Origin of the sequence: Streptomyces sp. HUAS CB01 (genome assembly GCF_030406905.1) — a bacterium.
GTDB lineage: Bacteria > Actinomycetota > Actinomycetes > Streptomycetales > Streptomycetaceae > Streptomyces > Streptomyces chengbuensis.
Genome location: NZ_CP129137.1, coordinates 4486583 through 4542553 on the forward strand (window position 1 = coordinate 4486583; position 55971 = coordinate 4542553).

General features: G+C 71.0%; 55 protein-coding genes and 1 pseudogene (1 of these 56 running past the window's edge). 32 read left to right on the forward strand and 24 right to left on the reverse strand.

What is annotated here, in order from left to right; all coding sequences use genetic code 11:
- Together QRN89_RS19885 and QRN89_RS19890 are read right to left on the reverse strand one after the other, a co-directional pair.
- On the reverse strand, window positions 1-36 hold the start of the coding sequence (locus QRN89_RS19885) for an ECF subfamily RNA polymerase sigma factor, BldN family (RefSeq protein WP_290350753.1). Its footprint begins 801 nt before the window's first position; only the first 36 of its 837 coding nucleotides appear in the window; it begins with the start codon at window positions 34-36; its stop codon lies beyond the left edge, outside the window.
- A 479-nt stretch (window positions 37-515) separates the two neighbouring features.
- Window positions 516-1463 carry an HAD family hydrolase gene (locus QRN89_RS19890; RefSeq protein WP_290350754.1) on the reverse strand — a complete coding sequence of 316 codons (948 nt, stop codon included), beginning with the start codon at window positions 1461-1463 and terminating at the stop codon, window positions 516-518.
- Between the two features lie 127 nt (window positions 1464-1590).
- Here QRN89_RS19890 and QRN89_RS19895 point away from each other — a divergent pair, with 127 nt between their 5' ends.
- From QRN89_RS19895 to hemB, 6 genes are all read left to right on the forward strand, one after another.
- Window positions 1591-1866 carry a glutaredoxin family protein gene (locus tag QRN89_RS19895; RefSeq protein WP_290350755.1) on the forward strand — a complete coding sequence of 92 codons (276 nt, stop codon included), beginning with the start codon at window positions 1591-1593 and terminating at the stop codon, window positions 1864-1866.
- Between the two features lie 271 nt (window positions 1867-2137).
- Complete coding sequence (locus QRN89_RS19900) at window positions 2138-2911, forward strand: redox-sensing transcriptional repressor Rex (RefSeq protein WP_290350756.1); 774 nt, start codon at window positions 2138-2140, stop codon at window positions 2909-2911.
- Window positions 2908-4263 (forward strand): glutamyl-tRNA reductase, encoded by a 1356-nt coding sequence (locus tag QRN89_RS19905; protein WP_290350757.1) that lies wholly within the window; start codon window positions 2908-2910, stop codon window positions 4261-4263. The genes QRN89_RS19900 and QRN89_RS19905 overlap by 4 nt, the downstream gene beginning before the upstream one ends.
- Window positions 4260-5237: a hydroxymethylbilane synthase gene (hemC, locus tag QRN89_RS19910; RefSeq protein WP_290350758.1), complete on the forward strand. Its 978-nt coding sequence runs from the start codon at window positions 4260-4262 to the stop codon at window positions 5235-5237. The genes QRN89_RS19905 and hemC overlap by 4 nt, the downstream gene beginning before the upstream one ends.
- A complete protein-coding gene (locus QRN89_RS19915; protein ID WP_290350759.1) occupies window positions 5234-6892 on the forward strand; it encodes a bifunctional uroporphyrinogen-III C-methyltransferase/uroporphyrinogen-III synthase in 1659 nt (552 codons plus the stop codon). Before hemC ends, QRN89_RS19915 begins: the two co-directional genes overlap by 4 nt.
- 164 nt (window positions 6893-7056) lie before the next feature.
- Window positions 7057-8055, forward strand: coding sequence for a porphobilinogen synthase (gene hemB / locus QRN89_RS19920; protein WP_290350760.1), 999 nt, complete (start codon window positions 7057-7059; stop codon window positions 8053-8055).
- A gap of 154 nt (window positions 8056-8209) precedes the next feature.
- Here the strand turns inward: hemB and QRN89_RS19925 are convergent, their stop codons facing one another.
- Together QRN89_RS19925 and QRN89_RS19930 are read right to left on the reverse strand one after the other, a co-directional pair.
- The gene (locus QRN89_RS19925; protein ID WP_290350761.1) at window positions 8210-9016 is read right to left on the reverse strand and encodes a DUF4253 domain-containing protein; all 807 of its coding nucleotides are present in this window, start codon (window positions 9014-9016) and stop codon (window positions 8210-8212) included.
- A gap of 93 nt (window positions 9017-9109) precedes the next feature.
- Window positions 9110-10036 (reverse strand): NAD(P)-dependent oxidoreductase, encoded by a 927-nt coding sequence (locus QRN89_RS19930; RefSeq protein WP_290350762.1) that lies wholly within the window; start codon window positions 10034-10036, stop codon window positions 9110-9112.
- A 219-nt stretch (window positions 10037-10255) separates the two neighbouring features.
- Here QRN89_RS19930 and QRN89_RS19935 point away from each other — a divergent pair, with 219 nt between their 5' ends.
- Window positions 10256-10528 (forward strand): DUF1876 domain-containing protein, encoded by a 273-nt coding sequence (locus tag QRN89_RS19935; RefSeq protein ID WP_290350763.1) that lies wholly within the window; start codon window positions 10256-10258, stop codon window positions 10526-10528.
- 116 nt (window positions 10529-10644) lie between these two features.
- Here the strand turns inward: QRN89_RS19935 and argS are convergent, their stop codons facing one another.
- Window positions 10645-12405, reverse strand: a complete 1761-nt coding sequence (gene argS, locus QRN89_RS19940) for an arginine--tRNA ligase (protein ID WP_290350764.1) — start codon at window positions 12403-12405, stop codon at window positions 10645-10647.
- A 276-nt stretch (window positions 12406-12681) separates the two neighbouring features.
- Here argS and lysS point away from each other — a divergent pair, with 276 nt between their 5' ends.
- Window positions 12682-14418 carry a lysine--tRNA ligase gene (gene lysS / locus QRN89_RS19945; RefSeq protein ID WP_290350765.1) on the forward strand — a complete coding sequence of 579 codons (1737 nt, stop codon included), beginning with the start codon at window positions 12682-12684 and terminating at the stop codon, window positions 14416-14418.
- 203 nt (window positions 14419-14621) lie between these two features.
- On the opposite strand, the gene QRN89_RS19950 is transcribed toward lysS, so the two are convergent.
- The 3 genes from QRN89_RS19950 to QRN89_RS19960 all read right to left on the reverse strand — a co-directional run bounded on the left by QRN89_RS19950 (window position 14622) and on the right by QRN89_RS19960 (window position 17854).
- Entirely contained in the window at window positions 14622-15905 is a 1284-nt protein-coding gene (locus QRN89_RS19950; RefSeq protein WP_290350766.1) for a DUF2637 domain-containing protein, read from the reverse strand.
- A gap of 223 nt (window positions 15906-16128) precedes the next feature.
- Window positions 16129-16860: a DUF3558 family protein gene (locus QRN89_RS19955; RefSeq protein WP_290350767.1), complete on the reverse strand. Its 732-nt coding sequence runs from the start codon at window positions 16858-16860 to the stop codon at window positions 16129-16131.
- 181 nt (window positions 16861-17041) lie between these two features.
- Window positions 17042-17854: a DUF3558 domain-containing protein gene (locus QRN89_RS19960; protein ID WP_290350768.1), complete on the reverse strand. Its 813-nt coding sequence runs from the start codon at window positions 17852-17854 to the stop codon at window positions 17042-17044.
- Between the two features lie 228 nt (window positions 17855-18082).
- Here QRN89_RS19960 and QRN89_RS19965 point away from each other — a divergent pair, with 228 nt between their 5' ends.
- The 3 genes and pseudogenes from QRN89_RS19965 to QRN89_RS19975 form a co-directional block, all read left to right on the forward strand.
- Window positions 18083-19276: an RtcB family protein gene (locus QRN89_RS19965; protein WP_290350769.1), complete on the forward strand. Its 1194-nt coding sequence runs from the start codon at window positions 18083-18085 to the stop codon at window positions 19274-19276.
- A 407-nt stretch (window positions 19277-19683) separates the two neighbouring features.
- Window positions 19684-20532: an FG-GAP repeat domain-containing protein gene (locus tag QRN89_RS19970; protein ID WP_290350770.1), complete on the forward strand. Its 849-nt coding sequence runs from the start codon at window positions 19684-19686 to the stop codon at window positions 20530-20532.
- Between the two features lie 136 nt (window positions 20533-20668).
- Window positions 20669-21022: pseudogene (locus QRN89_RS19975) on the forward strand (DUF4240 domain-containing protein); the annotation flags it as partial.
- A gap of 26 nt (window positions 21023-21048) precedes the next feature.
- On the opposite strand, the gene QRN89_RS19980 reads toward QRN89_RS19975, so the two are convergent.
- From QRN89_RS19980 to QRN89_RS19990, 3 genes are read right to left on the reverse strand one after another with little or no spacing between them, the layout of a single operon-like run.
- Entirely contained in the window at window positions 21049-23415 is a 2367-nt protein-coding gene (locus QRN89_RS19980) for an FtsX-like permease family protein (protein WP_290350771.1), read from the reverse strand.
- Window positions 23412-24092: an ABC transporter ATP-binding protein gene (locus tag QRN89_RS19985; RefSeq protein ID WP_290350772.1), complete on the reverse strand. Its 681-nt coding sequence runs from the start codon at window positions 24090-24092 to the stop codon at window positions 23412-23414. The genes QRN89_RS19980 and QRN89_RS19985 overlap by 4 nt, the downstream gene beginning before the upstream one ends.
- The gene (locus QRN89_RS19990) at window positions 24089-24613 is read right to left on the reverse strand and encodes a PadR family transcriptional regulator (protein WP_290350773.1); all 525 of its coding nucleotides are present in this window, start codon (window positions 24611-24613) and stop codon (window positions 24089-24091) included. Before QRN89_RS19990 ends, QRN89_RS19985 begins: the two co-directional genes overlap by 4 nt.
- 385 nt (window positions 24614-24998) lie before the next feature.
- On the opposite strand from QRN89_RS19990, the gene QRN89_RS19995 reads away from it, so the two are divergent.
- Entirely contained in the window at window positions 24999-25862 is an 864-nt protein-coding gene (locus tag QRN89_RS19995; protein WP_390702521.1) for a polysaccharide deacetylase family protein, read from the forward strand.
- 35 nt (window positions 25863-25897) lie between these two features.
- Here the strand turns inward: QRN89_RS19995 and QRN89_RS20000 are convergent, their stop codons facing one another.
- From QRN89_RS20000 to QRN89_RS20015, 4 genes are all read right to left on the reverse strand, one after another.
- Window positions 25898-27526 carry an alpha/beta hydrolase gene (locus QRN89_RS20000; RefSeq protein ID WP_290350774.1) on the reverse strand — a complete coding sequence of 543 codons (1629 nt, stop codon included), beginning with the start codon at window positions 27524-27526 and terminating at the stop codon, window positions 25898-25900.
- 373 nt (window positions 27527-27899) lie between these two features.
- The gene (locus tag QRN89_RS20005) at window positions 27900-28667 is read right to left on the reverse strand and encodes an SDR family NAD(P)-dependent oxidoreductase (protein ID WP_290350775.1); all 768 of its coding nucleotides are present in this window, start codon (window positions 28665-28667) and stop codon (window positions 27900-27902) included.
- 51 nt (window positions 28668-28718) lie between these two features.
- Complete coding sequence (locus QRN89_RS20010; protein ID WP_290350776.1) at window positions 28719-29054, reverse strand: YnfA family protein; 336 nt, start codon at window positions 29052-29054, stop codon at window positions 28719-28721.
- A gap of 105 nt (window positions 29055-29159) precedes the next feature.
- Window positions 29160-30596 carry an FAD-dependent monooxygenase gene (locus QRN89_RS20015; protein ID WP_290350777.1) on the reverse strand — a complete coding sequence of 479 codons (1437 nt, stop codon included), beginning with the start codon at window positions 30594-30596 and terminating at the stop codon, window positions 29160-29162.
- Between the two features lie 194 nt (window positions 30597-30790).
- Between QRN89_RS20015 and QRN89_RS20020 the strand changes: the two genes are divergently transcribed.
- Window positions 30791-31381 carry a TetR/AcrR family transcriptional regulator gene (locus QRN89_RS20020; RefSeq protein WP_290350778.1) on the forward strand — a complete coding sequence of 197 codons (591 nt, stop codon included), beginning with the start codon at window positions 30791-30793 and terminating at the stop codon, window positions 31379-31381.
- Between the two features lie 58 nt (window positions 31382-31439).
- Here the strand turns inward: QRN89_RS20020 and QRN89_RS20025 are convergent, their stop codons facing one another.
- From QRN89_RS20025 to QRN89_RS20035, 3 genes are all read right to left on the reverse strand, one after another.
- A complete protein-coding gene (locus QRN89_RS20025) occupies window positions 31440-32174 on the reverse strand; it encodes a Mut7-C RNAse domain-containing protein (RefSeq protein WP_290350779.1) in 735 nt (244 codons plus the stop codon).
- Window positions 32175-32476: 302 nt separating this feature from the next.
- Entirely contained in the window at window positions 32477-33064 is a 588-nt protein-coding gene (locus QRN89_RS20030) for a GNAT family N-acetyltransferase (RefSeq protein WP_290350780.1), read from the reverse strand.
- 46 nt (window positions 33065-33110) lie between these two features.
- The gene (locus tag QRN89_RS20035; protein WP_290350781.1) at window positions 33111-34094 is read right to left on the reverse strand and encodes a helix-turn-helix domain-containing protein; all 984 of its coding nucleotides are present in this window, start codon (window positions 34092-34094) and stop codon (window positions 33111-33113) included.
- A 61-nt stretch (window positions 34095-34155) separates the two neighbouring features.
- Here QRN89_RS20035 and QRN89_RS20040 point away from each other — a divergent pair, with 61 nt between their 5' ends.
- Window positions 34156-34725, forward strand: a complete 570-nt coding sequence (locus QRN89_RS20040) for a TIGR03086 family metal-binding protein (protein ID WP_290350782.1) — start codon at window positions 34156-34158, stop codon at window positions 34723-34725.
- Here the strand turns inward: QRN89_RS20040 and QRN89_RS20045 are convergent.
- Window positions 34646-35065, reverse strand: a complete 420-nt coding sequence (locus QRN89_RS20045) for a hypothetical protein (protein ID WP_290350783.1) — start codon at window positions 35063-35065, stop codon at window positions 34646-34648. The two genes, QRN89_RS20040 and QRN89_RS20045, sit on opposite strands and share 80 nt — an antisense overlap.
- 465 nt (window positions 35066-35530) lie before the next feature.
- Here QRN89_RS20045 and QRN89_RS20050 point away from each other — a divergent pair, with 465 nt between their 5' ends.
- Window positions 35531-36646 carry a magnesium and cobalt transport protein CorA gene (locus QRN89_RS20050; RefSeq protein ID WP_290350784.1) on the forward strand — a complete coding sequence of 372 codons (1116 nt, stop codon included), beginning with the start codon at window positions 35531-35533 and terminating at the stop codon, window positions 36644-36646.
- 109 nt (window positions 36647-36755) lie between these two features.
- Here the strand turns inward: QRN89_RS20050 and QRN89_RS20055 are convergent, their stop codons facing one another.
- Window positions 36756-37319: a hypothetical protein gene (locus QRN89_RS20055; protein ID WP_290350785.1), complete on the reverse strand. Its 564-nt coding sequence runs from the start codon at window positions 37317-37319 to the stop codon at window positions 36756-36758.
- Between the two features lie 126 nt (window positions 37320-37445).
- Here QRN89_RS20055 and hemL point away from each other — a divergent pair, with 126 nt between their 5' ends.
- The 8 genes from hemL to QRN89_RS20095 all read left to right on the forward strand — a co-directional run bounded on the left by hemL (window position 37446) and on the right by QRN89_RS20095 (window position 45755).
- Window positions 37446-38762 (forward strand): glutamate-1-semialdehyde 2,1-aminomutase, encoded by a 1317-nt coding sequence (hemL, locus tag QRN89_RS20060; protein WP_290350786.1) that lies wholly within the window; start codon window positions 37446-37448, stop codon window positions 38760-38762.
- Window positions 38759-39451 (forward strand): histidine phosphatase family protein, encoded by a 693-nt coding sequence (locus QRN89_RS20065; protein ID WP_290350787.1) that lies wholly within the window; start codon window positions 38759-38761, stop codon window positions 39449-39451. Before hemL ends, QRN89_RS20065 begins: the two co-directional genes overlap by 4 nt.
- Before the next feature lie 115 nt (window positions 39452-39566).
- A complete protein-coding gene (locus tag QRN89_RS20070) occupies window positions 39567-40814 on the forward strand; it encodes a polysaccharide deacetylase family protein (RefSeq protein ID WP_290350788.1) in 1248 nt (415 codons plus the stop codon).
- Window positions 40815-40938: 124 nt separating this feature from the next.
- Entirely contained in the window at window positions 40939-41541 is a 603-nt protein-coding gene (locus QRN89_RS20075) for a TlpA family protein disulfide reductase (RefSeq protein ID WP_290350789.1), read from the forward strand.
- Between the two features lie 2 nt (window positions 41542-41543).
- On the forward strand, window positions 41544-42284 hold the full coding sequence (locus QRN89_RS20080) for a cytochrome c biogenesis CcdA family protein (protein ID WP_290350790.1): 741 nt from the start codon (window positions 41544-41546) through the stop codon (window positions 42282-42284).
- 3 nt (window positions 42285-42287) lie between these two features.
- Window positions 42288-44048 (forward strand): cytochrome c biogenesis protein ResB, encoded by a 1761-nt coding sequence (gene resB, locus QRN89_RS20085; protein ID WP_290350791.1) that lies wholly within the window; start codon window positions 42288-42290, stop codon window positions 44046-44048.
- Window positions 44045-45124: a c-type cytochrome biogenesis protein CcsB gene (gene ccsB / locus QRN89_RS20090; RefSeq protein ID WP_290350792.1), complete on the forward strand. Its 1080-nt coding sequence runs from the start codon at window positions 44045-44047 to the stop codon at window positions 45122-45124. The genes resB and ccsB overlap by 4 nt, the downstream gene beginning before the upstream one ends.
- 100 nt (window positions 45125-45224) lie before the next feature.
- On the forward strand, window positions 45225-45755 hold the full coding sequence (locus tag QRN89_RS20095) for an SRPBCC domain-containing protein (protein WP_290350793.1): 531 nt from the start codon (window positions 45225-45227) through the stop codon (window positions 45753-45755).
- Between the two features lie 19 nt (window positions 45756-45774).
- On the opposite strand, the gene QRN89_RS20100 is transcribed toward QRN89_RS20095, so the two are convergent.
- The gene (locus QRN89_RS20100; RefSeq protein ID WP_290350794.1) at window positions 45775-46230 is read right to left on the reverse strand and encodes a nucleoside deaminase; all 456 of its coding nucleotides are present in this window, start codon (window positions 46228-46230) and stop codon (window positions 45775-45777) included.
- A 21-nt stretch (window positions 46231-46251) separates the two neighbouring features.
- Complete coding sequence (locus tag QRN89_RS20105; protein WP_290350795.1) at window positions 46252-46578, reverse strand: PLD nuclease N-terminal domain-containing protein; 327 nt, start codon at window positions 46576-46578, stop codon at window positions 46252-46254.
- A gap of 86 nt (window positions 46579-46664) precedes the next feature.
- Between QRN89_RS20105 and QRN89_RS20110 the strand changes: the two genes are divergently transcribed.
- On the forward strand, window positions 46665-48116 hold the full coding sequence (locus QRN89_RS20110; RefSeq protein ID WP_290350796.1) for a menaquinone biosynthesis decarboxylase: 1452 nt from the start codon (window positions 46665-46667) through the stop codon (window positions 48114-48116).
- Window positions 48113-49015: a menaquinone biosynthesis prenyltransferase MqnP gene (gene mqnP / locus QRN89_RS20115; RefSeq protein WP_290350797.1), complete on the forward strand. Its 903-nt coding sequence runs from the start codon at window positions 48113-48115 to the stop codon at window positions 49013-49015. Before QRN89_RS20110 ends, mqnP begins: the two co-directional genes overlap by 4 nt.
- A 133-nt stretch (window positions 49016-49148) precedes the next feature.
- Here mqnP and QRN89_RS20120 read toward each other — a convergent pair whose 3' ends face one another.
- Complete coding sequence (locus tag QRN89_RS20120) at window positions 49149-49748, reverse strand: rhomboid family intramembrane serine protease (RefSeq protein WP_290350798.1); 600 nt, start codon at window positions 49746-49748, stop codon at window positions 49149-49151.
- A 92-nt stretch (window positions 49749-49840) separates the two neighbouring features.
- Between QRN89_RS20120 and QRN89_RS20125 the strand changes: the two genes are divergently transcribed.
- The 6 genes from QRN89_RS20125 (at window position 49841) to QRN89_RS20150 (ending at window position 55196) form a co-directional block, all read left to right on the forward strand.
- Window positions 49841-50506, forward strand: a complete 666-nt coding sequence (locus QRN89_RS20125; RefSeq protein WP_290350799.1) for a UbiX family flavin prenyltransferase — start codon at window positions 49841-49843, stop codon at window positions 50504-50506.
- A gap of 176 nt (window positions 50507-50682) precedes the next feature.
- Window positions 50683-51138, forward strand: a complete 456-nt coding sequence (locus QRN89_RS20130; protein ID WP_138053755.1) for an Lrp/AsnC family transcriptional regulator — start codon at window positions 50683-50685, stop codon at window positions 51136-51138.
- Between the two features lie 94 nt (window positions 51139-51232).
- Entirely contained in the window at window positions 51233-52396 is a 1164-nt protein-coding gene (mqnE, locus tag QRN89_RS20135; protein ID WP_290350800.1) for an aminofutalosine synthase MqnE, read from the forward strand.
- Between the two features lie 127 nt (window positions 52397-52523).
- Window positions 52524-53048 carry a GNAT family N-acetyltransferase gene (locus QRN89_RS20140; protein WP_290350801.1) on the forward strand — a complete coding sequence of 175 codons (525 nt, stop codon included), beginning with the start codon at window positions 52524-52526 and terminating at the stop codon, window positions 53046-53048.
- 106 nt (window positions 53049-53154) lie between these two features.
- Window positions 53155-53445, forward strand: coding sequence for a DUF4229 domain-containing protein (locus tag QRN89_RS20145; RefSeq protein WP_290350802.1), 291 nt, complete (start codon window positions 53155-53157; stop codon window positions 53443-53445).
- Between the two features lie 413 nt (window positions 53446-53858).
- On the forward strand, window positions 53859-55196 hold the full coding sequence (locus tag QRN89_RS20150; protein ID WP_290350803.1) for a dicarboxylate/amino acid:cation symporter: 1338 nt from the start codon (window positions 53859-53861) through the stop codon (window positions 55194-55196).
- Window positions 55197-55287: 91 nt separating this feature from the next.
- On the opposite strand, the gene QRN89_RS20155 is transcribed toward QRN89_RS20150, so the two are convergent.
- On the reverse strand, window positions 55288-55653 hold the full coding sequence (locus QRN89_RS20155) for a hypothetical protein (RefSeq protein WP_290350804.1): 366 nt from the start codon (window positions 55651-55653) through the stop codon (window positions 55288-55290).
- Between the two features lie 207 nt (window positions 55654-55860).
- Between QRN89_RS20155 and QRN89_RS35835 the strand changes: the two genes are divergently transcribed.
- Window positions 55861-55935, forward strand: coding sequence for a 50S ribosomal protein bL37 (locus QRN89_RS35835; RefSeq protein ID WP_106430099.1), 75 nt, complete (start codon window positions 55861-55863; stop codon window positions 55933-55935).
- The last annotated feature ends 36 nt before the right edge of the window (window positions 55936-55971 follow it).

The window sequence follows — 55971 nt, forward strand, 5'->3', positions numbered from 1 at the left end:
CAGGCCCGAGGCGTCAACCCCGACGTGTGGGTACACGGGACTCCCAGAGGCAGAGCTTCCATCACGTGCTGTGCGGGACCGTTCACTCGTCGTGGCGACGTGTGGGGGTCCATGTGCGTCTGAGGAGAATAACGCTTCGTACAGGCAGTGCTACACCCAGTTGCTCAAATCATCGAATCCGTCGCTTCTGTTACGGCAAAGCAGCACATTCAGTCGCAGATTGTGATCGCTTGCTGATCGGACTACTTCGCCATCTGCTGGAGGGCGTGATGGGTTGTGTTCGTCTGGGCGCATCACGACTGGCGGGCGGCGTGACGGGGTAAGGGCCTCGGATTGCCGGGTGCCGTCCGTCGCGCGTCGTCGCAGGACAGCGGGTGGCGGGGTGCGGAACCGCTGCGGCGGAGCCGGGGGGCGCGGCCGTCGTGTCCGTGGCGCGGTCCCCGGACACGCAGAGTGGCGGCGCGGATGTACGGAGGCCCGGATGCCGCCGGGCGCGCTCGTCCGGTGGCGAGCGGTCAGCGGCGGCGCCGGTGGAGGGCCACGGCGGCGGCCGTGCCGCCCGCGAGTGCCCCGACTCCCGCGGCGGCCGGGATGCCGACCTTCGCCGCCTTGCGGCCGGTGCGGTAGTCGCGCAGCCGCCAGTCGCGCTCCCGGGCGTGCTTGCGCAGCTTCGTGTCCGGGTTGATCGCGTACGGGTGTCCCACGAGCGAGAGCATGGGGATGTCGTTGTGCGAGTCGCTGTAGGCCGCACAGCGCGACAGGTCGAGGTTCTCGGCGCCCGCGAGGGCCCGCACCGCCTCGGCCTTGGCCGGGCCGTGCAGCGGCTCGCCCACGAGCTTGCCGGTGTAGACGCCGTCGACGGACTCGGCGACCGTGCCGAGCGCGCCGGTCAGCCCGAGCCGGCGGGCGATGATCGTCGCGGTCTCCACCGGTGCGGCGGTGACCAGCCACACCTTCTGGCCCGCGTCGAGATGGGCCTGGGCGAGGGCGCGGGTGCCCGGCCAGATGCGGTCCGCCATGTACTCGTCGTAGATCTCCTCGCCGATCGACATCAGCTCGGAGACGCGGTGGCCCTTGACGATGGACAGCGCCGACTCCCGCACGTCCTGCATGTGCTCGGGATCCTCGACGCCCGCGATCCGGAACCACGTCTGCTGCCAGGCGAACCTCGCCAGCTCCCGGCGCTGGAAGAACTTCCGCTTGTACAGGCCGCGGCCGAAGTGGAAGATCGCGGCGCCCTGCATGACGGTGTTGTCCAGGTCGAAGAACGCGGCGGCGCTGACGTCCCCGACCACGGGGAAGACGGGCTCGGCCGGCGCGGTGTCTGCGTCGGTCCGGGCCCGGGCGTCCGCCTCGAACTGCTGTGACGTCTTGCGTGCTGCCTCGGCTGCGGCCTCGCCGGCGAGGACGCTCCGGGCGGTCGAGGAGCGCCTACGGGGAGTGAGCCATCCCAGTGCGGCCATGTCGTGAGCATAGCCAGTCCGTTCGGCGGTTCCGGACTCGCCGGGATGCGAAGGCGTGAACTCTCCGCGGCCGGATTGTTAAAGGGGGCCATTCGGGCGTGTCGCGCCCGGGCGGAGAATGGAGGGCATGAGTCCTCTGCTGCGGCGTAGCAAGAAGAAGGCCGGTGACCGCGTGGTGACCCTGATCGGAAAGCCCGGATGTCATCTCTGTGACGACGCGCGCTCCGTGATCGAGCAGGTGTGTGCCGAGACGGGCGCGGCCTGGGAGGAGAAGGACATCACCCAGGACGAGGAGCTGAACAGGGCGTACTGGGAGCAGATCCCCGTGGTGCTGGTGGACGGGGAGCAGCACACGTTCTGGCGCGTGGACGCCGGCCGGCTCCGTCGCGAACTGGGGGCCTGACCGCAAAGGCGGCTACCATCATGGGCGTTTTGTTGGGGTCTCGGGGGCGTGGCCGTGAGGAGTGTGTACTGCTTTGCCCCCTTCCGATCTTCAACGCGTGCCGGCCGTTCACGGTTCCGGAATGGCGCGATCGGCTCGCGTGACCCCGGTCACTTTGCACGGACAAAACGGACACCATCTTTGTGCACGCGTTCACAAAGACATAGCCTGCTCTCGACGGGGCGGTCCTGGGACGCATGGCCGCCAGCCTCGCTCATCCCGCAGGAGCACCGTGGCAACTGGCCGAACTCACCGACCGGCGACTCGCAGCCGAGGAATCCCCGAGGCCACCGTCGCCCGGCTTCCGCTGTATCTGCGCGCACTGACCGCACTGTCGGAGCGCTCCGTGCCGACCGTCTCCTCCGAGGAGCTCGCGGCCGCCGCGGGAGTCAATTCCGCGAAGCTGCGCAAGGACTTCTCGTACCTCGGCTCCTACGGGACCCGCGGCGTCGGGTACGACGTGGAGTACCTCGTCTACCAGATCTCCCGCGAGCTCGGCCTGACCCAGGACTGGCCGGTTGTGATCGTCGGTATCGGTAACCTCGGCGCCGCGCTCGCCAACTACGGCGGCTTCGCCTCCCGCGGCTTCCGCGTGGCAGCGCTGATCGACGCGGACCCGGCGATGGCCGGCAAGCCGGTCGCCGGCATCCCCGTCCAGCACACGGACGAGCTGGAGAAGATCATCTCGGACAACGGCGTGTCCATCGGGGTCATCGCGACCCCCGCGGGCGCCGCCCAGCAGGTGTGCGACCGGCTCGTCGCCGCCGGTGTGACGTCCATCCTCAACTTCGCCCCCACCGTGCTCTCGGTGCCGGACGGCGTGGACGTGCGCAAGGTCGACCTCTCGATCGAGCTGCAGATCCTCGCGTTCCACGAGCAGCGCAAGGCCGGCGAGGAGAGCGAGGGCGAGGCCGCCGTGCCGCCGGTCGCCCCGACCGGCACCTCCGCCACGGCCGACGGCCGGAAGGGACCCGACGGGGACGTGCCCGCCGTGATGCCGGCATGAGCCTCCTCGTCGTGGGCCTCAGCCACCGCAGCGCCCCCGTCAGCGTCCTGGAGCGGGCCTCGCTCTCCACGGACACGCAGGGCAAACTGCTGCAGGACGCCCTCGCCGCGGAACCCGCGGCGGAAGCGGCCGTCCTCGCCACCTGCAACCGCATCGAGCTCTACGCCGACGTGGACAAGTTCCACGCGGGTGTCGCCGAGCTGTCGACGCTGCTCTCCCAGCACAGCGGCGTCGGCCTGGAGGAGCTCACCCCCTATCTGTACGTGCACTACGAGGACCGGGCCGTCCACCATCTGTTCTCGGTGGCCTGCGGGCTGGACTCGATGGTCGTCGGCGAGGGGCAGATCCTCGGCCAGATCAAGGACTCGCTCGCGCTCGGCCAGGAGCTGCACAGCGCGGGCCGACTGCTGAACGACCTGTTCCAGCAGTCCCTGCGGGTCGGCAAGCGCGCCCACAGCGAGACCGGGATCGACCGGGCCGGGCAGTCGCTCGTCACCTTCGGGCTGGAGCAACTGGCCGACGGCACGCCGACCGAGGAGTGGGCCGCGGGCAAGAGCGCCCTCGTCATCGGCGCGGGCTCGATGTCCTCGCTCGCCGCCGCCACCCTGGCGCGCGCCGGCGTCGCCGAGGTCGTCGTCGCCAACCGCACCCGTGAGCGCGCCGAACGGCTGGTGCAGATCCTGACCGAGCCCGGCGGGACGGGCGTCCGCGCCCGGGCCGTCGACATGGCCTCCGTCGGCGACGAACTGACACGTGCCGACGTCGTCGTCTCCTGCACGGGCGCGACCGGGCTGGTGCTCAGGGCGGAGGAGGTCGAGGCCGCCATCGCGGGCCGCGAGGGACGGCCGGCGCTGCTCGACCTCGCCATGCCCAGGGACATCGACGCCGCCGTCCACCGGATCGACGGTGTCCGGCTCGTCGACATCGAGTCGCTCGCCGAGGCGTCCGCGGACGCCCCCATGGCAGCCGACGTCGACCGGGTGCGGACCATCGTGGCCGCCGAGGTCGCCGCGTTCGGCGCCGCCCAGCGTGCCGCGCACATCACGCCGACCGTGGTCGCCCTGCGCGCCATGGCCGCCGATGTCGTGGCGGGCGAGATCGCCCGGCTGGAGGGCCGGCTGCCCGATCTCGACGAGCGCCAGCGCTCCGAGGTATCCCAGACGGTCCGCAGGGTCGTCGACAAGCTCCTGCACGCGCCCACCGTGCGGATCAAGCAGCTCGCGGCCGAACCCGGCGGCGCCGGGTACGCGGACGCGCTGCGCACACTCTTCGACCTCGACCCGGAGACGGTCGCCTCCGTCAGCCGGGCCGACGTCACCGACGCCGACATCAAGAACCGAGGGCGAGTATGACCGAGAGGGCATCGGGGACCGAGCGGCCCCTGCGGCTCGGAACCAGGCGCAGCAAGCTCGCCATGGCCCAGTCCGGGCATGTGGCGGAGGCGGTGCGACAGCTGACCGGCCGCTCCGTCGAGCTGGTGGAGATCACCACGTACGGCGACACCTCGCGCGAGCAGCTGGCGCAGATCGGCGGCACCGGTGTGTTCGTCACCGCGCTGCGCGACGCGCTGCTCGCGGGCGAGGTCGACTTCGCGGTGCACTCGCTGAAGGACCTGCCGACCACGCAGCCGGACGACCTCGCCCTGGCCGCGATCCCGCGACGCGAGGACCCGCGTGACGTCCTGGTCGCCCGGGACGGGCTGACGCTCGACCGGCTCCCGCACGGCGCCCGGGTGGGCACCGGCTCGCCGCGCCGGATGGCTCAGCTCAACGCGTACGCCCGCTCGCACGGGCTGCAGATCGAGACCGTGCCGATCCGCGGGAACGTCGACACCCGCATCGGTTTCGTGCGGAACGGGGAACTGGACGCGGTGGTTCTCGCCGCGGCCGGTCTGAACCGCATCGGCCGGATCGACGAGGCGACCGACTTCCTGCCGGTCGACGCGATCCTGCCCGCCCCCGGTCAGGGGGCCCTGGCGGTGGAGTGCCCGGCGGCCGACACCGCCCTCGCCGCCACGCTCGCCGAGCTCGACGACCCGTACACCCGGGCCGCCGTGACCGCCGAGCGGTCCCTGCTCGCCGCACTGGAGGCCGGCTGCAGTGCGCCCGTGGGCGCGCTGGCCGACCTGCCGGCCGACGAACAGGCTGTTCATGAGATGCGCCTGCGGGGCGTCGTCGGTACCACCGACGGTTCCACGCTGGTGCAGCTGTCCATCACCGGTCCCGTGCCCTCTTCGCACGACGAAGCGGTGGCACTCGGGCGCGAACTCGCCTCCGAGATGCTCGCCAAGGGCGCGGCCGGTCTTATGGGGGAGCGAGCACTTTGAGCCCCACCACCTCGAACGTCCCGGCTGGTCCCGTACACGGGCAGGTCACCTTCCTCGGCGCCGGTCCCGGTGATCCGGGCCTGCTGACGCTGCGCGCCGTCGAGGCGCTGGCGGGCGCGGACGTACTGATCGCCGAGCCGGAAGTCCTCGACGTCGTTCGCGGCCACGCGCGCGCCGGAGTGAGCACGCCTGAGCTGACGGTTGTTGACGATGCCTCAACAACCGCCGGTGTCCCGGTGTTGAGGGACGCGGCCAATCTTGTCATGGAGGCCGTGCGGGGCGGCAAGCGGGTGGTCCGTGCCGTGAGCGGGGACCCCGGACTCGACGGCGACGCCGGCGCCGAGATGCTCGCCTGCGCCGCCGAGGGCATCCCCTTCGACGTCGTGCCGGGTGTGGCGACCGCCGTGGGCGTGGCCGCCTACGCGGGTGTGCCCCTGCGGGACGCCCAGGGCACGGACGTGCGGTTCATCGACGCCAGGACGGCGGACGCCCGCTGCTGGACCGAGGTCGGTGCCTCCGACGGCACCGTCGTCGTGTCGACGACGCTGGACGCCGTGGCGTCCGCGGCCGGGGAGCTGGTGACGGCCGGGCGCAAGCCCGACACACCGCTGACGGTGACGGTGGCCGGTACGACGACGCGGCAGCGGACCTGGACGGCGACGCTCGGCACGATCGCCCAGGTCTTCAAGCAGGGCAAGGTGCTGCCGTCGCCCGAGGGCCATCGGCCGGTCATAGCCGTGGTCGGTGAGCGCAGCGCCGCGGCGCAGCGCGACCAGCTCGCCTGGTTCGAGTCCAAGCCGCTGTTCGGCTGGAAGGTGCTCGTGCCGCGCACGAAGGAGCAGGCCGCTTCGCTCTCCGACCAGCTCAGGTCCTACGGCGCCGTGCCGCACGAGGTTCCGACGATCGCCGTCGAGCCGCCTCGTACGCCGCAGCAGATGGAGCGCGCGGTCAAGGGACTGGTGACCGGCCGCTACGAGTGGATCGCCTTCACCTCGGTCAACGCCGTGAAGGCGGTGCGGGAGAAGTTCGAGGAGTACGGGCTGGACGCCCGCGCCTTCGCCGGGATCAAGGTCGCGGCCGTGGGCGAGCAGACGGCGAGGTCGCTGATCGAGTTCGGCGTCAAGCCGGATCTGGTGCCGAGCGGTGAGCAGTCGGCAGCGGGGCTGCTGGAGGACTGGCCGCCGTACGACCCGGTGTTCGACCCGATCGACCGGGTGTTCCTGCCGCGGGCCGACATCGCCACCGAGACCCTGGTGGCGGGACTGATCGAGCTGGGCTGGGAGGTCGACGACGTCACGGCCTACCGGACCGTGCGGGCCTCGCCGCCGCCGGCGGAGACCCGGGAGGCGATCAAGGGCGGCGGTTTCGACGCCGTGCTCTTCACCTCGTCGTCCACCGTGCGGAACCTGGTCGGCATCGCCGGCAAGCCGCACAACGTGACGGTGATCGCCTGTATCGGCCCCGCGACCGCGAAGACGGCGGAGGAGCACGGGCTGCGGGTCGACGTGCTGTCGCCCGAGCCGTCGGTGCACAAGCTGGCCGAGGCGCTCGCCGAGTTCGGGGCGCGGCGCCGGGAGGCCGCGCTGGAGGCCGGCGACCCGGTGACGCGGCCCAGCGAGCGGCGTCCGGGAGCGCGCAGACGCCGCACGACGTGAGGTCGTGGGACGTGATCGGAAAGGGGTCATGGGGTTGTTCCCCGTGGCCCCTTTCCGCTCGTTCCCGTTCGCTCCGGGCCGGACCGCGCCCGGAGCGGTCCGGCTGCTCTCCGGGGACAGCCTGTCGGCAAAAGCGGTCCGCCCACGGGCGTAGCGTGGTGGGCATGACTGTGTACGGATCCTTCCCCGGATCGCGGCCGCGACGGCTGCGGACCACCCCCGCGATGCGGCGCATGGTCGCCGAGACGCGGCTGCACCCCGCCGATCTGATCCTTCCCGCCTTCGTGCGGGAGGGCGTCAGCGAGCCCGTGCCGATCGGGGCGATGCCCGGGGTCGTGCAGCACTCGCTGGACACGCTGCGGAAGGCCGCGGTCGAGGCCCGGGAGGCAGGTGTCTCCGGGATCATGCTCTTCGGCGTGCCGGAGGACGCGAAGAAGGACGCCGCCGGTACCGCGGGCACCGACCCGGACGGGATCCTCCAGGTCGCCGTCCGCGCGGTGAAGGAGGAGGTCGGCGACGACCTCGTCGTCATGTCCGACCTGTGCCTGGACGAGTACACCGACCACGGCCACTGCGGGGTGCTCGACGCGGACGGCCGGGTCGACAACGACGCGACGCTGGAGCGGTACGCCGAGATGGCGCAGGTCCAGGCGGACGCGGGCGTCCACGTCGTCGGCCCGAGCGGGATGATGGACGGCCAGGTCGGGGTGGTCCGGGACGCGCTCGACACCATCGGCAAGGAGGACGTGGCGATCCTCGCGTACACCGCGAAGTACTCGTCGGCCTTCTACGGGCCGTTCCGCGAGGCGGTCGCCTCCTCCCTGAAGGGCGACCGCAAGTCGTACCAGCAGGATCCGGCGAATCTCCGGGAGTCCCTGCGGGAGCTGGCGCTCGACCTCGAGGAGGGCGCGGACATGGTCATGGTCAAGCCGGCGGGTCCCTACCTCGACGTGCTGGCGAAGGTGGCGGAGTCCGTGGACGTGCCCGTCGCCGCGTACCAGATCAGCGGCGAGTACGCGATGATCGAGGCCGCCGCGGAGAAGGGCTGGATCGAGCGCGACAAGGCGATCCTGGAGACCCTCACCGGGATCCGGCGCGCGGGCGCTCGGATGATCCTGACGTACTGGGCGACGGAGGTCGCGCAGAAGCTCGCCCGCGACTAGGTGTATTGATCACGAGCGCCGACAACGTTCGTGATCAATACAACGAGGGCAGCCCGCGGCCGGGTGTCCCCACCCGGCCGCGTTCAGCCGTCCGGGCTCGCTCGACGGCCCGGCCGGGCGCCCTCGCCGGAGGCACGCCGGGTCGGCGGGCCGGTCACACCGAGGGCCGGTCCCAGCAGAAGGTCCAGACCGGGGCTCCCAGGAGCAGTTGGGCGTACGCGCCGAGACGGGGGCGGGGCCCCTGCCGGAGGTTGTCCGGGCAGAAGGCGAAGTGCTCGGCCGCGAGCGCCTCGGCGTCCGCCGTCGTGGTGGGTGGCGCGGCCACGGAGACGACCAGTTGGTCGAAGGAGAGCCCGACGACCCGTATGCCGAAGCGGTCCTCCCACGACCGCAGGACCGAACAGAGGCGGGCCACGTCGTTCTCGTGGTCGAGCGGGCCGGACCAGCCGATGGCCGCCGGTATGTCGGCGCTGCGGCGGGCGCGGACCAGTGCGGGGCGGGCGCCCTTCCACACGTCGCCGTGTTCGCCGGCCGACAGCGCGTCCACGGCCTCGCCGGCGAGCCGGTCGGGATCCTCCGGGAGCGTGCCGCCCGGGGCCGGTCCGGGCCACTCGCCGTCGGTGTCCGGCTCGTCAGCCGCACAGGACTCCCAGAACTCCTCGAGCACCTCTTCGGCGTCGTGGTCCCCCGGGTACGACACCCGCTGCGGCGACAGCTCCCACGCGTGGGGGCCGTCGGCGCCGCCGATCAGCACGGGATGCAGCCCGCCCGCCCTGCGGGCGGGGAGGAGCCGGTCCCAGGTGCCGGGAGCGGCCGGTTCGTCGCCGTACCAGAGCAGGGGCTCGTGCCACGGGCCGTCGGCCGTAGTGTCCACCAGCCGGCCGGGAGGCAGATCGAGGCCCAGGGTCCGGCCGGTGGGGTCGGTGGCCAGGGTCGGCAGGGGGTTGGGAAGCATCGCCATGGTCCGAAGGTAGGCGCCGTCACTGACAACGGAGGCCGCCGTGCGGGAACGGCGGCCTCACGCCCGGGCACGCGCGGTCGGCGGGGTGCGGGCTCAGCTCCTGGAGCCGAGCAGATCCGTGAGACGGGAGAGGCCGTCGGCAGCGTGGCCCTCGTCGATCGCGCGGTCGAGGAGGGCCTGGAACGGCTCGAACAGCTCAGGGCTGACGCCCTGGTCGCGGAACGTCGCCGTGAAGTTGGGGAACGCGGCCTGGTTGACGGCGAGGCTGGAGACATCGGTCCGGTGCCGGCCCGTGTCCACGGCCCGGCCCATCTCCGGGACGCCGGCGAGCATGGCGCCGACCCAGGGGACCAGGAGGTCCGAGAACTCCTCGGCCTGGATGCCCTCCGTGCGGACCAGGGCGAAGGCCTGCAGGACGCCGAGCAGCATTCCGTACATGCCCGTGAGCAGAGCCAGGTCGTACAGGGCCGCCCTGCCCGGGTCGGTGCCCGTCCACCGGGTGCCGCCGAAGGCCGCGAGGGTGGCCCGATGGGTCGCGTACGCCCCCTCGTCGCCGCTGTAGAGGACGTAGGCGTCCGGGCCGGCGATCATCTGCGGGACGGCCATGATGCCGCCGTCGAGGTACCGGGCGCCGCGCCCCGCCGTCACCGCCGAGAGTTCCCTGGCCTGGACCGGGGTGCCGTTGGTCAGATTGACCACGGTCTTCCCCGCGACCGCGTCGCCGAGGCCGTCGAGAACCTCGCGGACGGCGTCGTCGGCCAGCAGGCACACGACGAGGAGAGGGCTTGCCGCGGCCGCGTCGGCGGGGGTGGCGGCCGGGACCGCGCCTCGCGCCACCAGCGGGCCGGCCTTCGCCGGGGAGCGGTTCCAGACGGTGACGTGGTGGCCCGCGCCCAGGAGCGCGGCGGCGAGCGCGGAACCCATCATGCCGAGACCGAGGACGGTCACGGGTGCGGCGACGGGCGAGCCGCCGCTCGCGGTCACGGGTGTTGCTCCGGGCACGGATGCTTCTCCGGGCATGGGTGATCCTCCGGTCAGGGGCTGCTGGGGCTCGCCCCTGATCCTCGCCGGGCCCACAGAGGCGAACAAGTACCGACTTTCTGCTCAGGTACTCACCTTTCGGTGCGTGGGGGCCCGGGCCGCGGCGTGCACGGGGCATGGGGCGGCGTACGGGAGAGGTGGTGATCAGCCTGCGGTCGGCGCACCCTGAGAGGGGTACCGCTGTGGAGGTGATCCGTCATGCAGACTCTCGTCGGCTGGCACGTCGAGATGGAGTTCCTCGAAGAGGGCGACAAGACCAAGGCGGCCGCGATGCTCCGGCTCGCCGACGGCTCGGAAGTGCGCGGCCACGGGCACGCCAGCCGTCATCCGTCCGACCCGGCCCAGCTGCGGGTCGGCGAGGAGATCGCCGGTGCTCGGGCGCTCATGGACATCGCACAAACACTGCTGAAGAAGGCCCACGACGAGATCGAGGAGACCACGGGAAGGCCGGCGCACCCGCTGAACCACTGACCAGGTGACGCGAGGCGAACGCCGGACCGCCCCCGGCGGTTCGATCGCCGGGGGCCGTCCGTGCCGGATGTGCCTGATGGGCCGGGCGCGCAGCGTCCGGGAGCGCCGTGCGTGCGTCAGAGACGCGCGGGGGTGCCGATGCCCAGGAGGGCCATGCCCTCATGGAGCGTGCGGGCGGTCAGGTCGCACAGGAAGAGCCGGTTCTCGACCTGGGCCGGGGTGTCCGCCTTGAGCACCGGGCACTCCGAGTAGAACGTCGTGTACAGCGACGCCAGCTGGTACAGGTACGCGGCCAGCTTGTGCGGCTCGTAGGAGGACGCCGCCTCCTCGACCGTCTCGCCGAACCGGTCGATGTGCAGGCCGAGCGCGCGCTCGGACGGAGCCAGCCCGATCTCCGCGTGGGCCTGCGGCTTCGCGTCCCCGGCCTTGCGCAGGATCGACTGGATACGGGCGTACGCGTACTGGAGGTACACCGACGTGTCGCCGTTCAGGGACACCATCTGGTCGAGGTCGAACTTGTAGTCCCGGGCCGCCGACGTCGAGAGGTCCGCGTACTTCACGGCGCCGATGCCGACCTGGGCGCCCCGCTCGGCGATCTCCTCCTCCGACAGGTCCTGGGCCTTCTCCCGGACGACGGCCGAGGCCCGCTCGATCGCCTCGTCCAGCAGGTCGACCAGCCGCACCGTCTCGCCCTCACGGGTCTTGAACGGCTTGCCGTCCTTGCCGAGGACGGTGCCGAAGGCCAGCTGCACGGCCTTGACCTTGTCGTTCAGCCAGCCGGCCCGGCGGGCGGTCTCGAAGACCATCTTGAAGTGCAGGGACTGGCGGGCGTCCACGACGTAGATCAGGCTGTCCGCGCCGAGGTTCTGCACCCGGTCCCGGATCGCGGAGAGGTCGGTCGCCGCGTAGCCGTAGCCGCCGTTGGACTTCCGCACGATGAGCGGGACGGGGTTGCCGTCCGGGCCCTTCACGTCGTCGAAGAACACGCACAGCGCGCCCTCGGAGCGCACGGCGACACCGGACTCCTCGAGGATGCGGCAGGTCTCGTCGAGCATGTGGTTGTAGCCCGACTCGCCCACGACGTCGGGGTCGCGGATCTCCATGTCGAGCTTCTTGAAGACGGAGTAGAAGTAGATCTTCGACTCGTCGACGAACCTCTGCCAGAGGGCGAGGGTCTCCTCGTCGCCCGACTGCAGGTCCACCACCCGGCGCCGGGCCCGCTCCTTGAATTCCTCGTCGGAGTCGAAGAGGGCACGCGAGGCCTTGTACAGCCGGTTCAGGTTGGACATGGCCTCCTCGCCGGAGACGGCGGCCTCGTCCTTGTGGTCCAGCTCGTGCGGGTGCTCGATCAGGAACTGGATGAGCATGCCGAACTGGGTGCCCCAGTCGCCGATGTGGTGGCGCCGGACCACCTTCTCGCCGGTGAACTCCAGGATCCGCACCATGGCGTCGCCGATGACGGCGGAGCGGAGGTGGCCGACGTGCATCTCCTTGGCGACGTTCGGCTGCGCGTAGTCGATCACCGTCGTGCCGGTGCCGTCGGCGAACGGCACGCCGAGGCGGTCGTCAGCGGCCCGTGCGGCGAGCGTCCCGGTGATCGCCTTGTCGGAGATCGTGATGTTCAGGAAGCCGGGGCCCGAGACCTCGATCTCCCGCAGCACGTCATCGGCCGGGAGGGACTCGACGACCTTGGCGGCGAGCTCACGCGGATTGCCCTTGAGCTTCTTGGCGAGCGCCAGGATGCCGTTGGCCTGGAAGTCGGCCCGGTCGCTGCGTCGCAGCAGCGGATCCGCGGAGCCGGCCTCCGGCAGGGCTGCCGAGAGGGCGTCCGCGAGGCGCTGCTGCACGGTCGAGGCGAGGGAAGGGACCGAGGCCATGAGCTTCCGTTTCCTGTGAGTGGGGCGTCGTGGGTCGTCGGGGAGTGATCAGCGCTGCCAATTCAGTGGTCAAGTCTCCCACGGGGGAGCAACCTGTTTCTCCCACGGGACCCCGGACCTGTGGACAACCGGCGCCTGTGGACAACCGGCGCCTGTGGACGACGGGGGGCGGGACCTCGGGGCGGTCGGCGTGGGCCTGTGGACAACCAACGGGCGCGCTGTTCCGTCTGGGAGAATGGCAGACGCCAGCTTCGACAGACTCAAGCAATCAAGGACGTGCCGATCGTGGCTCAGAGCAGCACCGAGACCGACTGGGTCTCCCGTTTCGCGGACGATGTCATCGCCGAGTCGGAACGGCGTGCGCCCGGGAAACCGGTCGTGGTTGCGTCTGGCCTGTCCCCGTCCGGGCCCATCCACCTGGGCAATCTGCGTGAGGTCATGACCCCCCACCTGGTCGCGGACGAGATCCGCCGCCGGGGCCACGAGGTCCGGCACCTGATCTCCTGGGACGACTACGACCGCTACCGCAAGGTGCCCGCCGGCGTCGAGGGCGTCGACGACACCTGGGCCGAGCACATCGGCAAGCCGCTGACGTCCGTGCCCGCGCCCGCCGGCTCGCCGCACCCGAACTGGGCGGAGCACTTCAAGGCCGCGATGGTCGAATCGCTCGCCGAGCTCGGCGTGGAGTACGACCCGGTCAGCCAGACCGAGCAGTACACCTCGGGTGCCTACCGCGAGCAGATCCTGCACGCCATGAAGAACCGCGCCCGGATCGACGGCATCCTCGACCAGTACCGGACGAAGGCGAAGGTCCAGGCGAAGAAGCAGCAGAAGCCCCTCGACGAGGCCGAGCTGGAGGCCGCCGAGGGCTCCGGCGCCGCCTCGGAGGACGACGGCAGCGGCGGCAAGGCCGGCTACTTCCCGTACAAGCCGTACTGCGGCAACTGCGAGAAGGACCTCACGACCGTCACGGAGTACATCGACGCGACCACGGAGCTGACGTACTCCTGCACGGCGTGCGGCTTCTCGGAGACGGTCCGGCTGAGCGAGTTCAACCGCGGCAAGCTGGTCTGGAAGGTCGACTGGCCGATGCGCTGGGCGTACGAGGGCGTGATCTTCGAGCCCAGCGGTGTCGACCACTCCTCCCCGGGGTCGTCGTTCGTCGTCGGCGGTCAGATCGTCCGCGACGTCTTCGACGGAGTCCAGCCGATCGGCCCGATGTACGCCTTCGTCGGCATCTCGGGCATGGCCAAGATGTCGTCGTCGCGCGGTGGGGTGCCGACGCCGGCGGACGCACTGAAGATCATGGAGGCGCCCCTGCTGCGCTGGCTGTACGCCCGCCGCAAGCCCAACCAGTCGTTCAAGATCGCCTTCGACCAGGAGATCCAGCGGCTCTACGACGAGTGGGACAAGCTGGAGTCCAAGGTCGCCGACGGCAGCGTGCTCCCGGCCGACGCCGCCGCGTACGCCCGCGCCGCCCGCACCGCCGCGGGTGAGCTGCCGCGCACGCCGCGCCCGCTGCCGTACCGCACGCTCGCGTCGGTCGTCGACATCACCGCCGGGCACGACGAGCAGACGCTGCGCATCCTCAGCGAGCTGGACCCGGCGAACCCGCTGTCCTCGCTCGACGAGGCCCGGCCCAGGCTGGACCGCGCGGAGAACTGGATCACGACGCAGGTCCCCGCCGACGCCCGCACGGTCGTGCGTTCCGAGCCGGACGCGGAACTGCTCGGCTCCCTCGACGACGAGGCGCGCGAGTCGCTGCGCCTGCTGCTGGAGGGGCTGGACACCCACTGGTCGCTGGACGGTCTGACGACCCTCGTCTACGGAGTGCCGAAGGTGATGGCGGGCCTGGAGCCGGACGCCAAGCCGACGCCGGAGCTGAAGGTCGCCCAGCGTTCGTTCTTCGCGCTGCTCTACCGGCTCCTCGTGAGCCGCGAGACCGGCCCGCGCCTCCCCACGCTGCTCCTGGCGGTCGGGGCGGACCGGGTGCGCAAGCTGCTGGCGGCCTGACCACCGGGGCCCGAGGGCAGCCGGCGGAAGGACGGAAGAAGGGCTCTCCCTCTCGTGGGAGAGCCCTTCGGCGTCGCCGCGTCGCTGGCCGTCGGGCGACCGCCCGGCCGTGCCGTCGGGCCCGGCGGTTCGCGGTGCCGCCTCGACGTGCCGGTCCAGGCGGGAGCCGGCCCCAGGGACCACCCGGTGGGGACGCCGGCCCCTTACGCGATGTGGTCTTCCAGCAGCTCGTTGTTGAAGCGGGTCGCGAACCGGTCCATGTACTGGTTCACCTCACGCGACTGGAGGCGCAGTCCGTACGCGGCCTCGACGTTCGATGCGAAGGCGCCGGGCGTCGGCATCCCCTCGCCCTCTATCGAGCGCCGGAACACCTGGTACAGGTTCTCGTCCGACGGCAGTGCCTCCTGCACGCCCTCACCCAACGGCCGTATGCCGCCCGCCCCGTTCGGCACCTGGAACTTCGGCTCCGGGTCCCGGGCCGCCGGCGGTTCGGGATCCGTGGCCTGCGGCTGTGCCACCGTCTCGGGCTCCGCCGGGTGCGGCTGCGGCAGCGCCTCGGGCTCCGCCGCGCGCGGCTGCGGCACCGGGACGTGCTGCGGCTGCCCCTCGTACCAGGCCTGGTGGTCCGGCCCGGGGACGTACGTGGGCGGCTCGTAGTCCGGGTCGTAGTCGCCCTGGTACCGCACGTCCTGCGGAGTGGCGAACCACTGGCTCGGCTCGTCTCCGGCGGCCGCCGGCGGCTCCTGCGCCCGGGCGGGCCGGGTGGGTTCCAGCTCAGGTGCCGCGGGCTGCGGCGGCAGCAGCATCGGCTCGATCCCGGCCGCGGCCAGCCCCGCCGGCGCGGTCTCCGCCAGCGGCACTCCGTACTTCGCGAGCCGCAGCGGCATCAGCGCCTCGACCGGGGCCTTGCGGCGCCACGCCCGCCCGAAACGGGCCTGCAGCCGGGCCTGGTAGATCAGCCGGTCCTGCTCCAGCTTGATGACCTGCTCGTAGCTGCGCAGTTCCCACAGCTTCATCCGCCGCCACAGCCGGAACGTGGGCACCGGGGAGAGCAGCCAGCGGGTGAGGCGCACACCCTCCATGTGCTTGTCCGCGGTGATGTCCGCGATCCTGCCCACCGCGTGGCGCGCGGCCTCCACGGACACCACGAACAGGACCGGGATGACGGCGTGCATACCGACGCCGAGCGGGTCCGGCCAGGCGGCCGCGCCGTTGAAGGCGATCGTCGCCGCCGTGAGCAGCCAGGCCGTCTGGCGCAGCAGGGGGAAGGGGATGCGGATCCAGGTCAGCAGGAGGTCGAGGGCGAGCAGCACACAGATGCCCGCGTCGATGCCGATCGGGAAGACCAGGGAGAACTGGCCGAATCCCTTCTTCTCGGCGAGCTCGCGCACGGCGGCGTACGACCCGGCGAAACCGATCGCGGCGATGATCACCGCACCGGCGACCACCACGCCGATGAGTATGCGGTGCGTGCGTGTCAGCTGCATCGCGGCCACCGCGATCCCCTCCCTTTTCTGTTCATGGCGCCCGTGGCGCGGCCCAAGCCTGGCACATGGATACGGAGTCCGGCCCTCCGGGGAGGGCCGGACTCCGGCCGGGTGCCGGGCCGCCGGGGCCGTCCAACAGATCGTGCGGGGTGCGGTCACCGTGCCGTGGTGCGTGAGCACCGCGGCACGGGGCGCGGCAGGAACGCCGGGCCCCGTGCCGGGCCTAGTTGGCCTTGGCGACGGAGGCCGTGGCCTCCTTGGCCGCGGTCACCGCTTCCTTCATCAGCTGCGCCGGGTCCGGGTTCTTGGCGCCCGCGAAGCCCGTACCGTTGTAGCCCAGGGTCACCACGACATTGCCCGTGCGGGCCACGATCGTTGCGTATTTGAAGTCCTCGCCGGACTTGGTGAGGCCGAAGCTGATCGCGGTGGCCTCCTCCCCGACACCCGCCGCGGGTGAGGAGTTGACGCTCTTGGCCTTCTCCGTGGCCCGGACAGCGGCCACTTCCTTCTTGTAGGCGTCCTTGGCACGCTCCTCGCCGCTGCCGAGGCCGGACTCGGACTCGAAGCGCTGGAAAGACACGTCGAGCCAGCGGTAGTTCGAGCCCTTGACGCCCTTGTCCTCCAGACCGTTCCAGGAGCAGCTGCCGCGGGCCCCCGTGTCGTTGGAGGTGCCGGCCGTGCCGGACTTGTTCTTCACCTTCGGCACCAGCTCCTCGACCGTCTTGGAGGTCAGTGCCTTGCAGGGCTGGGGCAGCTTGGCGTACTTCGCCGGCTCCACGGCCGGCTGCGACTGCTCGCCGCCGCCGAGGGCGGAGGCCTCGGACGAGGAGGACGAGCCGCTGTCCGAACCCGAGCCCTTGCTGTCGGAGTCCGACGAGCAGCCGGCGACGACGAGCATGACCGGGACGGCGGCGCAGGCGAGTATGCGGGTGAGTCGCGGAGCTGATCGGTGCATGGTTCCTTCAGTCGGTTGTCGTACGGTCCTCCGGAGAGCCGGACCCGGGGTCCGGGTCCTCCGGGCGGACGGTCCGGTGTTCCCGGGCGGCCACGGTACGCCGACACGGTACGACGCCGGGGTCGTCCGACGGGACCGACCGGCGGAACAGCCGGGTCCCGCCGGCGGCCCGGCGGGCCTGTCAGTCGTTGAACCGCTCCGCCAGCTTCCGGGCCAGTCCCTGGGCCTTTTCCTGCAGTTCCTTGCTGTCCGGGATCTCCGTCACACGGGCGGGCTGCTCGCCGTACTCGACGGTCACGATCACGTTGGATGTGCGGAACACCACGCTCACCGTGCGGTGCTGGGCGGTGGAACCGGCCCGGGCGAGGACGTCGTCGAGGAACGCGGCGTCGCCGAGGCCGTCGAGCACGCGCGGCTCCAGGCCCTCGGGGGCGCCCGGGGAACCGGAGGCGGTTCCACCGGAAGGTGCGGGGGCGCCCGAGGGCGAGCCGGTTCCGGCTGCCGGGGAGCCCGTCACGGGGGCACCGGCGCCGCCCTGGCCGCCTGCGGCGGGCGCCGGGAGCTCGGCGACATCCTGCTTCCGCGTGTACACCTCGAGGGCGCGCTGGTCGTCGCTGACGTCCTGGGCGTAGGACACCACCCGCTCGACGTCCACGCGAAGGTGGTGCGAGGCGTCGGGGGAGTCCGCCTTCCAGCTGCAGCCGACGCGGCGGTCCGTGTCGTACGTGACGGCGGCGGTACCGCGGAAGATCTTCTCCTGCTGCTCCTCGGGCAGCTCGGCCGCGCCGGGGAGCAGGTCCCTGAGCATCGAGCGCTCGACCGCGCCGCAGGGCTCGTAGAGCGTTCGGTACTTTCCGGGCGCGGCGACGGGACCTGCGGTCTCGCCGGCCTTGGCCTCGGTGGCGGTGCCACCGTCGGTGGATCCGCCGGTGCAGCCGGTGACGAGCGCCGCGAGAAGCGTCGCAACGCCGGGTACGTACCCCTTTCGCCGCACGTTCCCAGGCTCCCTTCTCTGCCGTCCTGCGTTTCCGGCCCGGCCCTGTCGCCCGCCGGCTCCGGTCCCGGTCGTGGCCGCTCGCGGCGAAAACGTGTTGCCGCCCGATGCGCGCCGATGGACACAATGTGTATCGCACGCGCAGCTGTGAACGCCGGTTCGATATCCCTTTTCTTGAGCCTGGCGCCGGTTTTGCGTTATCTGGCCTTTGGGGGGAATCGAGAAGGTATGTCGTATGTAGAGGTGGCCGGCGCCAAGGTCCCGATCCGGATGTGGACGGATCCGGCGACGGTCGAGGACGGCGCCATGCAGCAGCTGCGGAACGTCGCGACGCTGCCCTGGATCAAGGGGCTCGCCGTGATGCCGGACGTGCACTACGGCAAGGGCGCGACGGTCGGTTCGGTCATCGCGATGCACGGCGCGGTCTGCCCGGCGGCGGTCGGCGTCGACATCGGCTGCGGGATGTCGGCCGTGAAGACCTCCCTCACCGCGAACGACCTGCCCGGCGATCTCTCCCGGCTCCGGTCCAGGATCGAGCGGGCGATCCCGGTCGGCCGCGGCATGCACGACGACCCGGTGGACCCCGGGCGGGTGTACGGGTTCCCGTCGACGGGCTTCGACGACTTCTGGTCGGGGTTCGACGGCGTCGCCGACCCGGTCAAGTTCCGCCGGGAGCGTGCGGCCAAGCAGATGGGGACGCTCGGATCCGGGAACCACTTCATCGAGTTCTGCCTGGACGAGACCGGTTCGGTCTGGCTGATGCTGCATTCCGGCTCGCGGAACATCGGCAAGGAGCTCGCCGAGTACCACATCGGCGAGGCCCAGAGGCTGCCGCACAACCAGGGACTGGTCGACCGTGATCTCGCGGTGTTCGTCTCGGACACCCCGCAGATGGCGGCCTACCGGAACGACCTGTTCTGGGCGCAGGAGTACGCCAAGTACAACCGCGCGATCATGATGGGGCTGTTCCAGGAGGTCGTCCGCAGGGAGTTCCGGAAGGCGAAGGTGGCCTTCGACCCGGTCATCTCCTGCCACCACAACTACGTGGCGGAGGAGCGGTACGAGGGCATGGACCTGCTGGTCACCCGGAAGGGAGCGATCCGGGCGGCGTCCGGCGACTTCGGGATCATCCCCGGCTCGATGGGCACGGGCTCGTACATCGTGAAGGGCCTCGGGAACGAGAAGTCGTTCAACTCGGCCTCGCACGGCGCCGGCCGCCGGATGAGCCGCAACGCGGCGAAGCGGCGGTTCTCGACCAGGGACCTGGAGGAGCAGACGCGCGGCGTGGAGTGCCGGAAGGACTCGGGGGTCGTGGACGAGATCCCCGGCGCGTACAAGCCGATCGAGAAGGTGATCGACCAGCAGCGGGACCTCGTGGAGGTCGTCGCGAAGCTGAAGCAGGTCATCTGCGTGAAGGGCTGAGCACCAGCGCACCAGTGCATCGACGGGTCCTGGCGGAGGCAGTTCAGGACCCGTCGCTGTGCCGACGGTCACTCTGCGCGCGATTCCCTCGGACAAGGTTGTCCTTCATCTGGGAGCCCTTTCCAGGCTCACGAGCCCGTTGCCTTACCCGCCGGCTGACGCGCACCATCGATGTCCGGCAGCGGCATCGAGGAAACCAGCTTTACCTCGTGCGCAGCGCAGACGGCACGACGTCCCGTCGACCCAGTCCCACCCAATGAAGGTGCCCGGCATCTGTACTCGTCGGGCAGCCGGAGCAGGACTTGGGATGGCCGCCCACTCAGCCAGCGTGGTGGGCTTCCTGAGGCTCCTTGCTCCGGATTTTTCATTTTTGGGAGGAATGGCATGAAGCAAAGGCGGCCGTGATCGTGGGCGCTGCTGTCGTTGTGGCCGCATCACTGCTTGCGGGGTCTGCGTCAGCGGCCACCGCCCCGGGCTGGCGCGACTTCTCCGGACCGGCGGACGGGTACGGCGACCTTGTTGTCATCAACCCCGACAGCAGCGCTTCCTTTTTCTGGGGATCGGGCTCCGGTGGCCTACGCACCCATCCTGTCTACTCGGGTGAAGGAGTCGGATTCAACCACTTCGTACCCTTCAGCGACCTCACCGGGGACGGGTGCAACGATCTCCTCAGCCGCCGGCAGAACGGCGACCTGTACCGGGAGGAGACTCTCTGCTCTCCCGGTATGGGCGGCCAGTTCGAGACGAGCCGGCGCCTGGGCACCGGCTGGAACCAGTTCAACGTCCTGACCTCACCGGGGGACATGACTGGTGACGGCCGCGCCGATCTGGTCGCCCGCCAGGCCGTTACCGGTGACATGTACCTGTATGCGAACGACGGGGCGGGCACCCTCAAGGCGAAGGGCCGCATCGGTACCAACTGGAAGATTTACCGCGCCGTGTTGGGAGCCGGCGACATCAACGGGGACGGCATCGGTGATGTTCTCGCGGTCGACCGGGACAACTCGCTGTGGCGATACGACGGAACAGCCGCCGGAACGCTCAAGCCTCGCGCACTGGTGTTCAGCAACCAATGGGCCACCGGCCGCAACGCGTTCGTGGGCGTTGGCGACATTACCGGAGACGCACAACCTGATCTGATTTCCCGGAACGCGCAGGGGCAGTTGTTGCGCAATACCGGGACAGGCACCGGCACGTTCCGCTCCACCGTCAAGATCGCCACCGCTGGCTGGGACCGCTTCAAAGGACTCTTCTGACCAAAGTCCGTCGTGCGGGGCAACGACATCGGGTACCTGCTGCCTCAGGGCGAGGTCCTGCACTACGGGCCTGCCAACACGTGAGTCCTGGCCGGGCGCGGGTGATCGTCGGAGCCTGGTGCCAGCATGGCGCGCCATGGACGTGGAGGAGTTCTGGAGCCTCATCGGGTCGGCGCGTAGGGACGACCGGCCGTTCGCCGAGGCGTTGACGGAACGGCCGGCAGCGACGTCGGCGGAGCAGATCCTGGCGTTTCAGGAGCGGTTCGATGCCCTTGACGGCGCTGTGTGCCGACGCTGGGACGTCTGGGCAGCGGCGTACCTCCCAGGCAGTGGATGCTCCGATGACGGCTTCATGGACTTCCGCGCCGGGCTGATCGCACTCGGTCGTGCTTGGTACGAGAGGGCGATCAGCTCGACGGGCAGTCTCGCCGACCACCCGGACGTGAGGGCCGGCGTGGGGAAGTACGGCCAGGGCGTGACTGAGGAAGCGGAAAAGTGCGCACGGCGTGCGGGTTCTCACTCCGTGCGTAGTCCGTCCGGGCGGGTCATGCGCCACAGCGGCGGCAGGCTGAGGAGCGTTACCAGCAGGATGAGGCCGGCGCCGACTCCGATGATGGGCAGGAACGCCCACCAGTCGGTGACCTGTTTGTCGACCATGTTCAGCAGTGTGAGGCCGAGGCCGATGCCCGTGGTGACCGCCAGGGCGAGTCCCATCACGACGGGGATGGCCGTCTGCCAAAGGACGGACCAGCTCAGGGTGGTGCGCCGGGTGCCGAAGGCGACGAGGACCGACAGCAGCTGTTTGCGTTCTCGCAGTTGTTGCAGGGTGGAGACGAGCATGGATGCGGCGACCACCAGCATCGTCACGGCGGCACCGACGAATACCCCGGTGAGGACGCTTGAGTACCGACTGTCCCGTTCGAAGTTCTGCATTGTCTGGACATCGGTGACGGGGTCGATGGCGGCTGCGGTGTTGCGGGCGTACTCGGCCGCGTCCGGGACCTTCGGGTCGAGCCTGATCATCGCCGTGGTCGTGGCATCGTGCAGTTTCGACACGTCGATGGCGGACGGCGTGGCCAGGATGCCGTCGAGGGGCAGCCGCCCCATCGGGTGGCTTCGGGTCTGCGCGGTCCTGGCCGAGGCGGGGATGCGCCACAGTTCAGGTTCGGCCTTCTTCACCGTTCCGCTCGGCGTGCTCTCCTGCAGGCTGAGGTCGACCTGAGCGCCGGGCTGCGCCGGATCCTCGTCCTTCGGCCGCAGCTTGCCGTTCTTGGTGGCGATGAAGACGTCGCCGTCCTTGCAGGAGGGCAGCTTCGCCAGCTCCCGCAGCGACGGACAGTCGCCCACGGTGAGCCCGGTGACGGGGACCCAGCGCTCGCCGGACCGCTGCGGGCCGGGTCGTTCGGCGTAGGTCTCGATGATGCCGATCACACCGGAGACGCCCTTGGTCGCCGAGTACTTCTCGATGATCTCGCGGCCCGAGGTGGCGTCCGCGCCGGGTGCGGACGTGAACAGCTGGGCGCGGGCGGTGTCCATGCCGGTCGGCTTCATGAAGTCGCTCTGCATGGAGGCGACAAGCATCTGCAGGGCGATGCCGCCGGCTGCGGCGACCATGATGCCGGTCACGGCGCGGGCCGCAGTGCCGCTGCTCAGCTGGAGCCGACGCACGGCCAGTTGCCAGGAGACCGGGCCGCCGTGCAGCCGGCCGACCACGGCTTCCACCAGCCACGGCAGCAGGGCGGTGATTCCGATCAGCACCAGCAGCGCGCCGCCGGAGATCTGGTAGGTGGCGATGTCGGTGTCGTCGTTCATGCCGACCTGGCCCGCCTGGGGCAGCAGCAGGGCGAGTCCCGCGACCGGCAGCAGCACGCGCCACCAGAGCCGGCGCCGCCGTGGCGCCGTGTTCCGTACGACGCCGAGCGGCTCGATCGCCACACCGCGCAGGGTGAACAGGGTGACCGCGATCGCGCAGACCGGTACGGAGACGATGATCAGCGCCGTCAGCGCCGGGTTCGGCGCGACGTCGGAGGGGAAGGCGTTGATGTCCCAGATCGTCACCGAGCCGAGGAACTGCCGTACCAGCATGAAGGTGCCGGCGCCCGCGGCCAGTCCGAAGAGCGCCTCGCAGAAGGACTCACCGGCCGCGATCCGCCGTGTCATCGCCCGGTCTGAGCCGACCAGACGCAGCGCGGCCAGCCGTCGGTCGCGCTGCTCGCTGCCGAAGCGCGCGGCGGTGGCGATGAACACGGCCACCGGCAGGAGCAGGACCACACACGCCATCACGACGATGAGGAGAAGCCCCGCGTCCATCGGGACACGGCTGTCGGAGCCCCCATCGAAGCGGTCGGAACGCTCGACGGCAGAGGCTTTGAGCGTGTTGCTGCCCGCGTAGTAGAAGAGTTCGCCGGGGCCGACCAGACCCTGGTCCCCGATGGTGGCGGTGATCCGGTACGGCAGGCGGTCCTTCAGCAACGCCCCTTCGGGGGAGACGAGGAGATCCGCGAGTGCCGGGGAGACGGCCATCTCGCCGGGCCCCGGCAACTTCGTCAGCCCGGGTGGTGCGGGGGCGCGCCCGCCGTCGGGACGGACCACCATGCCCTTGACCGTGTCCCCGCGGTAGAGAGTGCTGGTCTCCGCGTAGAGGAAGGAGCGCTCGGAGGGCTTCACCTCCGGATGAACGACCGGGAAGGCGGTACGGCCCGCCACGCGGTCGTCGCGGCTGTCCAGCAGGTGGGGCACCGAGGCAGCGGCCAGCAGCAGGCAGACGCCCAGGCCGACGCCGATGGCGGTGAGGCTCGTGCGGGTCCAGCCGCGGCGGCCGCCGGTGACGGCGAAGCGGGCGCCCAGGGCGAGGTCACGGACCCAGGTACGGACTCGGCTCACACCACACCTGCTACGTCGCGCACCTTGCCGTCGCGGACGACTATCTCGCGGTCGGAGTACGCCGCGACCCGGGCTTCGTGGGTCACCAGGACGACCGCGGCACCGGTGTCCCTGGCGGCGCCCGTGAGCAGTTGCATCACGCGCTCGCCGTTGAGCGAGTCCAGAGCGCCGGTCGGCTCGTCGGCGAAGAGCACCCGCGGGCCGGTGACGAGGGAGCGGGCGACGGCGACGCGCTGGCCCTGGCCGCCGGAGACCTCGCCGGGACGCTTGTGCCCAACCTCGGCGACCTCCAGACGCTCCATCCACTCCAGAGCCAGACGCTCGGCTTCCTTGCGCTTGACGCCGTTCAGTCGCAGGGGCAGAGCGACGTTCTCGAGGCAGGTCAGCTCCGGTACGAGCTGGCCGAACTGGAAGACGAAGCCGAAGTCGCCGCGGCGCAGGGCGCTGCGTTCCGCGTCCCTCATCGCCGACAGCTCACGGCCGTCGTAGGTGATGGTCCCCGAGTCGGGGGTGACGATTCCGGCGAGGCAGTGCAGCAGGGTCGACTTGCCGGACCCGGAAGGGCCCATGACGGCGACGATCTCGCCGGCGTCGACCGCGAACACGGCGCCGTCGAGGGCGGCGGTGGGCCCGTACGTCTTGTGCAGTGCGGTCGCGTGGAGCAGAGGCTCGCTCACCTGGCGATCTCCTTCGCCAGCTGGTCGAGCCGGGCCGCGGTCAGTTCCAGCCAGCGCAGGTCCGCTTCGAGGTGGAACAGGGCGTGGTCGCAGATGAGCTGGTCGGCCAGGTCACCGCCCTGCTTGCGGCGGGTGAGCTCACGCATCAGCCGCAGGTGCTCCGCGCGCTGGGTGTCGAGGAGTTCGGCGGCGCTGCGGCCGGTGAGGAGGGCGAGGACGACCTTGGTGTACAGGGTCGACTGAAGATACGGTTCCGGCTTCTCGGGCTGCGCCAGCCACTGTGATACGTCGGTGATGCCGGCTTCGGTGATGGCGTACCGCTTGCGCTCAGGCCCGCCGCCGGCCTCTACGGCGTCGACCTCGACAAGGCCGTTCTTCAGCAGCCGTGACATCGTCGCGTAGACCTGGCCGTAGGCGAGAGGCCGGTCATGACCGAATTTCTCGTCGAAGGCGCGCTTGAGGTCATAGCCGTGACGTGGGCCGGACTCAAGCAGCCCGAGCAGTGTGTGACCGATGGACATGGCGAGCACTATACATGCGGTGTATATACGGCATGCACAGTCGATCTCCCGCGAGCAGGGGGTCGCTCCGCAGGTGGGAGCCTCGGTGACGTGCTTGTCGGGTGGTTGCGTCGACCGGCTCGCCGCCCGACCGCGGTGAAGTGCGCCGCGGATGGCCTCGACGGAGTGCGGGGAACGCGGGTGTCGAACCTCGCGTGGCTCCTGATCTGGATGTTCGCGACTGATGTCCGGTTCGGGTTGCTAGTCGTTGAGTGTATACATCGCATGTATACGTTCTGTGTATAGTCGTCTCTGTGCGCCCGCCCGATCGGTTCCCGGCACCCGCCGTACCCCGTGGCGCGCCCACATCGACAGGACCAGCCCGCTCTATGGGGGAAGCGCCACCATGCCCGAAATACCCGGAACCACGACCACCACCAGGCCCACCAGGACAGGCCGGACCCGGCCCAGGGTCGCCTCCGCAGTCGCCGCGATGTCCCTCGCCGCGCTCGCCCTCACCGGCTGCGCGACGGACCGCGTCTCGCCCTCCGAGGCCCGCGCGGACGCGCTGGAGAACCCCGCAGCCTCGACCGGAGGCGACGGGAAGGCGGCGAAGGCGGGTTCTGCCGGACGCAACGCGGCCGGCGCGAAGGTGCCGGTCGACTGCGAGAAGACCAAGTGCATCGCTCTGACCTTCGACGGCGGCCCCGGGAAGGCCACACCTGCACTCCTCGACATCCTCAAGAAGGAGAAGGTCCACGCCACCTTCTTCCTGCTCGGCAAGAACCATGTGCTCAAGTACCCGGAGACCGTCCGCCGCCTCGCCGCCGAGGGCCACGAGGTCGCCAACCACACCTGGACCCACGAACGGCTCGACACGCTCGACAAGGACGCCATACGCGAGGAACTGGGCCGTACTCAGGACGCCATCGCCGAACTCACCGGCAGGAAGCCGACCCTGATGCGCCCGCCCCAGGGCCGCACCAACGACGACGTCACGGCCGTCAGCAAGGAGCTCGGACTCTCCCAGGTGCTGTGGAGCACCACCGCGAAGGACTTCTCCACCACGGACTCAGCCCTGATCGCCGAGCGCACCCTCGACCAGGCGGGCCGGGACGGCATCATCCTTCTCCACGACATCTACGACGGCACCGTCCCCGCCGTGCCCGCCATCATCACCGAGCTGAAGAAGCGCGGCTACACCTTGGTCACGGTCACCGAACTCCTCCACCCGGCCCAGCCGGTTCCCGGAGCCGTGTACGACCAGTGAAGCCAACAGCCGTGCGGTGCCCGTCGACCGCGGACTCAGGGCGCGACGCCGGCCAGCCCTCCGCCACCGGTGGCGATGCCGCCGCTGGGCCGGGGCGTGGAGAAGGGGGGCGTGGTCGGCCGGCACGTCGTCCCGGGTGGAGGGAGCGTGCCGTCGACGAAGTAGCGGCTTTCGTGCTCCTGTACGCAACTGCTGCGGTTGACCAGCGCGGTGTGCCCGTACCCGTCATGGGTGAGCAGACGGGCGTTCGCCAGTTCTCGGGCCATGGCCTGCGCGTTCGCGTACGGGGTGGAGGGGTCGTAGATGGTGCCGACCACCAGGACGGGATGGGCCGTCGGCCTGTTCCACGGGCCGGTGTAGCGGTCCGCTGCGACCGTCGGCCAGGTGGCACATCCCTCGGCCGCCCATGTCCAGAAGCGTCCGACGTCGCCCGCGCGGACGGCGGCGGCCTCCTCCAGCGCGTGGTAGTCCCCGGGGTCACGGGGGTTGGGGCTGTCGCCGCAGAGGACGGCGGACGCCTGCTCCTCGCCGACGTACGGATCCGGGTGCGGGACCGGCGGCGGGGGCGGCAGCGGGGCGGGCTCCGGGGCGCGGCCCTGCCACAGGTCCTGGAGCCTGCCGGCGAGGTCCGTCCAGCCGGGGTGGACGACGTAGAGGCCGTTCACGACGTCGCCCATGGTGCGGCCGTAGGTCCACGGGCCCACGGGACGTTCACGGAGCCGCTGCAGCAGCCGGCCGAACTTGTCCCGGGTCGCCTGCGGGCTCCCGGCGGAGAAGGCGCAGCGGGAGACGGTGGTGGACCCGCACAGACCGAGGAACCTGTCCAGGGTCGCGGCGGCGGTGCGGTCCGAACCCATGCGCAGGAACGTCGTGAGCCGGGCGTCGTCCGAGGCGTCGTTCGTCCAGGCCCGCGGGTCGATGTTGCTGTCGAGGGCCATGGCCCGGACCTTGCCCGGGAACAGGTTGGCGTAGGTGGCTCCGAGGATCGTCCCGTACGACATCCCGAGGTACGAGAGCTGCCGGTCGCCGACGGCATGCCGGAGCAGGTCGAGGTCGCGTGCGGTGTCGGTGGTCGACACATGGCGCAGCAGTTCGGGGTCGCGTTGCTGACAGCGCCGGGACAGGTCCTTGTACGCGGCGATCCACTCCGCCCGCTCCCGTGCACCCACCGGGAAGCCGGCCGGCTTCCCGGCGGCCCAGGCGTCCGCCTCCTCGCGACTGCCGAAGCAGTTCACCGCGGTGCTGCTCCCGATACCGCGGGGGTCCCAGCTGACGATGTCGAACCGTTCCCGCACCTCCTGCGGGAACGACTCGTAGTTCTGCGGCATCTGGACCGTCCCGGGCCCTCCGGGGCCTCCGGGGTTGAAGAACAGGGTGCCGATGCGGCGTCCGGGGTCGGTCGCCTTCCGCCTGATGACGGCCAGTTCGATCGTGCGGCCACGGGGATTCGCGTGGTCGAGCGGCACGTTCGCCGTCGCGCAGTCGAACGGACTGCCCGGGACACAGGGGGTCCAGTCCAGCTTCGGGGCGGGCGCCGCCCGAGGGGGCGTGTCACCGCCGGCCGGGGCGATGTCCGGCCCGATGAACAGCGTCGAGCAGAACAGCGTTGCGGCGAGGGCCGCCGCATGATGCCGGCGGCCCGCCACGTGCCCGGGTATGTGCATGCTCCGCCCTTCCTCGCTCACGGCTGAGTACCCGAAGCCGCCCAGGTCCTGGACGTCGGTACACGACCGCCTCCACACCATCGCGGCCGGACGGGGCACGCCAGCGGACCGCGGCTGAATGGCCGAGCCGCCGGATCGCGGTGGCCCGGCCACGGGACCGGGCCGGGGCCGGGCCGTCGATCCGTCCTCGATCGCACGGCCGGCTGGTCTGCGAGGTCGGGGTCCCTTTCACCGACGGCAGGGGCCAGGCGAGGGGGCCAGGCGAGGGGGCGAGGGGAGAGGGCGTGGGGGAGGGGAGGGCGAGTGGTGCGAGGGCGTGGGCCGGAAGGCACCGGCCCGGAGGGGGCCGGCGCGCCGTCGGGGCCGGGCCGGGTCAGCGCTCCCGGTGGACCTTCGTGTTCGACGCCTGGGCCCGGGGGCGGACGATCAGCAGGTCGATGTTGACGTGGGCCGGGCGGGTGACCGCCCAGGTGACGGTCTCGGCGACGTCCTCGGCGGTGAGCGGTTCGGCGACGCCCTCGTAGACCTTGGCGGCCTTCTCGGTGTCGCCCCGGAACCGCGTGGTCGCGAAGCCCTCTGTCTTGACCATGCCCGGGGCGATCTCGACGACGCGGACCGGTGTGCCGACGATCTCCAGACGAAGGGTCTCTGCGAGGACGTGCACGCCGTGCTTCGCGGCGACGTAACCCGCGCCACCCTCGTACGTGGCGTGCCCGGCCGTGGACGAGAGGATCACGACCGTGCCGTCGCCACTGGCGGTGAGCGCGGGGAGCAGCGCCTGGGTGAGGTTCAGCGTGCCGATGACGTTGACCTCGTACATCTGGCGCCAGTCGGCCGGGTCGCCGGTCGCGACGGAGTCGGCGCCGAGGGCTCCGCCCGCATTGTTGACCAGGACCTTCACGGGGCCGGAGCCTTCGAGGGAGGAAGCGAAGGCGTCAACGGCGGCGCGGTCGGTGACGTCGAGGGGATGGGCCGTGGCCGGGTGCCCGGCGTCCGTCAGTTCGGCGGCGAGGGCTTCCACCCGGTCCTTGCGACGGGCGGTGAGGACCACGTGGTAGCCGGCCGCGGCGAGACTCCGCGCGGTGGCGGCGCCGATTCCGCTGCTCGCTCCGGTGACGACGGCGATGGGCGTGGCGGTCATGACGGCTCCTCGGTCAACTGATCGTTACCAGTGGTCAGGATAGGCAGAGGCTCACCGGCCGCGCGGCGCGTACATGATCACGGCCATGCCCGCCAGGCAGATCAGGGCGCCCAGGACGTCCCAGCGGTCGGGACGGTAGCCGTCGGCCACCATGCCCCAGGCGATCGAACCCGCGACGAACACCCCGCCGTAGGCGGCGAGGACCCGTCCGAAGTCGCCCTGCGGCTGGAACGTGGCCACGAACCCGTACGCACCGAGGGCGAGGACCCCCGCGCCGATCCAGATCCAGCCCCGGTGCTCCCGCACACCCTGCCAGACCAGCCAGGCACCGCCGATCTCGAAGACGGCGGCGACGGCGAAAAGGAACACGGAGCGGGCGACGACCATGACGCCAGCCTGGCACGTCGAGGTGCGGCACCCGCGACACGGGACGGTGTGCGGTCCGCGCCGGGCCGGCGCCGCGCATCCCGCGTTCGCCGCCGAGTCCCGTGCTCAGTCCCGCGCCCACGCGATGTATCCGTCCGGGCGTACCAGGACTGCCGAGCGGTTCGCGTCGCACCAGTGGGCCCTGGCGACGGGGCCGGGCGCCGAAGGCGGCTCCGTGTCGGCTCCGTCCGGTGCCACGAGGACGAACTCGCCCCTGCGCAGCAGTTCGTAGAGCCGGCCCTCCCTGAGGGAGAGGTCGGGCGCGCGCCTGCCGGTCAGTCGGTGGGCGCCGCGCGGGGCACCGTAGGAGAGACCTGTGCCCGAGATCATGCCCATCGCCTTGTCCGCGGCGGGCCGGGCCGCATTCAGGAAGCTGGTCGCCAGGGCGCGGGTGAGGCGCTCGAGGGGTGTGTGCGCCATGGCGAGGCGCACGATCGCCCCGCTGCTGCGCACCACCTGGGCGCCCACCGGGTGGCGCTCGGAGTGGTAGGTGTCGAGGAGTCCGTCGGGGTCCGGGGCGTGGTTCCGCAGGGCGGCGACGAGCTTCCAGGACAGGTTCGCCGCGTCCTGCAGGCCGGTGTTCATCCCCTGGCCTCCGGCGGGAGAGTGCACATGCGCGGCGTCCCCGGCGAGGAAGACCCTGCCCCGGCGGTACTCGGGGACCTGGCGTTCGTCGCTGTGGAAGCGGGAGAGCCAGCGGGCGTCCCGCATGCCGTAGTCGGTGCCGAGCGCCTGGCGGGCGACCTCGCGCACCTCGTCCAGGTCTACTGGCCGGTCGTCCGGCTGCGTGCGGTCGCGCCGCCACCCCATCACCCGGTACCAGCCGTCACCGAAGGGGGCTATGAAGGCGAAGGCCCGGCCCGTGCCGTTGACGGTGAGCAGATTCTCCGGTTCCTGGTCGAGCCGCACGTCCGCGAGCAGGATCGAGCGGATGGCCGAGACCCCGGGGAAGGGCAGACCGAGCGACTGCCGCACCGAACTGCGCATCCCGTCCGTGCCGACGAGGTAGCGGGAGCGCAGTTCCGTGCCGGCACCGTGCTCGTCGCGGATCTCGGCGGTGACCGATCCGGCGTCCTGCCGCAGGCCGCGCAGCTCCGTGCCGTACCGGAAGTCGGCCCCGGCGGCGCGTGCACGGCGCTCCAGCAGCCGCTCCACCTCGTACTGCGGCGCTATCAGCAGATAGGGGAAGCGGGAAGCCAGCCGGGACAGATCGAGGGAGAGCCGGCGGAACAGTCGCAGGCCGGTGATGGGTGTACCCCTCGCCACCAGTTCGTCCGCCAGATCCCTGGCGTCGAGGAGCTCCAGCGTGCGTGCGTGCACCCCGAAGGCCCGGGTCAGATTGCTCCTCTCCGGCGGCCGGCGTTCGACCACGGTGATGCGGACACCGGCCGCCGCGAGGTCGCCCGCGAGCAGAAGCCCGGTGGGCCCCGCCCCCACGACCGTCACGTCCGTCTCCGTGGGGGCGGGGGTGGTGGTGCTCCGGTCGGCGGTCTGGTCGGTCATGACGGTGCCTCCTGTCGGCACTCGGGCGCCCGAGGGACGGCCGGGTTTCCCCTGCCGGGCCACGGGTCGGGCGCTTGAAGGTCAACGAGCGTGGGCCTACGAGTGTGGGTCAACGCATGTTGGCCAACGCTTGTAGGCAACGTTAGGTCCGGTCCGACTGGTCTGTCAACGCCCGTTGGCCTACATTTGTTGGCATGACTTCGGAGCCCTCTCCCACCGCGCGCCGCTCGGACGCCACCCGCGCCGCCATCCTCGAAGCCGCCCGTGAACGCTTCGCCGCCGACGGGTACGAGCGGGCCACGATCCGCGCCATCGCCAAGGACGCGGGGATCGACCCGTCGATGGTGATGCGGTACTACGGCAACAAGGAGGGGCTCTTCGCCGCGGCCTCCGAGATGGACCTGCGGCTTCCCGAACTGGGTGCGATGCCCGGGCAGCACATCGGCGCCGTGCTCGTGTCCCACTTCCTCGACCGGTGGGAGCACGACGAGGTGCTGACGGCGATGCTCCGGGTCGGTGTCACCAACGCCGCCGGTGCCGAGCGCATGACGGAGGTGTTCCGGGGGCAGTTGCTGCCCATCGCCGAAGGGGTGTGCCCCGTGCGCGACGAGGTGCCGCGCCGGGCCGCGCTCGCCGCCTCGCAGATCCTGGGAATGGCCCTCGCCCGCTATGTGCTCCGGATCCCGCCGGCGGTCGAGATGACCCGGGACGAGGTGATCGCGTGGCTCGCCCCGACGATCCAGCGGTATCTCACCGCGGAGAGTCCTCAGCCGTACCGGTCATGACCACGGTGACCCTCGCCGAAGCGATGACCGGGTGCACCTGACGGCCCGGCGAGTGCGGTCAGGCGACCGCGCCGCCGAACTCGCGCAGCGCGTCCTCGACGATCGTCTGCAGCCGGGCGTGGTGGGCGCCGCGCCAGTAGACCCGCTCACAGGCCGTGCACTGCGCGAACACGTCGTACGAGCGCTGCGTGCCCTGCTCCAGGTGGTGCTCCACCGCTGCCTTGTCCGTGTCGGCGAGGCGGCCGTTGCAGGCGGTGCAGCGGGTCCAGGGCTCGAGGGCGGGCGCGAAGCGCTCCAGCACGTCACGGAGCTGGTCGTCGGGGCGGTCGCTGTAGACGTACGCCCCGGCCCAGAGCTCCCGGCGGCGCAGCAGCCCCCGGTCCCGGGACAGCATCACGCGCTGCTCGCGCGCCGAGAACGCGGCGAGGGCGGCATCGCCGATGTCCTCGCTCTCGTACGCGGCGTCGACGCCCAGGAGCCGGAGCCGCCGGGCGAGGGTGCCGAGATGGACGTCGAGGAGGAACCGGAGAGGGGCGCCCGGCACCCGCTGGGGGCGCTCGACGCCCAGGACCTGGACGTGCTCGCCCTCGGCGGGGACGTACGAGGTCTCGACCCGGCTGCCGTCCACCAGCAGCCGCCCGGCCTCGGTGAGCGGGACCCCGAGCGACTCGACGACGTGCCCGAGGCTCGACGAACCGTCCGTGACGAGGGGCGTCCGTCCGTCCCGGCGCTCCGCCGGGACGAAGAGCCGCAGCTCAGGGGCGAAGCTGATGTGGATCTCCGGTCCGTTCACGCCGCCAGCATGCCATCGGGCGCACGGCCCCAGCCAGCGGTTTCCGCCGGGTCCGCGGCATGCCGCGCCACCGTGTCGGCCGCGTTCGCGCCGGAACGCCGGAACGCCGTCCGGGAACCACGTCGTCCGGAACGCCGGCCCGAGCCTCGCGGCCCGGACTCCGGCCGGACGCACGCCTCTGACGAGGGACCGCGCCTGTGGACCGTCCCTGCGCGGCCCGCTCGCGGAACGACCCCGCCCGACGCCCGGACCGGCCGCCTCCGCCCCGTACCGAGGCGTCCCGCGCTCGGACCGGGCCTGCCTCAGGGCCTGCCGCCGGTCACGAACCGGTCGTCACCCCTCGGATCCGGCTCGGCCCCGCCCGACTCCGGATCGCCGAGATCGAGTCGCCAGTCGTTGCTGCGCAGCGGCGTGCCGGGCGGGTACTCGAAGTCGCACTCCCCGAGCAGCGAGAAGCCCGCCTTGCGGCACACCGCGTTCGACGGAAGGTTGTCGACGGACGGAAAGGCGTGCAGATGGCGGTGCTCGGACGCCGCGCGGGCCTCCTCGACGACGGCCAGCGTGGCCGCCGTCGCGATCCCGCGCCCCTGGAAGCCGGGAAGGACGCTCCAGCCCGTCTCCCAGACCTTCCCGCCGCGCCAGGACTTCTCCCAGAACCCGATCGAACCGACCGGCTCCCCGCCGTCAGTCAGCACCACGCGGTACATCCGCCCCGCCCCGGACCCGTCCGCGCTCAGGGCCACATAGCGCCGGTGCCGCTCGGTGAGCTTCGCCTCCGGCTCGGGTCCTCCGAGGTGCGCCGTCAACTCCGGCGCGTTGAGGGCCCGCAGCAGCTCGAAGTCGTCGTCCGACCAGGGCTCGATCCGCACAACCGGTGTCGCGTCGTCCATGTCCCGCACGGTACGCCACCGGACCGACAACGCCCGGAGCAGCGGCTCACCCGGGCGTCCTGGTCGCCGCGTACGCCGTGGGCGGCACACCGACCGTCGCGGTGAAGTCGCGTACGAGGTGGGCCTGGTCGCTGTAGCCCAGTTCCGCCGCGAGGGCCGCCCAGTCGGGCTCGGCGCCCCGGGAACGGGGGCCGGCTCCGTCCGCGCCCGGCTCGGCGGTGCGCCCGGCACCACCCGCGGCCCGGCTGTCCGCCTCCGCCCGCTCCAGGGCCTCGTGGATGCGGTAGCGCAGGACGACCCACTTGGGTCCGACGCCGACGTACGCGGCGAAGAGCCGTTGCAGGGTGCGCGGCGACACACCTTCCGCCGCGGCGAGTTGGGCGACCCTGCGGATCGTGCGGTCCGTACGCACCCGTTCCACCAGGGCCATCGCGTGGTCCGCCCGCGGATCGGGTTCCGGCCGCAGGGCGAGGAGGAAGGCGTCGAGGGCGGCCACCCGGGCGTCCTCCTCGTCGGGGACGACGACGGCCGCGACGTCCACCGGTGCCGGCCCGCCCGAGGGCCCGACGGAGGCCGCCGTGAAGACGTCCGCAGCGGCCACCCGGCGGCCCGTCCACGCCGACACCGGCCGTCCCGGCGCGAACGGGCGGAACCCGCCGGGCCGGAACTGCACACCGCAGACCCGCCCGCGCCCCTCCAGCTTCCGGGTGAAGAGGCCGGGACCGATGCCGGCGACCTCGCCCCACGGTTCCTCGTCCCCGTACCGCTGGAAGACGGCGTTCACCGACGGATGGGGGACGACGTGCGTGACGTACGGCTCGGGAAGGTCCCAGTCGACGAGCCAGTAGTGCTCCAGATAGGGGCGGAGGGGAGGGGCCGGCGTGCGGCGCCGGAACCGTACGCGTGCGAACAGCTCCGGCGCGTCCACGATCCCCCGGGTGTCGCGCCGCGGCTCCGGTGCCCCGGCCCCGCGCGCCCCGCCGGCGGGCCCCGGCCCGTCGAACCCTCCGGGCCCGCTCCTGGTCGCCATGCCCGGATCCTATGTCGCGTTTGTTCAAGACGCCCGGGCCCAGCGGTGCCACCGTTGCCGCATGAAGACCATCAGTGAACTGCTCGCCGCGACCACCGAGCGCGCGCTTCCCGTCGTGCGCGGGGTGACCGACGACGCGCTCACCGCACCGACCCCCTGCCCCGAGTACGACGTCCGCGCGCTGATCAACCACCTGTTCCAGGTCGTGGTCAACTTCCAGGCGCTGGCGGCCAAGCAGGACACCGACTTCTCCGAGACGCCCGACCGCACGGCGGAGCGGGACTGGCGGGAGAGCTTCGCCGACGAGACCGCGCGCCTGGCCAAGGCCTGGGCCGAGCCGGGGGCGGAGGAGGGGGCCACGGGTTCGCTGGGCCTCCCCGCGAGGACCGTGGGGCACATGGTGCTGGCCGATCTGACCGTGCACGTATGGGACCTGGCGCGTGCGACCGGTCAGGAGTACGCACCTGACCCCGGGGTGGTGGCGGAACTCGGCCCGGCGGTCGAGGAGATGGCGCCGCAGGCGCGTCGCTACGGGGCGTTCGGTGAGCCGGTCAGTGTTCCGGCGGACGCGTCACCGTTCGCGCGGGTGCTGGCCGTGACGGGCCGTGATCCGCGGTGGAGTCGGCGCTGACGGGGTCGGCGCTCGGCTCGGCACCGACGTCGGCGCCCGTGTCGCCGTTCGCGCCGGCGTCCGGGCCGGCGCAGGCGCCGTCGTACAGCCAGGCCAGCTTGGCGTAGGCCTCGTCGACGATCTCCTCCGCCGCGGTGAGCATGTCCCGCTCCGCGAGCCGGGCTCCGGCGTGCGCGCGGGGGTGCTCGTAGGCGTAGACGTAGGAGCACACGCCCGGATACAGGTGACGCGGTTGCACCGCACCGCGCCTGCGTCGTCGCCACCAGCTGTCGCACACCGCGTAGAGACCGCTCGCGAAGAGCGTCAGCGGGATGCACAGAGCCAGCAGGACGTCAGCCACGCCGGACCTCCTCGGGCTCGGGAAACTCGTGTCTCGTGTCAGGACCGTCACGGCACGTCGGAGCGACTCACGACGGGCGCAGTCCGGACATCGGCAGCCAGGGCGCCCGGCTGGAGTTAGTTCACCGTTCAAAAGGATGTCCGGCAACGGCGCGTACCCGGCCCGAAGGTGGCCGGGAACGCAGGGTCACCCCAGGACCCTCACCGGACTTTCGCCGTTCGGTTCCGCCGCCTGGCCCCGCGCCGGTGTCCCGCGCCAGGGGCGTGGCGTGGGGCACCTACCGCGGCCATCGGTCGGCACCGCTCCGGTCGCGTACGCGGGCACGCGCCCTCAGGCCGCCGGTCACGTTCGCGGACGCCGCTCGTCGGGCTTCCGCGCACCGCCCGTCATTTACAAGCGACTTCCCGTTCGAGAGGCTGGCCGGGGAAGCACCACCCCCTGTCCGTCCGGGAGTCCGCGTTGTCGATGATCCGCACCCTCGGTCGCGCGGTACGCCGCGCCTACCGTCGCACGGTCGACCTGAGCCATCCGGCCCGGTCGCCCCTCGGCAGCGCGGTCGTCAACTGCGTGGGCTACGCGGACGGAGTGCGGCAGGCCGGGAACTGCCCGGCCGCGGAGGCGCTGCGACGGGTCCGCAAGGAGAACGGCGCCGACCCCACGAGCAACAGCTTCGTCTGGCTCGGGCTGCACGAGCCCTCCCGCGAGGAGTTCGAGGAATTCGCCGAGTTGTTCGGGCTGCACCCGCTCACGGTCGAGGACGCCGTCGACGCGCACAGCAGGCCGAAGGTCGTGCCGTACGACGACACCCTGCTCGCGGTCTTCAAGACGGTCGGGTACGCCGAGCACGCCGAACTGACCTCCACCAGCCAGGTGGTGGAGACGGGCGAGATCACGGTGATCACCGGCCGGGACTTCGTGATCACCATCCGGTACGGACGGCACGGCTCGCTCGGCCCGCTCCGCGAGGCGCTCGAGACCGTTCCCGAACAGTTGGCCAAGGGCCCGTCATCGGTGCTGCACGCCGTGGCGGACTTCGTCGTGGACGAGTACCTCGCCGTCGCGGACGCCGTCCAGGACGACATCGACGCGGTCGAGTCGGCCGTCTTCTCGGGGCACGCGGGCCGCGGTGCCGCCGGCCGGGGCGAAGCGGGCCGGATCTACCAGCTCAAGCGGGAACTGCTGGAGTTCAAGCGGGCCATGTCCCCGCTCAGCCGCCCGCTGGCGGCCCTGGCCCACCAGCCCGCGTCGCTGATCGCACCGGAGACCAGGCCGTACTTCCGTGACGTCTCCGACCACCTGGCCAGGGCCGGTGAGCAGATCAACGGCTACGACGCGCTGCTGGACTCGATCCTCCAGGCGCACCTGGCCCAGATGACCGTCGCCCAGAACGAGGACATGCGCAAGATCACGGCGTGGGCGGCCATCGTCGCCGTGCCGACGATGGTCTGCGGGGCGTACGGGATGAACTTCGAGCACATGCCGTTGACCGGCTCGGTCTACGGCTATCCCCTCGTGATCGCGGTCATCGCCGTCGCCTGCTATGTGATCCACCGGGGCTTCCGCCGCAACGGCTGGCTCTGAGCCGCGCCGACCCGTCCCGCCGGGCCGGCGCCCCCGCCGGGGCCTCCACGGCCGCCGGTTCGGCGCCCCGGTCCCCGTCGGTCTCCCGGTCCTGCGCCGTTGACCTTGCTCAGGGCCAGACCAGGCAGTACGGCTGATGCCCCGCCTCGTGCAGACGATGGCTGAAATCCTGCCATTCGTGCAGCAGCTGGTAGACGTTGAACGCGTCCCGCGGGCCCCCGCGGTCCGGGACGGTGGACCAGATGAACGCGGCCGCGCCCACCGATTCCTCGCCGATGTCGCGGAGCGGGTCGACGACCGTCATCGGGAGTTTCACCACGGCGTAATCCGGGTGGAGGACCACGAGCTCGAGCGGGGGCACCTTGTGCAGCGGCATGCCCTGAATACCCGTGAGAACCATGGCGGCTATCGTCTCGGGTTTGATCTTGGTGAACATTCCGCCCATGCCGAGCTCGTCACCGCCCAGCTCCTCCGGACGCATGGAAATCGGCACTCGGGCGGCCGTCGCGCCGTCCGGCGCGCCGAAGTACTTGTAGGTCACCCCCATACCGCGGCCACCTCTGTTCTCCACGGGCTCGGGCGTACCCGCCTCGTGCCGCCGGTGCCGCCCACGCCGGGCAGGGTCGGGACCCAGGTCGTCAGTCCCCTCGCCCAGTCCGCCACCGCGATGCATATCTCCACCCGACTGCTTTTAGGACGCACGGCCCCCGCCGCGCAACCCGATCATCGTGACAGTGACCTCCCCCACGGACGTGTGGTGAAACACCTGTCCGCAAGAACGTCCCGTGCCTCTGACACCATGGATTCCGTGAGCTTTCCCTATGACGCCCCAGTTTCGCAGACGCTTTTCGACCGCGCGTCCCTCGTGACGCCCGGCGGCGTGAACTCTCCCGTCCGGGCCTTCCGCGCCGTGGGCGGTACACCCCGGTTCATGGTGTCCGGTACCGGCCCGTACCTGACCGACGCGGACGGCCGCGAGTACGTGGACCTCGTGTGCTCCTGGGGTCCGATGATCCTCGGCCACGCCCACCCCGAGGTCACCGCGGCCGTCCAGGAGGCCGTCGCACGCGGCACCTCGTTCGGCACGCCCGGTGAGGGCGAGGTCGCGCTCGCCGAGGAGATCGTGGCCAGGGTCACCCCGGTCGAGCAGGTGAGACTCGTCTCGTCCGGCACCGAGGCCACCATGTCGGCGATCCGGCTGGCGCGCGGGTTCACCGGGCGGGCCAAGGTGATCAAGTTCGCCGGCTGCTACCACGGGCACGTGGACGCGCTGCTGGCGGCGGCCGGCTCCGGCGTGGCCACCTTCGGGTTGCCGGACACCCCCGGTGTCACGGGAGCGCAGGCGGGGGACACGATCGTGCTGCCGTACAACGATCCGGACGCGGTCCGCGCGGCCTTCCGGGCGCACCCCGGCGAGATCGCCTGTGTGATCACGGAGGCGTCGCCGGGCAACATGGGCGTGGTGCCGCCGCTGCCCGGCTTCAACCAGAGCCTCAAGGACGCCTGTGCCGAGAACGGCGCGCTGTACATCTCCGACGAGGTCATGACCGGTTTCCGTACGTCGAAGGCCGGCTGGTACGGCGTCGACGGCGTCGTACCGGACCTGATGACCTTCGGGAAGGTCATGGGCGGCGGGTTCCCGGCCGCGGCGTTCGGCGGACGTGCCGACGTCATGGGGCACCTCGCCCCGGCCGGGCCGGTCTACCAGGCCGGCACCCTCTCCGGGAACCCGGTCGCGACCGCCGCGGGCCTCGCCCAGCTGCGGCTGCTGGACGACGCCGCGTACGAGAAGGTCGACGCGGTCTCCACGGTCGTGCGGGGCCTGGTCACGGACGCGCTGGCCAAGGAGGGCGTCGCACACCGGCTGCAGACGGCGAGCAACATGTTCTCGGTGTTCTTCACCGACGGCGAGGTCCGGGACTACGAGGACGCGAAGCGCCAGGAAGCCTTCCGCTTCAACGCCTTCTTCCACTCGATGCTCTCCCAAGGGGTCTACCTTCCGCCGTCCGCCTTCGAGTCCTGGTTCGTGTCGACCGCCCACGACGACGCGGCCGTCGAGCGGATCGCCGCCGCGCTGCCCGCCGCCGCCCGTGCCGCCGCGGAGGCCACGGCATGACCGGTACGGGGATCAATACGGAAAGGACCGTCGTCCATCTCATCCGGCACGGCGAAGTGGACAATCCGGACGGCGTTCTCTACGGGCGCCGTCCCGGCTACCACCTCTCCGAGCTGGGGCGCCGGATGGCCGACCGCGTCGCCGAGCACCTCGCCGACCGTGACGTGACCCACGTCGTGGCCTCCCCGCTGGAGCGGGCGCAGGAGACGGCCGCGCCGATCGCCAAGTCCCACGGTCTGACCCTGGACACGGACGAGCGGCTGATCGAGGCGGCGAACGTCTTCGAGGGCAAGACCTTCGGGGTCGGCGACGGCGCGCTGCGCAAGCCGGGCAACTGGCGGCACCTGACGAATCCGTTCCGGCCGTCCTGGGGCGAGCCGTACGTGGACCAGGTGGTGCGCATGATGGGCGCGCTGGGATCCGCCCGGGACGCCGCACGCGGCCACGAGGCGGTCCTGGTGAGTCACCAGCTGCCGATCTGGATCGTGCGCAGCTATGTGGAGCAGCGCCGGCTCTGGCACGACCCGCGCCGCCGGCAGTGCACGCTCGCGTCGCTGACAACCTTCACCTTCCAGGGCGACAGGATCGCCTCGGTGGCGTACTCGGAGCCCGCGCGCGATCTCGTTCCGGCGCACCTTCTCGCCGGCGCCAAACCGGTCAAGGGAAAGTCGAAGGCCTTTGGCGCATAGCCGTCTGGCTGTTCCGCACCCTCCGTGCTAGCCCCTGGAACCTTCGCGTACCGCATGCCATCTCACTCCATGGGAGTACGTACGGGGACGCGACAGGGAAACGGGGACGGTCGGCATGCGCAACATCACCCGAAGGAACCTGCTGGGAGCGGGACTCGGTGCCGCCGCAGCCCTCGGCGCCGCGGGCTGCGGCGTCGGTTCGGGCGGCGGCGGGAAGCCGGGGCGGAGCGGAAGTGACGCGGGCGGCGACGGCAAGCCGCCCGGCCCGGCGAAGAAGCCGGTCCGTCTCATAGGCGACGGCTCGACCGCCGACACGGGAGAGCAGCCGAATCAGCCCGAGACCCCGGTGCCGCTCGAACCGGGGCAGACCCCGCCGCAATTCGTGATCTTCTCCTGGGACGGCGCGGGTGAGGTCGGCAACGGCCTCTTCCCGCGTTTCCTGCAACTCGCCAAGGACCACGACGCGGCGATGACGTTCTTCCTCTCCGGGCTTTATCTGCTGCCCGAGTCCAAGAAGTCGCTCTACCGCCCGCCGAACAACCCGGCCGGCGCCTCCGACATCGGCTATCTCACCGACGCGCACATCAAGGACACCCTCACGTACGTCCGCCGGGCGTGGCTCGAAGGGCATGAGATAGGCACCCACTTCAACGGGCACTTCTGCGGCGGATCGGGTTCCGTCGGCAACTGGACGGCCGCCCAGTGGGAGAACGAGATCGACCAGGCTGTGTCCTTCGTCACGCAGTGGAAGAGCAACAGCGGCTGGACGGAACTCGATCCGCTCCCCTTCGACTACCGCAAGGAACTCGTGGGTGCCCGCACCCCCTGTCTGCTCGGCCAGGACAAACTCCTGCCGACCGCGAAGAAGCTGGGCTGGCGCTACGACGCGAGTTCCCCGGGCGGCCGTCAGAAGTGGCCCGAGAAGCGCGGCGGCCTCTGGGACCTGCCCCTGCAGGCCGTGCCCTTCCCCGGCCACTCCTTCGAGGTCCTCTCGATGGACTACAACATCCTCGCCAACCAGTCCGGGAATTCGACGAAGGGTGTTCCCGCGCGTTACCCGGGCTGGCGCAAGCAGGCCACCGAGGCCTATCTCAACGGATTCCGGCGGGCCTACGAGTCCAATCGTGCGCCGTTCTTCATCGGCAACCACTTCGAGCAGTGGAACGGCGGCATATACATGGACGCCGTCGAGGACGCACTGAAGTCGATGGCCGGGAAGAAGGACGTGCGACTGGTGTCGTTCCGGCAGTTCTGCGACTGGCTGGACGTGCAGGATCCGAAGATCCTCACCAGGCTCCGCACCCTCGAGGTCGGACAGTCCCCGGAGGGCGGCTGGAACGCCTTCCTGAAAACCGCCGCGTAGCCGCGCGGGGAAAGCGGCACGCGGATCCGGCGCGCCACGCTCCTTAACCACTCCTGACAAGGGGCGTTACGGGCAGCAAGGGGGGCGGCCAAGATCTCCTGAACCCTCATGCGAAACTTTTCACATGAGCCTTGTCCGTGCCCCTCGACGCACCCTGCTCGCCGCCGGCGCCCTCGCCGCCGCGCTCACGCTGTCGGCGTGCACCGGCGACTCCAACGGCAGGTCCGGCGGCGGCGGTGACACCAACTTCGTCACCGGCACGGGCGGGATCTCCACGGCCCCCGAGGGCAAGCGCATGGCGGCCCCCCTGCTGTCCGGCAAGGATCTGACGGGCAAGCCGCTCGATCTCGCCGACTACCGGGGCAAGGTCGTCGTGCTGAACCTGTGGGGCTCGTGGTGCGCGCCCTGCCGCGCCGAGGCGCCCTATCTGACCAGGATCGCCGAAGAGACCCGGAGCAAGGGCGTGGAGTTCGTCGGGATCAACACCCGCGACCCGCAGACCGGCCCGGCGCTCGCCTTCGAGAAGGACTACGAGGTCCCGTACCCGAGCTTCCACGACCCCATCGGCAAGCTGATCCTGAAGTTCCCCAAGGGCAGCCTCAATCCGCAGGCCATCCCGAGCACGATCGTCATCGACCGTGAAGGGAAGATCGCGGCCCGGGCGCTGACGGCACTCGACGACAAGCAGCTCCGCTCCATGATCGACCCCGTGCTCGCGGAGAAGTAGGGATGCAGAACGAGACGGTCATGAGCGGCGCGATGCTGCTCGCGCTCCCCGTCGCCGTCCTGGCGGGCCTGGTGTCCTTCTTCTCCCCCTGCGTCCTGCCGCTGGTCCCCGGCTACCTGTCCTACGTGACGGGTGTCACCGGCACCGATCTGGCGGAGGCCCGCAAGGGACGGATGGCCTCCGGGGCCGCGCTCTTCGTGCTCGGCTTCTCCGCCGTCTTCGTCTCCGGCGGGGCCCTCTTCGGCTTCTTCGGCTGGACCCTCCAGGAGCACCGCGAGGTCCTCACCACGGCCCTCGGCGTCCTCATGATCCTGATGGGCGTGTTCTTCATGGGCCTGATGCCCTTCCTCACCCAGCGCGAGTTCCGCTTCCACAAGCGGCCCGCGACGGGGCTCGTGGGGGCACCGTTCCTGGGCGCGCTGTTCGGCATCGGCTGGACCCCCTGCATCGGCCCGACCCTCGCCTCGGTGACGGCGCTCTCCGCACAGCAGGGCAGCGCCGGCCGGGGGGCGCTGCTGACCGCGGCGTACTGCCTCGGCCTCGGACTGCCGTTCGTGCTCGCGGCCGTCGCCTTCCGCAAGGCGCTCGGTGCGTTCGGCTGGGTCAAGCGGCACTATGCCTGGGTGATGCGGATCGGCGGCGGCATGATGATCGCGACCGGCGTACTGCTGCTCACAGGTGCGTGGGACATCCTCGTGCAGGAGATGCAGAGCTGGTCCAGTGGCTTCCAGGTGGGAATCTGATCGATGAGCGACACCGACACGACGACGGAGACCGACGCCTCGGGGGCCGGCCAGGAGGCCGCCGACCTCGGCAGGGCGGGTGAGCAGCTGTCCACCGCCCCCCAGGAGCGGGCCGTGCCCGGCTCGTTCGGCGGACGGCGCGCCCCGGGTCTCGCCGGCGCGCTCTACTGGGGCTTCCGCGAGACGACCGGCTGGATCCGCTGGTTCTGGCGCCAGCTGACCTCCATGCGCGTGGCGCTGATCCTGCTCTTCCTGCTCTCGCTGGGCGCGATCCCCGGTTCCCTCATCCCGCAGAACAGCGTGGACGAGGTGAAGGTCCGCACCTGGAAGACGAACAACGAGTTCTGGACGCCGGTCTTCGAGAAGCTCCAGCTCTTCGACGTCTACAGCTCGGTGTGGTTCTCCGCGATCTACATCCTGCTGTTCGTCTCGCTGATCGGCTGCATCGTCCCGAGGACCTGGCAGTTCGTCGGCCAGCTCCGCGGCCGCCCGCCGGGTGCGCCCAAGCGCCTCACCCGGCTGCCCGTGTACGCGACGTGGCGTACCGAGGCCGGGCCCGAGGCGGTCCGCGAGGCCGCGCTCGCACTGCTGCGGAAGCGGCGGTTCCGGGCCCATGTCGCCGGGGACGCGGTGGCCTCCGAGAAGGGCTACCTCCGCGAGGTCGGCAATCTCCTCTTCCACGTCGCCCTGATCGTGATGCTCGTGGCCTTCGCCGTCGGGCAGCTCTTCAAGTCCGAGGGCGGCAAGCTGATCGTCGAGGGTGACGGCTTCGCGAACACCCTCACGCAGTACGACGACTTCAAGTCCGGTTCGATGTTCGACATCGAGAACCTGGCGCCGTTCAGCTTCACCCTGGACCAGTTCACGGGCACGTACGAGCCCAGCGGCCCCCAGAAGGGCACGGCCCGCACCTACGAGGCCGCGGTCACCTACGCGGAGGGCGCCGAGGGCAAGGACCGGAAGGCCGTGATCCGGGTCAACGAGCCGCTCGAGATCGACGGCTCCAAGGTCTATCTGCTCGCCCACGGCTACGCGCCCGTCGTCACCGTCCGCGACGGCAAGGGCCAGGTCGTCCACAGGGCCGCCGTGCCGCTGCTGCCGATCGACAACAACGTCAGCTCCACCGGCGTGATCAAGGTGATGGACGGCTACCGCAACAAGGACGGCAAGAAGGAACAGCTGGGCTTCCCGGCGTTCTTCGTCCCCACCTACGCGGGCAAGGGCCACGGCCAGATGTTCTCCCAGTTCCCGGCCCTGGTCTTCCCGGCGCTCAACCTCAGCGCGTACCACGGCAGTCTCGGCGTCGACTCCGGCGTCCCGCAGAACGTGTACCAGCTGGACACGCGCAAGATGAAGCCCTTCAAGGACGCCAAGGGCGAGGTGTTCAAGCAGACCCTGCTGCCCGGCGAGACGATGAAGCTCCCCGGCGGCGCCGGCTCGATCACCTTCGAGAAGGAGATCAAGGAGTGGGCGAGCTTCCAGGTCTCCCAGCAGCCGGGCAACGGACTCGCCCTCGCCGGTGCCGTCGCCGCGATCACCGGGCTCGTCGGCTCCCTGTTCATCCAGCGCCGCCGCGTCTGGGTGCGTGCCGTGCGCGGGGAGGACGGCGTGACCGTCGTCGAGATGGCGGGGCTGGGCCGGAGCGAGTCCGCCGGGCTCCCCGAGGAGCTGGCCGAACTGGCCGCATCGCTCAACGCCAAGGCGCCCACCGCGCCGGATCCCGAACCGTCCGAAGCTGTTCCTGCCGAAGGGGCTGAGAAGTGAATCTCGCCGCCGCCAACAACGAGAGCCTCGCCGAGTTCAGCAACGTGCTGATCTACTCGGCCATGGCCGTGTACACCCTGGCCTTCCTCGCGCACATCGCCGAGTGGACGTTCGGCAGCCGCAGCAAGGTCGGCCGTACCGCCGCCGCCCTCACGGCGAACGGCAAGGCCGCCGCTCCGAAGATCCAGGTCGCCCGCAAGGGCGGCGGCACCGCCGTGCTGGACCGCCCCGAGGTCGTCACCCGGTCGTCGGCCGGTGCCCGGGACGTGCCCGACGGCCCCGGCGCGGCCGGCGGCGACCAGCAGGGCGACATGTACGGCCGGATCGCGGTCTCGCTGACCGCCCTCGCCTTCCTGATCGAGGCCGCCGGCGTCGTCACCCGCGCCGTCTCGGTGCAGCGCGCCCCCTGGGGCAACATGTACGAGTTCTCCACCACCTTCTCCACGGTGGCGGTCGGCGCGTACCTCGGTTTCCTCCTCGCCAGGAAGAACGTGCGCTGGATCGGTCTGCCGCTGGTCACCACGGTCCTGCTGGACCTGGGCATCGCGGTCACCTGGCTCTACACGGAGAGCGACCAGCTCGTCCCGGCCCTGCACTCGTACTGGCTGTGGATCCACGTCTCCACCGCGATCTTCTGCGGCGCGGTCTTCTACCTGGGCGCGGTCGCCACCCTGCTGTACCTCTTCCGGGACTCCTACGAGAACAAGCTCGCCGACGGCGGCGACCCCGGCTCCTTCGCCCGCTCGGTGCTGGAGCGGCTGCCGGCCGCGGCGTCCCTGGACAAGTTCGCGTACCGCATCAACGCCGCGATCTTCCCGCTGTGGACGTTCACGATCATCGCCGGCGCGATCTGGGCGGGCGACGCCTGGGGCCGCTACTGGGGCTGGGACGCCAAGGAGGTCTGGTCCTTCATCACCTGGGTGGCGTACGCCGCGTACCTGCACGCCCGCGCCACCGCCGGCTGGAAGGGCCGCAAGGCCGCGTACATCGCGCTGGTCGCCTTCGCCTGCTTCCTCTTCAACTACTACGGCGTCAACCTCTTCGTGAACAGCCTCCACGGCTACGCGGGCGTCTGAGCCGCCCGCCGCTGCCGGGACGTCCCACGGGGCGTCCCGGCAGGCCCCGACTGGCCGAGACACGGTAGCGGCCCCGGCCCGCGCGGGTGACGCTGGTGCCATGACGGAAGCGATCCCGTACGGCACCAGTGAGACCCGCGCCGGCGACGACGGCCCGGTCCACGTCCTGCACTACGTGCTCCATCTGCCGCACCCCGTGGTGCGGGTCTGGGCCGCCGTGGCCACGCCCGAGGGGCTGCCGCAGTGGCTGGCCGCCGCCGATCTGCTGGAACCCCAGCTCGGCGGCGCGGTGACGCTCCGTTGGCTGAACGCGGAGGAGAGCGTCGAAGGGGCCGTGGTCTCCGGACGGGTCACCGCCTGGGACCGGGAGGCCGTCGCGGAGTACACCGTGGGGACGCACGGCCGCATCCGCTTCCACATGGAGCCGGCGCCCGCCGACTCGCTCGCCACCGTGCTGCGCTTCACCAACGAGTTCTCCGGCCCGGACGGGCGGCGCCTCGACAACCTGGCAGGCTGGCACCAGCACTTCGAGTACCTGTCGGACGCTCTCGACGGGCGGCCCGCGGACTGGTCCGCCTGGACGCCGGAGCGCTTCGAGCAGCTGCGCGCGGAGTACGCCGCGCGCTCCTGACCGGACGGCGCCGGCGCGGTCAGCCGTCCTCGCCGATGTCCTCGTGCCACAGGTCCGGATGGCCGGCGACGAACTCCCGCATCATCGCCGTGCACACGGGATCGTCCAGGACCACCACCTCCACGCCGTGCGCCTCGAGCCAGCCGTGGGCGCCGTGGAACGTCTCCGCCTCGCCGACCACGACCCGCGAGATGCCGAACTGCCGGACCAGCCCCGCGCAGTACCAGCAGGGGGAGAGGGTGGTCACCATCGTCGTCCCCCGGTACGACCGCTGCCGCCCCGCGGCCCGGAACGCGTCCGTCTCCGCGTGCACCGAGGGGTCGCCGTCCTGGACCCGGCGGTTGTGCCCGCGGCCGAGGAGCGAGCCGTCCGCCCCGTACAGCGCGGCGCCGATGGGGATGCCGCCCTCCGCGAGGCCCGCGCGCGCCTCGTCGACGGCGGTGGACAGCCACTGCCGTGCCGTCTCCCGGTCCATGACCCGGCCCTCCCGTCGTCGTCAGGACGTGCCCGGGTCCTCGTCGCGCTTCTGGTCCTTCGTCCGGTCCCGGGACTGCCCCGGCTTGCCCTCGTCGTCCAGGGACTTCAGGAACTCGGGGTTGTCGTCGGGAGCCACCCAGCCGCCGCGCCGCGCAGGACGCGGCGTGCCGCGGTCCTTCCCGGCGATCAGCCAGGAGATCGAACCGACGAGCGGGAAGAGCAGCACGAGGATCGCCCAGAGCGGCTTGGGAATGTGCCTGATCTCCTTCTCGTCCGTGGAGATGCAGTCGATGAAGGCGTAGATGCTGAGCGCCAGCGGCACCAAGAACATCAGTACCCGAAGCATGGGCGGCCCCCTGCGTGCGGAGATACGGGGCCGTGGAACGGCCCCCGTGACAAGTCCAGCGTAGCGAGTGGCCGATACTGGACGGCATGGCTTACGACGATCTTCGCTCGCTGCTCCGGGCGCTGGAGCGCGAGGGCGACCTCAAGCGCATCAAGGCCGAAGTCGACCCGTACCTGGAGGTCGGGGAGATCGTCGACCGGGTCCAGAAGTCCGGCGGCCCCGCGCTGCTCTTCGAGAACGTGCGCGGCTCGTCCATGCCGCTCGCGATGAACGTGTACGGCACCGACCGCCGGCTGCTGAAGGCGCTCGGACTGAAGTCGTACGACGACATCAGCACCAAGATCGGCGGGTTGCTGAAGCCGGAGCTGCCGCACGGCTTCGTCGGCGTGCGCGAGGCGTTCGGCAAGCTCGGCGCGATGACGCACGTGCCGCCGAAGAAGGTCAAGGACGCACCGGTGCAGGAGGTCGTCCTGCGCGGGGACGAGGTCGATCTGGACCGGCTGCCCGCGCTGTTCACCTGGCCCGAGGACGGCGGCTCCTTCTTCAACCTCGGCCTCACGCACACCAAGGACCCGGACACCGGGGTGCGCAACCTCGGCCTGTACCGCCTCCAGCGCCACGACAAGCGCACCATCGGCATGCACTGGCAGATCCACAAGGACAGCCGCAACCACTACCAGGTGGCCGCGCGGCGCGGTGAGAAGCTGCCGGTCGCGATCGCCTTCGGCTGCCCGCCCGCCGTGACGTACGCCTCGACCGCACCGCTGCCCGGGGACATCGACGAGTACCTGTTCGCCGGCTTCGTGCAGGGCAAGCGGATCGAGATGGTCGACTGCAAGACGGTGCCGCTCCAGGTGCCCGCGCAGGCCGAGGTGGTCCTGGAGGGCTGGCTGGAGCCGGGCAAGATGCTTCCCGAGGGTCCGTTCGGGGACCACACCGGCTTCTACACGCCGCAGGAGGACTTCCCCGCGCTGACGATCGACTGCGTGACGATGCGCAGGCGCCCGCTGCTCCAGTCGATCGTGGTGGGACGGCCCCCGACGGAGGACGGCCCGCTCGGCCGGGCGACGGAGCGCTTCTTCCTCCCGCTGCTCAAGATCATCGTGCCGGACATCGTGGACTACCACCTGCCCGAGTCGGGCGGCTTCCACAACTGCGCGATCGTCTCGATCGACAAGAAGTACCCGAAGCACGCCCAGAAGGTCATGCACGCCGTCTGGGGCGCGCACATGATGTCGCTGACCAAGCTGATCGTCGTCGTGGACGCCGACTGCGACGTCCACGATCTGCACGAGGTGTCGTGGCGGGCGCTCGGCAACACCGACTACGCCCGCGACCTGACGGTCGTCGAAGGGCCGGTGGACCACCTCGACCACTCCTCCTACCAGCAGTTCTGGGGCGGCAAGGCGGGCATCGACGCGACGCGGAAGTGGCCCGAGGAGGGCTACACCCGGGACGGGGGCTGGCCGGAGATGGTCGTCTCGGACCCGGACACGGCTGCGCTGGTCGACCGCCGGTGGAAGGAGTACGGCCTGTGAGCGCGTCCGCGGCGGCCGTGCCCGGACCCGGCCGGACCAAGGCGTTCCTGCGGCTGGTGATGATCGAGCACTCGGTCTTCGCGCTGCCGTTCGCGTACATCGCCGCACTCACCGCGATGTTCGAGAGCGACGGGCGCGTCGACTGGGTCACGCTGCTGCTCGTCACCGTCGCCATGGTGGGCCTGCGGACCTTCGCGATGGCCTGCAACCGGATCATCGACCGCGAGATCGACGCCCGCAACCCGCGCACGGCCGGCCGCGAGCTGGTGACCGGAGCGGTGTCGGTGCGGTCCGCCTGGACCGGGGCGGGCATCGCCGTCGTGGTCTTCCTCGGCGCCGCCGCCCTGCTCAACCCGCTGTGCCTGGCGCTCGCGCCGGTGGCGGTCGTCCCGATGGTGGTCTATCCGTACGGGAAGCGCTTCACGAACTTCCCGCACGCGATCCTCGGACTCGCCCAGGCCATGGGCCCCGTCGGGGCGTGGCTCGCGGTCACCGGGACCTGGTCCTGGGACGCGGTGATCCTCGGGCTGGCGGTCGGGGTGTGGATCGGCGGCTTCGACCTGATCTTCGCCTGCCAGGACGTGCGGGCAGACCGCGCCCACGGCGTGAGGTCGGTACCGGCCCGCTTCGGCATCCCGGCCGCCCTGTGGGGCGCCCGGGCCTGCCACGTCCTGACGATGGCCCTCTTCGTCTGGTACGCCCTGGCCACCGGCGCCGGGCTCTTCCTCTGGCTGGGCCTGGTGGTCGTCGCGATCGCGTTCGTCTACGAGCACACGATCGTGACGCCGCACGACCTGTCCCGGCTGAACCGTGCGTTCTTCACCGTCAACGGCTTCATCGGCATTGCCCTGTTCGTGTGTGCGCTGACCGATCTGGCCGTTCGGGGCCTCACCCCGTAGCCACCGTGCGGCCCACCGTCGAGTGCGTGGACGGGGACGTCGATGTGACTGTCACCGAGGACTCCCCGTGGATCCCGCGGCCCGGTCCTGAGCACGCCGCGCCCCGGCCCGTGCCCGGCCCTGGCCGGCCCCGTCAGGCCGTGGTCGCGGCCGGCCTGCGGCGGCGGAACACGAAGGCCGCCACGACGCCCGCCACCAGGCCGATGAGGTGTCCCTGCCAGCTGACGCCCGTGTCGGTGGGGGAGAGGCCCAGCAGGATCGAGCTGCCCCACATCATGCCGATCAGCAGGCCGACGCCGATGTCCAGCGGCCGCCGGTCCACGAAGCCGCGGACCACCAGATAGCCGAAGAGACCGAAGACGAGACCGGACGCGCCCGCCGTGTTCGAGCCCGGCGGCGATATCAGCCAGACGCCGATGCCGTCCGCGACGATGATCAGCGCCGCCACGGCCAGGAAGCGGCGGACGCCGCCGAGCGCGGCGAGGAAACCGAAGACCAGCAGCGGGACGGTGTTCGACGCCACATGGCCGAAGCCGAAGTGGAGGAAGGACGCCGGGACGACGTCCGCAAGCTCACCGGGCTCGCGCGGTGAGATCCCGTACGCGTCGAGCCTGTGGCCCGTGACGTGGTCCACCGCCTCCAGGGCCCACAGCAGCGCCACCCAGGCCAGCATCAGCTTGCCGGCCGCCTTCGCCCGGTCGGTCCGGCCCGGCTCGATCGAGGTGGTCGACATCATGGCCCCCTGTGATTGCCGCGTCTCCCCACGGAAACGTCCGGGGTACCTGACTCAGTTCCGCCACCCGGTGGCCGGATAGGCTCAATCCCATGAACGACGCCAACCGCACCCCGTGGGTCGTCGGGGTCTCCGGGGCGTCCGGGACTCCCTACGCCGCAGCCGTACTGCGCGGTCTGCTCGACGCGGGTGAGAGCGTCGACCTGGTGGTGTCGCGGGCCTCGCGGCTCACCCTCCTCGACGAGACGGGGATCGCGTTCCGGGACGCGCACTGGGAGGACGATCTCCGCACCTGGCTGGAGCGGGGCGCGGACGGCAAGCCCGGGACCTTCCGGGTGGACGTGAGCGCGGTGCGCCACTGGGCGGCCGGGGACCTGGCCGCCGGACCGTCGTCGGGGTCGTACCCGGTGAAGGGCATGCTGATCGTGCCGGCGTCCACCGCCTGTGTCGCGGGAGTGGCGCTCGGGCTGTCCAAGGACCTGCTCCAGCGGGCGGCGAGCGTCACGCTCAAGGAGCGCCGGAGGCTCGTCGTCGCCGTGCGCGAGACCCCGCTGGGCGGTCAGACCCTGCGGCACCTGGTGGCGCTCGACGAGGCGGGCGCGGTGGTCCTGCCCGCGTCCCCCGCCTTCTACGCGGGAGCGACGCACATCCAGGACCTGGTGGACTTCGTGGCAGGGCGGGCGCTGGACGCGGCGGGTGTCGCGCACGGCCTGTACCGCCGCTGGGAGGGAGAGCTGGGGGGCTCCAGGGCCGACTAGCCGACCGACTGCGAGGGGACCGCGGCGGTCGGCGGGAGGGCTGTCCGCGGCCCCGACGCCCCCCGTCGTCCCCGAACGTTCGGGACACGCATGGGCAGCGCGGGGTGTACACCCTGCATGCCTTGGATTTCACACGTAAAATTGCGGTAGCGATGAATAATGGAAGGCTCAGGCATATGGACGCCGTGGATAGGCAGCTCATCCAGGCCCTGCGCGAGAACGGCAGGGCCTCGTACGCCGAGCTCGGCCGGCTCGTGGGACTCTCCGGTCCCTCCGTCACCGACCGCATCAACCGCCTGGAGGCCGCCGGAGTCATCACCGGCTACCGGGCGACCGTCGACGCCGCCTCCCTCGGGCTCGGTGTCACCGCGCTGATCGGCATCTCCCTCTCCGACGCCGCCGACCACGAGGACGTGGCACACCGGCTGCGCGACCTCGCGGAGATCGAGGACTGCTGGTTCATCGCGGGCGACGACTCGTACATGCTCAAGGTGCGCGCCAGCGACGTCGACGGACTGGAGAAGACGATCCGCCGGCTGTCGGGGACGAAGGGCGTCTCGCGGACCCGTACCACCATCGTGCTGTCCACGAAGTGGGAGAACCGGGTCGGGGACCTGCCCGAGGAGGTCTAGGCGTACCGTGGGTGGGGCCTCCGGCGATCCGGGGGCACACCCGGGAAAAGGCCCTGGGGCAAGCGCAGTACGAGGACATCTGGGAGGCGGCCGCATGGACGCGGGGCTCAAGCGCGAGCTGGAGGAGAAGGTCCGGGCCGGCGAGCGGCTGAGCCGCGAGGACGGCATCGCCCTGTACGAGTCGGACGACCTGGCCTGGCTGGGCGGCCTCGCGCACGAGGTCCGTACGCGCAAGAACGGTGACGTGGTCCACTTCAACGTCAACCGCCACCTCAACATGACGAACGTCTGCACGGCGTCGTGCGCGTACTGCTCGTTCCAGCGCAAGCCGGGCGAGAAGGACGCGTACACGATGCGCATCGAGGAGGCCGTCCGCCTCGCCAAGGCGATGGAGAGCGACAACCTCACCGAGCTGCACATCGTCAACGGGCTCCACCCGAACCTCCCCTGGCGCTACTACCCCCGGTCGCTGCGCGAACTGAAGCAGGCGCTGCCGAACGTCTCGCTGAAGGCCTTCACCGCGACCGAGATCCACCACTTCGAGACCATCTCCGGGCTCACCGCCTCGGAGATCCTGGACGAGCTCATCGACGCCGGGCTGGAGTCACTGACCGGCGGCGGTGCCGAGATCTTCGACTGGGAGGTGCGCCAGCACATCGTGGACCACCGCACCCACTGGGAGGACTGGTCCCGGATCCACCGCCTCGCGCACGAGAAGGGCCTGAAGACCCCGTGCACGATGCTGTACGGGCACATCGAGGAACCCCGCCACCGCGTGGACCACGTCCTGCGGCTGCGTGAACTGCAGGACGAGACCGGCGGCTTCCAGGTCTTCATCCCGCTGCGGTACCAGCACGACTTCGTCGACATGAAGGACGGCAAGGTCCGCAACAGGCTCCAGGCCCGGACGACGATGGCGACGGGGGCGGAGGCCCTGAAGACCTTCGCCGTGTCCCGGCTGCTGTTCGACAACGTCCCGCACGTGAAGGTCTTCTGGGTGATGCACGGTGTGCAGACCGCGCAACTGGCCCTTCAGCACGGCGCGGACGACATGGACGGCTCGGTCGTCGAGTACAAGATCACCCACGACGCGGACAACTACGGCACGCCGAACAAGCTGACGCGCGACGACCTGCTGGAGCTGATCCGCGACGCGGGCTTCCGCCCGGTGGAGCGCAACACCCGCTACGAGGTCATCCGCGAGTACCCCGGCCCCGACGGCGACCGCCGCGAGTCGCCGCAGCCCATGCGCGTCTGACCCGTCCGGCCCCGTACGGGGGCCGAGTCCGAGGCCGTGGCGCCCCGGTCCCACCCGCCCGCGAGGGCGTGCCCGGCCCCTTCGGGGCCACCCGGGCAGGGGCCGGGGCGTTGTTATCGTCGGGGTCATGGCTCTGCAGTTCACGCTCGATCCGCCCGTCGACCCCGCGCTCCGTGACGGGATCCTGGGGCTCTGGACCGACGTGAGCAACGCCGACGGGGCCGTGGGGTTCGTACCGCCGGTGAGCACGGAGGACGTACGGCCCGAACTGGTCCGGCACCTGGCGGCGATGGCCGAGGGACGGACGCGGCTGCTCGTCGGGCGCGACGAGGACGGCGAGGTCGCCGCCGCCGCGTTCCTCACGCACAACGCGCACCGGCTGATGCGTCACCGGATCTGGCTCTACACGGTGATGGTGCATCCCCGGCACCAGGGCAGGGGCTACGGCCGGGACCTGCTCGCCGAGGCCGCCGGCGCCGCACGCGGGATGAGCGGGATCACGGCGATACGGCTGACCTGCCGCGGCGGCGCGGGACTGGAGCGGTTCTACGCCTCGTGCGGCTACAAGGAGGTCGGCCGGGTGCCCGACGCGATCCGCGTCTCCGACGGCGACTTCCGCGACGACATCACGATGCTGCTCCCGCTCGTCTGATCCTCCCCGGAGCGCACTCCGGGCCGGACCGGCCGGAGCCGCCGAATGGACCACGGTCGGGACGTGCTTCACTGGACGGGCGACTCAGTGAAGGAAAGGGGCCGTCGTGTCCGACAGCAAGACGAGCGCCACGCTCCGGTACACCCTCATGCGGCTCGGCGTCTTCGCCGGCTGCTTCTTCGTCCTGTGGGGGCTGGTGTACCTGCGCGTACTGCCGCGCGGCCTGGGCGACTCCAACCTGCTGTGGGTGCTCGTCCTTTCCGTCCTCATCTCGGCGCCGCTGAGCTTCGTCCTGCTGCGCAAGCAGCGCGACGCGATGTCCGAGCAGATCGTCGCGAAGGTGGACCGGGCCAAGACCCGCCTGGAGGCCAACCGCACCCGCGAGGACGTCCAGTAGCGCGCGACGCCGTCCTCCGGCTCCGCCGGTGGACGTGACCTTCGTCACGTCGAACTCCGCAGACCCCGCCGCCCCGGCCGGGAGCACAGCGCTCCCGCGCTGGGGCAGTGCCGTTTCCGGACGCTCGATGGCGCGATCCAGACTCAAAGTCCGACTTTGAGGGTCTCAAAGTTCAAGTGTTAACGTGTGGCCATGACGACAGCAGTGTGCCCCGAAACGGTCATGAGCCCCCCGCTCGTGACGCGCCTGCACGTCGACGCACCTTGCTGCGCTCGCGCCGGGACCTCCCCCGGCATGTCCGCAATCTGTCGCCGTTCGGTCTGACCCGGCGTCACAGAGCGGCCTCCCCCGAGCGAACGGGCGCCGCATCCCCGTCCCCCCGCCTTTCCGATACGCCTCACCGGAGTGTGTCCGTGTCCGCGAACTCCGCGACGCCCGCCCACACCAGCCGCATACCGAAGGTCCCGTTCTGGGCCCAGATAGTCGCCGGTCTGGTCGCCGGCGTCCTGCTCGGCTGGCTGGCCCGCAGTCAGGACGTCACCTGGCTCCGCACGACCCTGGAGCAGGTCGGCGACATCTTCGTCCAGCTGCTGAAGCTGGCCGTCGCGCCGCTCGTGTTCTTCGCGATCCTGGTGTCGATCACCAATCTGCGGAAGGTCAACAACGCCGCACGGCTGGCCGGCCGCACGCTGCTGTGGTTCATGATCACCTCGCTGATCGCCGTGGCGATCGGCCTGGCGATCGGTCTGCTCACCGACCCCGGGGCGGGCACCGGCCTCACCCGGCAGGACGGCGAGAAGCCGGAGAAGGCAGGCTCCTGGATCGACTTCCTCACCGGGATCGTTCCCACGGACGTCGTCACGCCCTTCACCGAGCTGAACGTCCTCCAGATCGTCTTCATGGCCGCCGTCGCCGGTGTCGCCGCGCTCCAGCTCGGCGACCGCGCCCAGCCGGTCCTCGCCTTCAGCGAGTCCGTGCTGGAGCTGCTGCAGAAGGCCCTGTGGTGGGTCATCCGGCTGGCCCCGATCGGCACCGTCGGCCTCATCGGCCACGCGATCGCCGACTACGGCTGGGACCTCATCGGCAAGTACGCCACCTTCACGGCCGACGTCTACGTCGGCTGCGCGCTGGTCCTGTTCGGCGTGTACCCGCTGCTGCTGGCGACCGTCGCCAGGGTCAACCCGCTGCAGTTCTTCAAGGGTGCCTGGCCGGCCATCCAGCTCGCCTTCGTCTCCCGCTCCTCGGTCGGCACGATGCCGGTCACCCAGAAGGTCACCGAGCGTCTCGGCGTTCCGAAGGAGTACACCTCCTTCGCCGTGCCGTTCGGCGCGACGACGAAGATGGACGGCTGCGCCGCCGTCTACCCGGCGCTGGCAGCGATCTTCATCGCGCAGATCTTCGAGGTCCAGCTCGGCGTTCAGGACTACCTGCTGATCGCCTTCGTCTCGGTCGTCGGATCCGCCGCCACGGCGGGTCTCACCGGCGCGACGGTCATGCTGACGCTGACCCTCTCCACGCTGGGCCTCCCGCTGGAGGGCGTGGGACTGCTGATGGCGATCGACCCGATCCTGGACATGATGCGGACCGCGACGAACGTCGCCGGCCAGACCGTCGTGCCGGTGATCGTCGCCGCTCGCGAGAAGATCCTCGACCGCGACGCGTACGACGCGGCGAAGCCGTCGCCGATCGACGACGTGGACGCGGACGCCCGCGAGACCGAGCGGAAGGTGGCGGTGCCGGCCACCGCGTGAGGGCCGCAGGCCCCCGACCCACCGCGAGCGGGCCCCGGATCCGACGGATCCGGGGCCTCCGTCGTCGGGGGGCGACGCGCGGGGCCGCCGGTCACCGCCGGGCGGCGTCCAGGCGCGCGAAGCGCCGGGGCGCCAGCCCCCGGCCCCGGCCCGCGAGGCCCAGTGCGAGCCGGCCCTCGGACCACGTGCCGCGCACCTCGATCTCCTCGTCTCTCAGGTGGCCTCGCGTGAACGCGACGCGCTCCCCGTGCTGCTCGTAGCGTGCCGTGTGCACGCCCGGAGTGGGCAGTTCGCGCCGCAGCCACGTGGCGATGGTCGCGGCGTTCTCGGGCCGGGGAGCGGGACGTACGAGTACGTCGAGGACGGTGCCGTCCGGGTAGAACCGGAACACCTGCACGTCCGCGCTGAAGATGCCGCTCAGCCGAACGGGCCTCTGGCGGCGGTTCCGACGGGTCACTGGGCCCCCGGGTGTTCGGCGATCGTGGCCCGGTCACCGGCCCTACCGGTGGACCGTCCCGGTCCCGGGCGCTTCGCGTGCCCGGCTCGTGCGGCCTCTGGCCGGAGGGGAAAGGCGCCGTGTCGGCGGGCTGTGCGTGCGGAGCGGGAGCGCCCGCCCTAGACTGGCAAGATCATCGTTTTCGTCCGGAAGCGGGAGATTCGCACCATGTCGAAGCGAGGCAACAAGCGGCGGGCCAGGAAGAAGAGGAAGGCGAATCACGGCAAGCGTCCCAACGCCTGACCGCCCCCCGACCCCGACCGTACGCGCCGATCCGGC

Coding starts and splice junctions, on each gene's coding strand:
- QRN89_RS19890 (WP_290350754.1), bottom strand. CDS start 1,463: ATGGCCGCACTGGGATGGCTCACTCCCCGTAGGCGCTCCTCGACCGCC.
- QRN89_RS19895 (WP_290350755.1), top strand. CDS start 1,591: ATGAGTCCTCTGCTGCGGCGTAGCAAGAAGAAGGCCGGTGACCGCGTG.
- QRN89_RS19905 (WP_290350757.1), top strand. CDS start 2,908: ATGAGCCTCCTCGTCGTGGGCCTCAGCCACCGCAGCGCCCCCGTCAGC.
- hemC (WP_290350758.1), top strand. CDS start 4,260: ATGACCGAGAGGGCATCGGGGACCGAGCGGCCCCTGCGGCTCGGAACC.
- hemB (WP_290350760.1), top strand. CDS start 7,057: ATGACTGTGTACGGATCCTTCCCCGGATCGCGGCCGCGACGGCTGCGG.
- QRN89_RS19925 (WP_290350761.1), bottom strand. CDS start 9,016: ATGGCGATGCTTCCCAACCCCCTGCCGACCCTGGCCACCGACCCCACC.
- QRN89_RS19930 (WP_290350762.1), bottom strand. CDS start 10,036: ATGCCCGGAGAAGCATCCGTGCCCGGAGCAACACCCGTGACCGCGAGC.
- QRN89_RS19935 (WP_290350763.1), top strand. CDS start 10,256: ATGCAGACTCTCGTCGGCTGGCACGTCGAGATGGAGTTCCTCGAAGAG.
- argS (WP_290350764.1), bottom strand. CDS start 12,405: ATGGCCTCGGTCCCTTCCCTCGCCTCGACCGTGCAGCAGCGCCTCGCG.
- QRN89_RS19950 (WP_290350766.1), bottom strand. CDS start 15,905: ATGCAGCTGACACGCACGCACCGCATACTCATCGGCGTGGTGGTCGCC.
- QRN89_RS19955 (WP_290350767.1), bottom strand. CDS start 16,860: ATGCACCGATCAGCTCCGCGACTCACCCGCATACTCGCCTGCGCCGCC.
- QRN89_RS19965 (WP_290350769.1), top strand. CDS start 18,083: ATGTCGTATGTAGAGGTGGCCGGCGCCAAGGTCCCGATCCGGATGTGG.
- QRN89_RS19990 (WP_290350773.1), bottom strand. CDS start 24,613: ATGTCCATCGGTCACACACTGCTCGGGCTGCTTGAGTCCGGCCCACGT.
- QRN89_RS19995 (WP_390702521.1), top strand. CDS start 24,999: ATGCCCGAAATACCCGGAACCACGACCACCACCAGGCCCACCAGGACA.
- QRN89_RS20000 (WP_290350774.1), bottom strand. CDS start 27,526: ATGCACATACCCGGGCACGTGGCGGGCCGCCGGCATCATGCGGCGGCC.
- QRN89_RS20005 (WP_290350775.1), bottom strand. CDS start 28,667: ATGACCGCCACGCCCATCGCCGTCGTCACCGGAGCGAGCAGCGGAATC.
- QRN89_RS20010 (WP_290350776.1), bottom strand. CDS start 29,054: ATGGTCGTCGCCCGCTCCGTGTTCCTTTTCGCCGTCGCCGCCGTCTTC.
- QRN89_RS20015 (WP_290350777.1), bottom strand. CDS start 30,596: ATGACCGACCAGACCGCCGACCGGAGCACCACCACCCCCGCCCCCACG.
- QRN89_RS20020 (WP_290350778.1), top strand. CDS start 30,791: ATGACTTCGGAGCCCTCTCCCACCGCGCGCCGCTCGGACGCCACCCGC.
- QRN89_RS20030 (WP_290350780.1), bottom strand. CDS start 33,064: ATGGACGACGCGACACCGGTTGTGCGGATCGAGCCCTGGTCGGACGAC.
- QRN89_RS20035 (WP_290350781.1), bottom strand. CDS start 34,094: ATGGCGACCAGGAGCGGGCCCGGAGGGTTCGACGGGCCGGGGCCCGCC.
- QRN89_RS20040 (WP_290350782.1), top strand. CDS start 34,156: ATGAAGACCATCAGTGAACTGCTCGCCGCGACCACCGAGCGCGCGCTT.
- QRN89_RS20050 (WP_290350784.1), top strand. CDS start 35,531: ATGATCCGCACCCTCGGTCGCGCGGTACGCCGCGCCTACCGTCGCACG.
- QRN89_RS20055 (WP_290350785.1), bottom strand. CDS start 37,319: ATGCATCGCGGTGGCGGACTGGGCGAGGGGACTGACGACCTGGGTCCC.
- hemL (WP_290350786.1), top strand. CDS start 37,446: ATGGATTCCGTGAGCTTTCCCTATGACGCCCCAGTTTCGCAGACGCTT.
- QRN89_RS20065 (WP_290350787.1), top strand. CDS start 38,759: ATGACCGGTACGGGGATCAATACGGAAAGGACCGTCGTCCATCTCATC.
- QRN89_RS20070 (WP_290350788.1), top strand. CDS start 39,567: ATGCGCAACATCACCCGAAGGAACCTGCTGGGAGCGGGACTCGGTGCC.
- QRN89_RS20075 (WP_290350789.1), top strand. CDS start 40,939: ATGAGCCTTGTCCGTGCCCCTCGACGCACCCTGCTCGCCGCCGGCGCC.
- QRN89_RS20080 (WP_290350790.1), top strand. CDS start 41,544: ATGCAGAACGAGACGGTCATGAGCGGCGCGATGCTGCTCGCGCTCCCC.
- resB (WP_290350791.1), top strand. CDS start 42,288: ATGAGCGACACCGACACGACGACGGAGACCGACGCCTCGGGGGCCGGC.
- QRN89_RS20095 (WP_290350793.1), top strand. CDS start 45,225: ATGACGGAAGCGATCCCGTACGGCACCAGTGAGACCCGCGCCGGCGAC.
- QRN89_RS20100 (WP_290350794.1), bottom strand. CDS start 46,230: ATGGACCGGGAGACGGCACGGCAGTGGCTGTCCACCGCCGTCGACGAG.
- QRN89_RS20105 (WP_290350795.1), bottom strand. CDS start 46,578: ATGCTTCGGGTACTGATGTTCTTGGTGCCGCTGGCGCTCAGCATCTAC.
- QRN89_RS20110 (WP_290350796.1), top strand. CDS start 46,665: ATGGCTTACGACGATCTTCGCTCGCTGCTCCGGGCGCTGGAGCGCGAG.
- QRN89_RS20120 (WP_290350798.1), bottom strand. CDS start 49,748: ATGTCGACCACCTCGATCGAGCCGGGCCGGACCGACCGGGCGAAGGCG.
- QRN89_RS20125 (WP_290350799.1), top strand. CDS start 49,841: ATGAACGACGCCAACCGCACCCCGTGGGTCGTCGGGGTCTCCGGGGCG.
- QRN89_RS20130 (WP_138053755.1), top strand. CDS start 50,683: ATGGACGCCGTGGATAGGCAGCTCATCCAGGCCCTGCGCGAGAACGGC.
- mqnE (WP_290350800.1), top strand. CDS start 51,233: ATGGACGCGGGGCTCAAGCGCGAGCTGGAGGAGAAGGTCCGGGCCGGC.
- QRN89_RS20140 (WP_290350801.1), top strand. CDS start 52,524: ATGGCTCTGCAGTTCACGCTCGATCCGCCCGTCGACCCCGCGCTCCGT.